The following is a 55,665-nucleotide window of genomic DNA, read 5'->3' as shown; positions in this document are numbered from 1 at the left end:
GTTGCTGTAAAGATCGACCGCCCGGGCGTGGCGCACCAGTTCCTCGAGGTCGCGCCGCACCATCGGCTCGCCGCCGGAAAAATGCACCTGCAGCACGCCGAGATCCGCGGCCTCGCTCAGCACGCGCTTCCAGGCCGCGGTGTCCAGCTCGCGTGCCGTGTGCTCCAGCTCGAGCGGGTTGGAGCAGTAGGGACAGGCCAGCGGGCAGCGATGCGTCAACTCCGCCAGCAGCGACATCGGCGGCGCGATCACGGGCGCGGCCACAACCGTCATGCCCGAATCATCCCCTTGCCCGCGAGGTCTTCCAGCATCGCCAGCACGTCACCGGCGATCAGCTCGCGCGGCGCGTCGTAGCGCCCGGCCAGCAGGTCGACGATGGCGGCGATGCTGCGCGCGCCATCCACCAGCCGCAGGATGGCGGTGGCCTGCTCGTCCGGCTGGAACAGCCGCTCCGGCGCCAACAGGGCCCAGCTCTCGCGGGCCTTGTCGTAGCGCAAGCGGACGCCGGGGGCGAAGCGCGGGACGCCTGCCTCGGTCACGGCCGCCAGGCACCCGGCGGAATATGGCCCGGCGCGACGTAGGCGTAGTCCAGCGCGTCCAGCTGCGCCCAGAGCACGCCGCACTTGAAGCGCAGCGCGTCCAGCACCGCCTCCTGATCCCCGGCGCTGCAGGCGTGCCGCTTCACGTAGTCCAGCGCGAACTCCACGTCCTTGGGCGCCTGGGTGAGGCGCGGCGTGAAGTAGGCCAGCGTTTCGGGCGTGACGAAACTGTAGTGGCGCAGCATGCCCGACACGCGCTCGCTGATGATATTGGGCGAGAACATCTCGGTCAGCGAGGAGGCGATCGCCTCCAGGATCGGGCGGTCGCGGACGAAGTTGACGTAGGCATCCACCGCGTGGCGCGTGCCCGGCAGGATACCCTTGGTGGAAACGACGTAGTCGCGATCGAGCCCGAGCCCGTCCGTCAGCTTCAGCCAGCGGGCGATGCCGCCGTTCTGCTCGGCGCCCTCGGGCTGCACGTCGCCGTCATGGTCCTCGATGCGGCTCCGCCACAGGCGGCGCAGCGCCGGGTCCGGCAGGCGGGCCACCAGGAAGGCGTCCTTCGCCGGGATGCGGGACTGGTAGTAGAAGCGGTTCAGCGCCCAGGCCTGCACCTGATGCCGCTGCAGCCGTCCGTCGTGCAGCGCGCGGTGGAATGGATGGAGGTTGTGGTAGCGCTCGGCGCCGATCTGGCGCAGTGCGGCCTCCAGCGCCTCGGGGGAAAGCGGGCTCGTCATTCCAGCGTCAGCTCCATGCCGTCATGGGCGACCTCCCAGCCGGCGGCCAGCGCCGCGGCGCGTTCCGGTGAGTCGTCCAGCAGGACAGGGTTCGAGTTGTTGATGTGGATGAACACCTTGCGTGCCACCCCCAGTTCGGCGAAGGCGCGCAACGAGCCCGCCGGCCCCTCGGCCGAGATATGCCCCATGCGCTGGCCGGTCTTGGGGCCGAGGCCGGCGCGGATCATCTCGTCGTCCCGCCACAGCGTGCCGTCGAACAGCACGAGCCGCGCATTGCGCAGCCTTTCCGACAGCGCCGGGGTCATGGCCGCGCAGCCGGGGATGTAGAACATCCGCTCGCGCCCGTCGCTGATGGCGACGCCGACCGTGCCGCCGTCTTCCGCATCCAGCGCCAGCGTCCCGTCGGCCGCCGGTTCCATGTAGAGCGGCACCTTGCCGGGCACGGGAAAGAGCATCGCGCTGAGCCCGGTCTCGCCGCCATCCGCGTCACGCAGCGGGAACCAGCTGTGCAGCGGCACCACCTCACGCGGCACGGTGTCGCGGTTCAGCGCCTCGAAGATCGGATTGGCGTCGAGCAGCGCGTGCACCTCGGCGGTGGCCAGCAGGCGCAGCGGCTGCCGCTCGCGCAGGGTCAGGAGGCCGGTGACGGTGTCGACCTCGCCGCCGGTCAGCAGCACGCCGCTGATGGGGGTGGAGCGCAGGCCCTCCCGCGGATGCAGGCAGCGGTTCTCCGCGATCTGCTGCCGCAGGTCGGGCGACGCGTTCAACACGTACCAGGAACGGTTGTCGGCGCTGACGGCGATCGAGGCCTGGTGGCGCGGCAGGGCCGCCGGGTCCCCGGCGCGGGCGCGATTGCAGGCGGGGGCATTGGAATTCCACTGGGGGAAGCCGCCACCAGCGGCCGCCCCCAGCACCACGGCACGGATCATGGCCGGGTCGGACGCGCGACGCTGCCCGTCAGCAAGCGGGCAGCGTCAGGTCTCACTTCTTCTCGGCGCAGACGTAGGTGTTGACTTCGGCACCCAAGGCAACTTCGACGATCTTGGGGGTCTTCCAGGCCATGTGGGTCTCCTTTGCGGGGCAAACAGCAGAACGGAAAGCTTACGGGGAGAGTTCCGGGCCAGCTAGAGCAAATCAGCCGGAACGGACCCGGCCCGCGCTCGAGCAGTCGATCCGCCCCTCGTGATGGGACCCGTCCCACCGCTCCAGGCGCGCTTCGGCCGAAGCGCGTGAGGCCGGGCGCCCGTCCTGCCACTCCGCCATGGGGTGACACGGTTCGCCGGCAGCCAAACCGACGGGCAGCGGGCGCATCCTGAGTATCCCGCCATTCCACGTGGAACTCCTGGTTGCCGAAGGGGTTCTGAGGCTGTGGGGCGCGGTTGACGCGCCTCGCAGCAACCCGCCGTGCCGCGAAGCGGAAGGAGCGTCGCATGAGAGCCGCCGTGTTCCATGGGGTCGGCGACGCTCGCCGGGATAGCGTGCCCGAGCCGGCCATCCGCCGGCCCACCGACGCCACCCATCCTCTGGTGGAGCGAGTGAACAACGGCAGCACCAACCCGACCTCCATCATCACCCGGCAGGAGCCGATGACGGACGTGATCGAGGCCTATCGCCAGTTCGAACAGCGCCGCCCCGACCGGATCAAGGTCGAGCTGAACCCCGCCGCGTAGCAACCCTAGCACCATCGGCAAGGAAACGGAGCCATGGACATCCTGCTCAAGGTGAATGGGGGCGAGCACCGCCTCGCAGTGGACGTTCGCACCACGCTGCTGGACGCGCTGCGGGAACGGCTGAACCTGACCGGCAGCAAGAAGGGCTGCGACCTCGGCCAGTGCGGCGCCTGCACGGTGCTGATGGACGGGCGCCGCGTGCTGTCCTGCCTGACGCTGGCGGTGGCGGCGCAGGGCGCCGAGATCACCACGATCGAGGGCCTGGCCGGAGAGCACGACCCGCTGCACCCGATGCAGCAGGCCTTCCTGGAGCACGACGCCTACCAGTGCGGCTATTGCACGCCCGGGCAGATCCTGTCCGCCATCGCCTGCGTCGAGGAAGGCCATGCCGACACGCCGGAGGATATCCGCGAGTACATGAGCGGCAACCTGTGCCGCTGCGCCGCTTACCCGAAGATCGTGGCGGCGGTGCAGCAGGCCAGGCCACTGATGGCCAGGCCGATGACGGAGGGGCGCTGAGATGCGGCCCTTCTCCTACGACGTGGCGCCCGACGCGCCGGCGGCGCTGCGGCTGGGGGCCGCGCCCGGTGCGCAGTTCCTGGCGGGCGGCACCAACCTGCTGGACCTGATGAAGATCGGCGTCGCGCAACCGGCGGCGCTGGTGAACATCGGCCCGCTGCGTGCCACTCACGGCAGCATCGAGGCGGAGGCCGGCGGGCTGCGCCTGGGCGCGCTGGCGCACATGGCCGAGGCCGCGGAACACCCGGCCGTGCTGCGCGACTACCCCGCGATCGCGCAATCGCTGAAGCTCGCCGCCAGCCAGCAGCTGCGCAACATGGCGACGCTGGGCGGCAACGTGCTGCAGCGGACGCGCTGCAACTACTTCCGTGATCCGAGCTGGCGCGAATGCAACAAGCGCGAGCCCGGCAGCGGCTGCGCCGCGCTGCATGGCGTCAACCGCCGCCTGGCCGTGCTCGGCACCAGCGAACACTGCATCGCGCATTACCCCGGCGACTTCGCCAACGTGCTGGCCGCCCTGGGCGCGGAGGTGGAGCTGCTGACCGAGGATGGTTCCACGCGCCGCATCCCCTTCGAGGCGCTGCACCGCCTGCCCGGCGACCGGCCCGACCTGGAAACCAACCTCCAGGCCGGTGAGCTGATCGCCGCCTTCCACGTGCCCGCCGGCCCCTGGACGCGGCGCTCGCTCTACCTGAAAATCCGCGACCGGGAATCCTACGACTTCGCCCAGGCCTCCGCCGCGGTGGCACTGCACATCGAGGACGGCGTGGTGCGCGACGCGCGCATCGGGCTGGGCGGCGTCGCCACCAAGCCCTGGCGCGCCCACGCGGCCGAGGACGCGCTGCGCGGACAACCAGTCGACGAGAACGTGGCGCGCGCGGCGGCGGAAGCCGCCTTCCGCGACGCCGTCACCCATGGCGAGAATGATTTCAAGCCGGAGCTCGGGCGCCGCACGCTGGTGCGCGCGCTGCTCCAGGCCGCGGCGATGGAGATCTGACGATGCCCGACGGCAATCTCCCCGACGGAAAGCTGATCGGCCGCCCTGCCATCCGCGTCGACGGCCGCGCCAAGGTCACCGGCCGCGCCCGCTACGCTTCGGACGAGGTGGTGGCCAATCCGGCGCACGCCTTCCTGGTCACCAGCAGCATCGCGCGCGGCCGCATCCGCGGCTTCGACCTCGCGGCGGCGCGCGCGGTGCCCGGCGTGCTGGACATCCTGACGCACGAGAATGTCGGCGACGAGGCGCGGAAGCCCAAGCCGATGTCGGGCGAGGACACCACCACCACGCTGGAATCCGACCGCGTCTGGCATGACGGCCAGATCATCGCGGTCGTGCTGGCCGACAGTTTCGAGGCCGCGCGGGAAGCCGCGCACAAGGTGCGCGTGGACTACGAGGCGGAAGCGCCCGCCGCCACGTTTGGCAGCCCCGGCGCGCAGGAGGAGGTGCGCAAGGAGGGCGAGCACCACGACTACCGCGTGGGCGATGCCGAGGCCGCCTTTGCCGCGGCGGAGGTGCGGCTGGACGCGCGCTACGGCACGCCGACGCAGCACCACAACGCCATCGAGCTGTTCACCACCACCTGCGAATGGCGCGACGGCAAGCTCACGGTCTACGAGCCGAGCCAGTTCGTCTACGGCCTGCGTGGCAGCCTGGCCAAACAGCTGGGCATGGAGGCCGGCGACATCCACGTGGTGTCGCGCTTCGTCGGCGGTGCCTTCGGGGCCAAGGGCGGTATCACCGCGCGCACGGCCTGGATCGCGGTGGCGGCGCGGCGGCTGAACCGCCCGGTGCGGCTGGTGCCGACGCGCGACCAGGGCTTCACCATCGCGACCTACCGGGCGGAAACGCGCCACCACGTGCAGCTCGGCGCCACGCGCGACGGCAAGCTCACCGCCTTCCGGCACGAGGGCTGGGAAGTGACCTCGCGCCCTTCGCAGTACAACGTATCGGGCACCGAGACCACGGCGCGCATCTACCGCTGCCCGAACATCCTGACCAAGGTGAACATCGTCCACGCCGACCGCAACACGCCGGGCTTCATGCGCGCCCCGCCCGACACGCCCTACATGTTCGCGCTGGAATCCGCGATGGACGAGCTGGCGGCCGCGCTGGACATGGACCCGGTGGAGCTGCGGCGGATCAACGACACCCAGACCGATCCGGTCACGGGCAAGCCCTACAGCTCCCGCTCGCTGATGCGCTGCTTCGACGAGGGCGCGGCGCACTTCGGCTGGGCGGGGCGCGACCGTCGCCCGGGCACGATGCGCGACGGCGACTGGCTGGTGGGCTGGGGCTGCGCCACGGCGGCCTACCCGGCCAATATCGGCCCCGCCGCGGCGCGCGTGACGCTGACGCCGGAAGGGCGGGCGCGGGTGCAGATCGCGGCGCACGACATCGGCAACGGCGCCTATACCGTGGTCGCCATGATGGCCGCCGATCGGCTGGGCCTGCCGATCGACAAGGTGGTGGTGGAGATGGGCGGCTCCGAACTGCCGGCGGCAGGCCTCGCCGCCGGCTCCAGTCACACCGCCGGCATCACCCATGCCGTCGCCAAGGCCTGCGAGGGCGTGCGCGCGCGGCTGGCAGAGGCCGCGGTGCTGAGCAACGACGGCGCCCTGGCTGGGCTGGACCCGGCCGCCGTGACGCTGGCCGGCGGCACCCTGCGCGGCCCTGGCGGCGAGGCGGAGGAACTGCCCAAGGCGCTGGCCCGCGTCGCCTCCGGCGTGCTGGAGGTTTATGCCGAGAACGTGCCGCAAGGCCTGCCGCCGGAAGCGATGGGCAAGATCTACGAGGGTCAGATGGCCATGTCGCGCGGCCACAGCCGGGAGGACGCCACCACCTATGCCTTCGGCGCGCAGTTCGTGGAGGTGCGGGTGCACGCGCTGACCCGCGAGGTGCGGGCGCCGCGCGCGGTGGGGGCCTTCGCCTCCCCCACCATCATCAACCCGCTGACGGCGCACAGCCAGTACATGGGCGGCATGATCTGGGGCATCGGCGCCGCGCTGCACGAGGCCACCGAGATCGACCCGCAGGCGGCGCGCTATACCAACGACAACATCGCCGAGTACCTGATCCCGGTGAACGCCGATGTCCGCAGCATCGAGGTGATCATGGTGCCGGAAGAGGACAGCCAAGTGAACCCGCTGGGCATCAAGGGCCTCGGCGAGATCGGCATCGTCGGCATGAACGCCGCCGTCGCCAACGCGGTGTGGCACGCCACGGGCACGCGTGTCCGCGACCTGCCCATCCGGATCGAGGACCTGCTGTGAGGCCGGCACCGAGCCGGCCGCACGAGAGGTCCGCGGGCTGAGAGGGCGCTTTCGGCACCCTCACGCCTCCACCCCCGAGGATGGCTTAACCGCCATCCGGCGCCAGGACGATCAGACGCTCCCCTCCGCTGCCGCCACGAGGCGGCGGGCGCGGCGCAGGATCGGCTCGTCCACCATGCGCCCGTCCACGGTGAAGGAGCCGCGCCCCTCGCGCGCCGCCTCCTCCGCCGCGGCGAGCTGCCGGCGCGCCAGCGCGAGCTCCGCCTCACCGGGCGAGAAGGCGGCGTTGAGCACCGGCACCAGCGCCGGATGGATGCAGCTGGCCCCCGTGAAGCCGGAGCGGCGCGCCTGCTCCGCCACGCTTCGCACGGCTTCGGGGTCGCGGAAGTCGGCGACGCTGCCCAGCGTGCCGAGTGGCGCGATGCCGGCGGCGGCGGCGGCCAGCACCATCTGGCGCTTGACGCCGACCATCAGCGGGTCGTCGGCGGTGCTGCCGCATTCCGCCGCCAGGTCCTCCGCCCCCACCAGCATCCCCACGATCCGCGGCGAGGCGGCGGCGATCGCCTCCAGGCGCAGCGCGGCGCGCGGGGTTTCCACCACCGGCACCAGCGCCGTCGGGGCCCGGCGCGGCGTGCCGGGCGGGCGCTCCGCCTCGAGCTCGTCCAGCAACTCCGCCACCAGGGCCACGTGCTCAGGCCCGTGCACCTTGGTCAGCAGCACGCCGTCGACGCCCGCGGCCACGGCGGCGACGAGGTCCGGCACCGCCAGGCGCAGGGGACGGTTGACGCGCGCCAGCACCGCCATCCGATCCGCGCCGGCACGGCAGGTGGCCACCGCCCCGGCCAGCGCGTCGCGCGCTTCCGCCTTGTTGGCCAGCGGCACGCTGTCCTCCAGGTCGAGGATCACGGCATCGGCCCCGGTGGCCGCGGCCTTGTTCACGAAGCGCGCGACGTTGGCCGGCACGTAGAGCATCGAGCGCCAAGGGGCTGCACCTGTGACAGCACCTGGGGCGGCCCCCGAGGCGGCGTGATGGTTCCCGTTCATGCGCGCCTCAGTCCGCCGTCACGCCGGCGTCGCGGATCAGCTTGCCCCAGCGCGGCACCTCGGTCCGGATGAAGCTGCCGAAGGCATCCGGCGTCATCGGGTCGGGATGGGCCCCTTCCTGCTCCAGCCGGTTGATCACCGCGGGCGAGCGCAGCACCTCGTTGATCTCGCGGTTGAGGCGCTCCACGATCGGGGCCGGCGTGTTGCGCGGGGCGGCGATGCCGTACCAGGGCTGCACGTCGAAGCCCGGCGCCACGGTTTCGGCCACCGTCGGCAACTCGGGCAGCGAGGCTACGCGATTGGCACTGGTGACGGCCAGCGCGCGCAGGAGGCCGTCGCGCACCAGTGGCATCACGGTCGGCGCGCCGCCCAGCGTCAGGTCGACGTAGCCCGCCACCAGGTCGTTCATGCCCTGTGCCAGCCCGCGATAGGGCACGTGCTCCATCTTGGTGTCGGTGGCCTGCAGGAAGGCCAGCATCGCGATGTGCCCGGCCGATCCGTTGCCGGCGGAGCAGTAGCGCAGCTTGCCCGGGTTGGCGCGGGCATAGGCCACCAGCGCCTGCACGTCGCCGAAGGGCTGCTTCGGGTTGACCACCACGACGTTGGGCAGGCTGGCGATCATCGCCACGGGCGCGAAGTCGCGCACCGGGTCGTAGGGCAGGCGCGGGTAGATCGCCGGGTTCACCGCCAGCGTGCCGATATGGCCCAGCAGCAGCGTGTAGCCGTCGGGCGTGGCATGGGCCACGAGCTCGGAGCCCACCGACCCGCCGGCGCCGGCGCGGTTCTCCACCACCACCGGCTGCTTCAGGCGGGGCGAGAGCTGATCGGCGATGGCGCGGCCCAGATTGTCGTTGGCGGCCCCCGGCGGAAAGGGCACCACGAGGCGGATCGGCTGGTTGGGCCAGTCGCCGCCGGGCTGCGCCAGTGCCGGCGCCCGCAGCAGTCCGGCGCCTGCGCCCAGAACGAGGCCGCCGAGCAGGAGGGCACGGCGCCTCATGACGCGGGCACCTCGGGCGAGGCCCCCTGAGACGACGCCCCCTCAGGCGAGACCCCTTCGGGCGACACCCCGGCGCGCGCCGCCAGCAGGCGCCGCGCTTCCGCCTCGTCGTAGCCCAGCTCGCGCAGGATTTCCGGCCCGTGCTCACCCAGCCGTGGTGCCATGCGCGATGGCGCCACCCCGGACTCCCCGTATCGGCTCGCGTGTCGCAGTCCCAGCATCGCGTCCTCCCCGTTTTCGTTTTTTTCTTTGGTCACCACGCCGGAAGCCCGCAGCTGCGGGTCCTCCAGCAGCGATTGCAGCGTGTGGCAGGGCATGGCCGGCACGTCGTGGCGGCGCAGCACCTCCACCCATTCCGCGGTGGGGCGCTCCAGCATCGCCTCGGCGCGCAGGCGGAAAAAGGCGTCGACGTGGATGATGCGCGCCGCCACCGTGCTGAAGCGCGGGTCCTCCGCCAGATCCTGCCGCCCGGTGGCCTCGAAGAAGGCGCGCACCTGGGCATCGGTGTTGGCGGACACGCAGATGAAGCCGTCGCGCGTGCGCAGCGGCCGCGCATCGGGCGACATGATGCGCGGGTCGCCCATGTGGCCGTCCCGGTCGAAGGTGCGCTGGTCCAGGTGCTGCATCAGCACGAAGCCGGCCATGGTCTCGAACATCGGCACCTCGATCGCCTGCCCGCGGCCGCTGCCGGCGCGGGCCAGCAGCGCGGCGCAGATCGCCTGCGCGGCGGTGATGCCGGTGACGTGGTCGGCCAGCACGAAGGGCGCGAAGCGCGGCTCGCCGAAGGGTTCCACATGGGCGCCCGCCACGCCGGACAGGCCCTGGATGATGGTGTCGTAGGCCGGCGCGCCCTCGTATGGGCCGCCGCCGAGGAAGCCCACGATCGTGCAGTGCACCAGCCGGGGGTTGAGCGCCGAGAGCGCCTCCCAGCCGAGCCCGAGCCTCCCCAGCGCGCGGGGGCGCATGTTGCTGACGAACACGTCCGCCCGCTCCGCCAGGCGCCGCATCACCTCGCGCCCTTCCCCCGTCTTGAGGTCCAGCACGACGGAGCGCTTGTTGCGGTTGAAGTGGAGGAACTTCGGCGACAGCCCGGGCTCGCGCGGCCGGCCGCCCAGGCGGCGCATGACGTCGCCCTCGGGCGGCTCCACCTTGATGACCTCGGCCCCCTGCTCGCCCAGGATCAGCGTGGCGGTGGGCCCGACGATGGTGCTGGTGACGTCGAGCACCCGCAGCCCGGCGAGCGGGCCGCGGCCGGCCACGGGCGCCGCCTCCGGGTCCGCCACGCTCACGCGCCCTCCCCCGGCCGGTCCGAGGCCTCCGCCGTGGCGATCGGGCGCCCCTTGCCGTCCAGGGCCCAGAGGCGGACGCTGCCGTCCCCTTCCTGCTTACCCAGGAGTTCCCCCGCGGCGCCCAGGAAGAAGGGGCGCACGTTGCGCACCGCCAGCCGGCCCAGGCGGTTGCCAGGCAGCAGGCGCTTGGCCAGTTCGCCGAAGCGCAGCGCGGTCAGGCCGCCATTCACCACGAGGTTCGGGTAGCCCTCCTGTTCCCGCGTGTAGGGCAGGTCGTAGTGGATGCGGTGGCCGTTGAAGGTCAGCGCCGAGTAGCGGAACAGCGTCACCGGGTCCGGGGCGTAGGGCTCGCGCAGGTCCGGCTCCGGCAGGGCGGCTTCCTGCACCGGCGGCGGCGCGCCGGCGCCGGGCGGTGCCTCGGGGCGGTAAACGATGTCGTGCTCCTCGCGCAGCACGACCTGTCCGTCGGCGGCGACGGCGTGCTCGACGCGCACGAACACCATCTCGCCCGAGCGTCCGGTCTTGTGGGTGATCGCGGCCACTGTGGACGTGCGGCGCAGGGCGCTGCCGATCGGCAGCGGCGCCAGGAAGCGCAGCCGGCGGCCGGCGAACATCCGGCGCGGCAGCGGCACCGGCGGCAGGAAGTCGCCCTTGCGCGGGTGCCCGTCGGGGCCGAGCTGCGACTGTCCCGCGACCGGCGTGAAGAACAGCGTGTGCCAGTTCTCCGGCAGGGCGTCGCCGCGGCGGAAGCGGTCCGGGTCGAGGTCCAGCAGCGCCGCCATGCGGCGCACCAGCGGCAGGCTGGCCTCGTCCTCCGCCACCTCCTCGCGCCCGACCCAGTCCTGCAGGCGTGCGACATCGTCGGCGGTACTGCTGTTCATGCGTTTTCTCCCGCGCGCAGCATGGGGGCGGCGGCAGCGGATGCGTCCAATGCAAAGGCGTGACGCTTCGATCAGCCTGGCGCATCATAGCCTCCTCCGATGCACCTCGACCTGCCCGGCCTCGAAGCCTTCCTGGCGATCGCCGAACTCGGCTCCTTCCACCGCGCGGCGCAGCGGCTGGGCCTGAGCCAGCCGGCGCTGACGCGGCGCATGCAGCGCCTGGAAGCGGTGGTGGGGCAGCCGCTGCTGCTGCGCACCGGGCGGCCGGTGCAGCTGACGCCGGCCGGCAGCGCCCTGCTGCCCGAAGCGCGCGACGCCCTGACCCGGCTGAGCGACGCGCTGCGCCGGGCCGGCAGCCGGGAGGCTTCGCAGGCGGTGCGGCTGGGCTGCCTGCCCACGCTCGCGGTGCGCTACCTGGCGCCGGTGCTGGCGCAGCACCGCCGGCGCTGGCGCGGCGAGGTGGTGGTGTACGACAGCTCCGCCACCGAGATCCGCGCCCTGCTGGAGCGCAACGAGCTGGACTTCGCCCTGGCCGCGGTCGGCTCGGAAAGCTGGAAGGTGGAAGCCGAGCCGCTGCTGGAGGAGCCGTTCTTCCTGATCTGCCCGCACGACCACCGGCTGGCACGGCAGGCCTCGGTGTCCTGGGCGGAGCTGGGGCGGGAGCCGCTGGTCTCGATCGGACCGCTCAGCGAGAACCGGCGGATCATCGAGGCCTCGCTGGCGCGCGCCGAGGTGTCGGCCAGCTGGCGCATCGAGGTGCGCCACCTCGGCACCGCCGTGGCGCTGGTGGCGTCCGGTGCCGGCCTGACCGTCCTGCCCGCCTCGGCCGTGCATGGCCCGGCCGGGTACGGCCTGGCCAGGGTGCCGCTGGTGGAGCCGGCGGTGTCACGCAGCATCGGCCTGCTGAAGCCCCGCGACCGCGTGCTGGGCCCGGCGGCCCGGGCGCTGATAACGGAGCTGCGCGCGGCCCTGCTGGACGCCGGGCCTGACGCGGCCAACCGCCCGGCCTGAGGCCGCCTTTCGCGAGCGCCCAGCTGGGCGCGCCCCGGGGCGAGGTCGCCATGATACCGGGTGGTGGATGGATGCCGTGCCGGGCCTCCATGCGGATCCAGGGCGATGCCCGGTCGCCGGCCGCGCGAACCCGGCCTGTCTGGCGATGCGACCGTGGCACCGGCCGCGCGTTACCCGATGGGGCAACACAACGGCGGAAAGAACCACACATGGCCAGAGCAGGATTTGCCGTGGTGACGGGGGCTTCGAGCGGCATCGGGCTGGAGCTCGCCAGGCAGTTCGCCAGCCACGGCTTCGATCTGCTGGTGACCTCCCGCGGCCAGGGTCTCGACGAGGCGGCAGCGATGCTGCGCGACCTGGGCGCCGAGGTCACCGTCGCACCCGCCGACCTGTCGACCGAGGAGGGCGTCGAGGCGCTGGTTCGGGCCATCCAGGACACCGGCCGCCCGCTGGACGCGCTCGCCATCAACGCCGGCATCGGTGCGGGCGGCGCCTTCGTGCCGGGCGTCGCCGATCGCACCACGGCGCTCGAGGACGAGCTCTCGCTCCTGCGGCTGAACGTCGTCGCGGTGGTCCACCTGGCCAAGCGCCTGCTGCCCGCCATGGTGCAGCGCGGCGAGGGGCGCGTCCTGTTCACCTCCTCCATCTCCGGCACCACGCCCGTGCCCTTCGAGGCCGTCTACGGCGCCTCCAAGGCCTTCGTGCTGTCTTTCGCCGAGGCCATCCGCACCGAGCTCAAGGACAGCGGCGTCACCGTCACCACCCTGCTGCCGCAGCAGACCGAAACGGCATTCTTCCACAAGGCCGGCGAGGACGACACGAAAGTCGGCGCCGGGCCGAAGGCCGATCCGGCCGATGTCGCCTGCCAGGGCTTCGAGGCGCTGATGGCGGGACGCGACAAGGTCTTCGGCGGCGGCCTCGCCGTCAGCTTCGAGGGCCGCGTCCTGAACCGGGTGCTGCCTGACAGCATCAAGGCGGAGCGGCACGCCCGCCTTTCCGAACCGGGATCGGCGAACTAGGCTGTGGCCTTCATTACCACCACCAGATGACGACTCGGAGCTCAACAAGGCTGAGGTGAGGCGTCGGGGAGGAATGACACTCCCCGCTCCCCATGACCTCCGCGCGGCGGCGGAACCGCCGCTGCCGTGGAAGCAGCCGAAGGGCGGGCGGCCGCGGGCAGCGGATCGGGCGGCCCCGGCAGGTATCCTGCTTGTGCTGCGGACGGGCATCCTGTGTGGTCACGAGCGCCGGGGACACCGCCCATGACAGGATTCACCGCCAGACTGGCCCGTCGCTCGCTGCTGCCGGCGCTGGTCCTCCTCCTGGGCGCCGCCGCCCCGCCCGCCGGCGCGCAAACGCTGCGCATCGCGCTGTCCGCCGAAACCACCTCGGCCGATCCGCTGAACTACTCGCTGACGCCGAACAACACCCTGCGCCAGCACGTTTTCGAGGCGCTGGTGGACCTGGATGCGGATCTGACCGTCCGGCCCGCCCTGGCCGAGAGCTGGACGCGGAACGGCGACCGCGAATGGACCTTCCGGCTACGCCCCGGCGTGCGGTTCCACAACGGCCAGCCCTTCACGGCGGCCGACGTGCTCTTCACCTTCTGCCGTGCCCAGAACAACAAGGACGAGGTCGTCCAGTCCTACTCCCGCATCGTGCGCCGGCTGGAAAAGGTGGAGGTGCTGGACGAGCACAGCATCCGCGTCACCACCAGGGAGCCCGAGCCGCTGCTGCTGAGCGACATCAGCAACCTGACGATCCTGCCGCAAAGCCTGATCAACCAGGCCAGGCTGGACTTCTCAAAGGGCGAGGACTGCGGCTTCGCCGGCCCCTGGCCGTCCGCCGCGCAGTTCAACGACACCTCCGCCGCCATCGGCACCGGCCCCTACAAGCTGGCGAGCTACAGCCGCAACGCCGTCACCGAGCTGCGGCGCAACGAGGATTACTGGGGCGAGAAGCCGCAGTGGCAGGTGGTGCGCCTGACGCCGGTCACCGCCGCCGGGCCGCGCCTCGCCGCGCTGCTGGCGGGCGACTACGACGTGATCGAGAGCCCCGCCACCGGCGACCTGCCGCGCCTGCGGGAAAATACGGGCTTCCGCATCGCCACCAAGCCGACCACGCGGCAGATCTTCATCCAGTTCGACACCGGCCGCAGCCCCAGCCCCTTCGTCAACGGCGGCGAGGGCAAGAACCCGCTGCAGGACGCGCGGGTGCGGCAGGCGCTGTCGCTCGCCATCGACCGCAAGACCATCGAGACCCGGGTGATGGACGGCATCGCCCTGCCGGCCGCGCAGTTCCTGCCCGACGGCATGGCCGGCACCATCCCCGGCCTGCCGGTGCTGCCCTACGACCCCGCGAAGGCCAGGGAGCTGTTGAAGCAGGCGGGCTACGCCGACGGCTTCTCCTTCACCTTTCATGCCACCAACAACCGCTACATCAACGATGCCAGGCTGGCGCAGGTGCTGGCGCAGTACTGGCAGCGCATCGGCGTGAAGGTGGAGCTGGACACCATGCCCTCCTCCGTCTTCTTCGGCCGCCGCGGCAAGCGGGAGTTCAGCGTCGCCATGGGCGGCTGGGGCTCGGATGCGGCGGAAACGCTGATGTTCTTCCGCACCTGGCTGATGACCAGCGATCCGGCGCGTGGCCTCGGCACCAGCAACTATGGCGGCTGGTCCGACCCGCGCTTCGACGCGCTGGCCGGTCGGGCCATGGGCACCATGGACGACGCCTCGCGCGTCGCGCTGCTGCAGGAAGCAGGCAAGGTGGCGCTGGAACAGATGCCGGTGATTCCGGTCCAGTTCGAAAGCGCGGTCTGGGCCTTCCGCAAGGGCCTGGCCTATCCTGGCCGCGTGGACCAGACCACGATGGCGACCGAGGTCACGGCCGCCGAATGATGCTGCGCCGCGCGCCGCCCTTCAGCAGGACTGTTCGATGAGCTTTGCCGATACCCTGGCCCAGGCGCTCGCCGCCCCCGGCCGTGCCGCAATCCCCTTCACCGACGAGGCCGGCGACCCGACGCGGCCGCTGGTGCTGCACACCTACCGCCCCGCCAGCTTCACGCCGGACAGCCCGGTGGTGCTGGTGCAGCACGGCATGAACCGCAACGGCGACGACTACCGTGACTTCTGGATCCCCGCCGCCGACCGGCACGGGTTGCTGATCGTGGCGCCCAATTTCGACAACGCGAACTACCCGGGCGCAGAGGTCTACAACAACGGCCATGTTCTGCTGAAGGACGGCACGGTGCAGCCGCGCGAGAAGTGGGGCTACGCCATTCCCGCGCGGGTCTTCGCCTGGCTCCGGCAGGCCGGCATCACGCGGCGGGAGAAGGCCCATTTCTTCGGCCATTCGGCCGGCGGGCAGTTCGGCCACCGCATGGCCTCCACCCAGCCGCTGGACATCTTCGAGGCCATCGCGGTCGGCAACCCCGGCTGGTACACGCTTCCGACGCTGGAGCGGAACTTCCCCGACGGCCTGGGCGGCATCGGACTCGGCGAGGCGGAGCTGCTGCGCCTGCTGCGCTTTCCGCTGCTGATCCTGGCGGGCGAGCAGGATATCGAGACCTCCGGCCCCAGCTTGCCGGCCAATCCGGGCGCCCTCGCGCAGGGGCCGCACCGCTTCGCCCGCGCGCACAACTACCTGGCCGCCGGACAGGCCGAAGCGGCGCGGCGCGGCGTGGCCTGCAACTGGACGCTGGTGCCGGTGCCGCATATCGGCCACGACGGCGACGTCATCTCCCGCGTCTGCGCCAGCCTGTGGTTCGACGGGGCCATGCCGGACGACGCCGCGCTGCGTGGCTGGAGCAAGGTCGAGGCCGGCGCGCTCTGACACCGGTGCCGCGCGGCCTCGGGCCCGCTCGCGGGATCCGTGCTCCCCGCGCCACCCTTCATCCCAGGACACGAGGAAGTTCCATGCCTCCATGTCCGTCGCGGAGGTGACGATGTTCCAGCAGGCCCTCCCCTCGCTCACCAGGTCGAGCGAGGCCAGTCGTTGCGTGTGTCGAGGCTTCTCATAAGCGGTAGAAGCGACGTGCCGTTTCGCTGAACAGGTCGCTCTTCTCGGTCGCTGAGCTCGACCCCGCAATCCGCTTGAAGGCATTCCACAGATTTCGGTAGGAACAGGAATCCTTGTCCACCGGGAAGTTGCTCTCGAACATGCAGCGCCGGGTGCCGAAGAGTTCGATACACGGCTCCAGCAACGGCCGCCACGCCTCGGCCAGTTCCGCGGACGGTGCGTCCCGTGTCGTTCTGTCGAAACCGAGGCGGTAGAACGGCATACCGAGGCCGCCCAGCTTCACGTGCAGGTTGGGATAGCGCGACAATGTTGTGAGGTCTCGCAGCCAGGCCGCGCGCACTGCGTCCTGGTCCTGCGCGTAGGTGCCGACATTGATGCGGCCACCGACATGGTTGAGCACGACCTTGGCCTCAGGGAAGGCTTCCATCAGATCAACCAGCTCGGGAAGCTGCGGGTGGTACATCCAGGCGTCGAAGGTATATCCCAGCGCCTGCAGCCGGGCGAAGCCCTCGCGGAAGCCGGCGGTCGCCATCACGCCCGGCGGCGACAACAGCTTCACCTGCGGATCATGTGCCAGGATGTGTCGGATGCCGCGAAAGCGGCCGCCGCCGGCGCGCTCCTGCCGCTCCAGCACCCGCTCCACCGCCGCGCCGAGCCGCAGGTCGGCATCCCCGACGATGCCGGCGCAAACTTTCGTCGGGCCGTACTTGCCGCTCGCGCTCATGGCCGCGATGCCATTGGCGAACTCGACCTCGCCGATCGGACGCATCTCTTCCGGCCCGTCGGCCTTCAGCATGGCCCAGCAATTGACGAACACCGTGGCCTCCACGGCATGGCCGCTGTCGAGGTCGGCCAACAGGTCGTCGAACAAGTAGCGTGGCTGCGGCCCATCCCAGAGGTGGTGATGCGGATCGATGATCGGCAGGTCGGGCTCCAAGACCGCCTCGGCTGTTGCGGCATCCTGCATCGTCAGCGTCATGGCTGGTCCTCCGACGCCGAACGGCCTCGTAGCAAAGACGACAGATCGTCGGCGGTGTTGCGCACGGCGGCGCTCAGCGCCTGCTCGTTCTCGATCACGCTTTCCACGGCACCGGCCGCCACGACGGCACCGATGAAACCCTCCGTGCCATGAACCGGCGCCGCTACGGCACCCACCGTGTCATATGTCTCGCCACGCGTGATGGCGTAGCCGACACGGCGCACCTCCTCGATGGAAGACCACAGAGCGTCGGCGGAGGTGATCGTCCGGCGGGTCTGCGGCGTGAGGCGCGCATGGTTCACGAAGCGCTCGACCCAGTTGCCCGGCCGAAAGGCCAGGATCACGCGCCCCCCGGCGGTGCTGTGCAACGGGGCGCGGTGCCCTTCATCCACGACGAAGCGCATCGCCGCCCGGCTCTCTTCCTTCACGATGTGCAGGATCGCGCGTTCGTCCGGGGCCAGGACGCAGAATGTCACGGTCTTGCCCGTATCGGTGGCCAGGCGCTGCAGGAGAGGACGGACGATGCTGGCGACCTCCTGGTTGGAGTGCAGGATGGCGCCAGCCAGTTGGAACGCCTTGGGTCCCAGGCGGTATTGATGCCCATCTCGCAACAGGTAACCGGCCGCGGTAAGCCCCGGCAGAAGGTTCAGCAGGCTGGTCTTCGGCGTGTCGAGCTCGTGGCTCAACTGCGTCAGGGACTTGCCGCGCGCATTCGACGCAATGCTCGTGATGATGCCGAAGATCCGCTCCATCGACAGCGGACCGCGCGGTGCAGGCAAAGAGGGCATGGTCTCGGCCATGTGGGACCGGACGGCACCGGCCACAACGCCACACACCGGCGTGCTAAACGGCTCCTGGCTCAATTTTCTTCAACGATCGCATGCACGGGGCAGTCGATGATGGCGCGGCGGGCCTGCCCTTCCTGGCCCGCCGGCACGGTGCCGTCGCCCTTGAGGCTGGCATAGCCCCACTCGTCGATGTCGAACAGCTCCGGGGCATGGACGCCGCAGGTGCCGAAACCATCGCAGACGGCTTTGTTCAGCTTCACCTTCATCGGCTTGCTCGGGGTTTCGTCCATGATTTCCTCCTCAGGCAATGCAGAACCGGCTCGCGGCCGGATTTGACATCTGGCTTGCGCAGGCCTCGCACCGGCCGGCGAGATGCGTGTCCACCTCATCCGGGAATTCGCGGAACAGCGATGCCGCCACGAAGGCGGCGCCATCCAGAAGATTGCAGGCGCCACGGCCGATCAGCGAAACCGACCAGCCGCGCAGCTTTTCCACCTCCGCCGCCGTGGCCGTGCCGCGGGACAGCGCGTCGGCGACCTTGCTCATGGCCGGGGTGCCGCGCATGCAGGCGCCGCACTGGCCGGCATTCTCCCGCGCGAAATAGGCCAGCACGTCGGCGGCGGCCGAGACCGGGCAGTCATCCGGGCCCACCACCACCACGGCGCCGCAGCCGAGGCCGCTGCCCGCGGCGCGCAGCCGGTCGTAGCTCAGTTCCACCTCCAGAGCGCGCGGCCCCATCAGCCCGGCGAAGAAGCCGCCCATCAGGAAGCCGTGCGGCGTGCCTTGGAGGCCCGTCAGCGCTTCCAGCGCCTGCCCCAGCGTGACGCCCATCGGCACCTCGTAGAGGCCCGGACGACGGCAGGCGCCACTCACGGTCATCAGAAAGGTTCCGGGGGAGCCGGTGCCGTCGCCATGTTCGCGGAACCGCCCCGCGCCCTCGGTGGCGATGAAGGGCAGGTTGGCCAGGGTTTCCACATTGGCGACCAGGGTGGGCCGCCCGGCCACGCCGGACTGAAACGGGCGCGGCGGCTTGTCGGTCGGCTTGGCCGGGCCGCCGTTCACCGCGCGCACCGCCGCCGTTTCCTCGCCGGCGACGTAGGCGGGTTCCACCTGGTGAAGGGACAGCGGCACAACCGTCTCGCCCAGCTCCGCGACGGCGGCCTCAACGCTCCGCGCCGCCGCCTCGTCCGAGACATAAAGGATGGCGCGGCTTGCACCGATCGCGACTGCCGCGCGCAGCACGCCGTCGAGCACGAGATGAGGGCGGCGCCGCAGCAGCCAGCGATCCTTGATCGACGCCGGCTCGCCTTCCTCTCCGTTGGCCAGCAGGTATTTCTCGCCATGCTGGTCGGCCAGGCTGCGCAGCTTCACCGCCATGGGGAAGGCGGCGCCGCCGCGCCCGCGCAGCTGTGCTGCCTCCACCGCCTCGATCAGCGCCGCACCGTCGCCGATGGGCGCGTAGCCGCCGGCCGCGCGATAGGCCGCCAGATCCTCGCGCAGGTCGCCCGGCAGCATCAGCCGCGGCGTCACGCCGGGGTAGCAGCCGGTCGCCAGGCCGTTGGCATGCGGGTCGGCCGCCGACAGCGCGGGTATCATGCCGCGTGCTCCTGCAGCAGCACCGGCGTCGCCTCTCGCTGGGCTGCGGCGTGTTGGGTGCCAGCCTGGCGCGGCACGACCCAGGAGCGATCCAGGGCTTCCACCGAGGGGCAGCCCATCAACGACAGGCTCCGCTCCATTTCCGTGCGGAAGATGTCGAGAACGCCGCGCGCACCGCGCTCACCGCCCACGGTGACGCCGTAGACGTAGGGACGACCGACCATCACCGCGCGCGCCCCGAGGGCCAGCGCCTTCAGCACGTCGGTGCCCCGGCGCACGCCGCTGTCCAGCAGCACTTCCGCCCGGTTGCCCACCGCCGCCACCACGCCCGGCAGCGCTTCCAGCGAGGACAGCGCGAAATCGAGCTGCCGCCCGCCATGGTTGGACACCACCACGCCGTCGGCGCCGATCCGCACGGCGCGCACGGCATCCTCAGGGTCGAGGATTCCCTTGATGTAGAGCTTGCCCTTCCATTGCTCGCGCATCCACTGGAAGTCGTTCCAGTTCAACGTCGCCTGCACCATCTGCCGGTTCTGGATCTCGGCGGCCTCCACCGCCGCGGCGATGCCGGCGCCATTCACCAGGTTGCGCCCGCCGATCCGCTGGTGCCGCAGCGCGTTGATGGCCCAGCCAGGGTAGCGCGCGATGTTGAGCATGCGCCGCGGCGTCATCACCGGCGGAATGCCCATGCCGGTGTGCCGCTCCGCTTCCCGGTTGCCGACCACGGGCACGTCCACCGTCACCATCATGGTGCGGTAGCCGGCATTCCAGGCGCGGCGCATCAGCTTCGCGGCGATATCGCCCTCGCGAGGATACAGCTGGAAGAAATGCCCTTCCGGCGAGGCCTGCGCGATTTCCTCCAGCGACCAGGAGGAGGCGGTGCTGACCACGTAGCGCGTGCCGGCTGCCGCCGCCGCGCGGGCGGCGTGGAGGTCACCCTGCCATTGCGACAGGCCCAGGAAGCCGGTGGGCGCGAACAGCACCGGCATCGAGAGCGGCACGCCGGCCACGGTTGTCGCGAGCGACGGCGTGCCGTTGCCAGCCAGCATCCGCGCCCGCAGCGCCCAGCGGGAAAAAGCCTCGCGGTTGTCCCGCAGGGTTTCCAGGCCCTCGGCGCCGCCATCCACGTAGCTCCAGACCATCGCCGGGAGGCGGCGCCGCGCCGCGCGGCGATAATCTTCCACGGTGACCAGCGTTTCCGGTGCCGTCCACCGCAGGTCGAATCCGAACAGGTTCACGATGCCGCCCTCCCGTTTTACCCGATGCCTTCGCCCGGTCACCCGGCCGAGGCGTTGGCCCGGATGCCCGAGCCGGGCTTGAGCGGGATGCCGAAGAGCTGGCTGGCATTCTGCCCGAGCATCCGCCGCCGGCGCGCGAGGGGAAAGGTTTCCGGCACGGACTCGTAGGGGGAGTCGAAATCCCAGTGTGGGTAATCGGAGGAAAACATCAGCCGGTCGGCGAAGCCGGATTCTTCCAGCATCTCGTAGACGGATTCGGTGTCTTCCAGCCGCTCCGGCTCCTCGATCGGCTGGGTGGTGAACCAGAAATGCTTGCGCATGTAGTCCGAAGGCTTGCTGCGAAGATGCGGCACCTCGCCCCGCAGCTTCGTCCAGGCCGCGTCCAGCCGCCAGGAATACGGCACGGCCCAGGACCAGCCGAGTTCAATCAGCGCCACGCGCAGGGAAGGGAAGCGCTCGAACACGCCTTCGAAGATCAGGCTGGGCACCAGCGTCATGGGCAGGGATGCGAAGTTCATGTGCATCTCGCCATAGAAGTTGGTGTTGCCGGCCGCCGTGATCTGTCGCCCCATGCCGGGCACGTGGAAGGTGATGGGCAGGTTGTAGTGCGTGCAGGCCTCGAAGATCTCCCAATAGCGCTGGCGGCCCAGCGGCTCCTGTCCTGCCGGGGACATCAGCACGGACACGAAGCGGTCGCCGTACTCGCCTTCCTTGCAGCGGCGGATTTCGGCGGCCACGTTCGGCAGGTCGCGCGGGATGACGATGGCGGCGTAGTAGCGCGGGTCCGCCGCCATCCAGGTATAGGCCAGCGCGTTGTTGAAGGCGCGGGCCAGTTCCATCGACAGCTCCACCGGCATGTTGCCGCCGGAGTTGAGGATGTAGGATTGCGGGCAGGTCAGCACCACGCCGGACATGTCGAAGGGATCGAGCACCTGCTCCTTGGCCCAGAGCGGGTCGATGCCGACGCGGCTGTCCTTGACGGCATCCAGGCGATGGGTGAACTCGCGCTGCGCCGGCGCATAAAGACCGGAGTAGCTGAAGCCCATGCCGTACTGGGCGATATAGTCGCGCCAGCGCTGGGACATGTGCACGGCCACCTGCGGGTCCGACGGTACGGGCATCGGGTGGAAGTCTGCGTCGATCACCGCGATCCGGTCGGTGACGGGGGACATCGGGGCTGCGATGTTCATCCGAGCCTCTTGAAATCTGTTGGGAGGGAAATTGGCGTGCGGTTCAGCGGGCAGCGAGGATGCGGGTCGGGTTCACCACCATCATCTGGTGCAGCTGCGCCTCGGTGACGCCCTGTTCCCGCAGCCTGGGGATGATGACGTCGCTGATCAGCGTGTGCTTCCAGGCTGGCAGCGCCTTGTCGCGATAGGACGGTTCGGAGTTCACGCTGTAGTATCCGGCGTCGTGCGACAGCGTCATGCGGTCCGCGTAGCCGCGCCGGCACAGCTTGGCCACCGTGCGCGTGCGGGCCTCGTCCGTCGCGAACCAGGTGAGGCCGAAGCGGTCCATGCCGATGAAGGATCCCGCATCCATCAGCCGCTGAAGGTAGTCGAAGTCATCAGAGTCACCGCAATGGCCGATCACGGTGCGCGTCAGGTCCACGCCGTTGCGGCGGAAGAAGTCCTGCTGCTCCAGGCCACCTTTCTCGGCGGCGTCGGAATGGGTGGTGATCGGCACGCCGGTATCCTTGTGGGCGCGCACCGCCGCCTCGAACACGCGGGTCACGTCCGGCGTGAAGCCGGGCTTGTCGGTGGCCACCTTGATGATGCCGGCCTTGACCCTGGTGCCGGAAATGCCCTCGCGGATGTCGCGCACGAACATCTGGTGCAGCGGGTCCGGCCCCTCGATCATCCGCCCGGGACCGTGATTGTGGAAGAAGGACGGCAGGTCCTTGAAGGTGTAGTAGCCGGTGGCGGCGATGATGTTGAAATCCAGCCCCTCGGCGATGCGGATGATGGGGTGGATGTCGCGCCCCAGCCCGATCACCGTCAGGTCCACCATCGACCGGATGCCGCGCGCCATCAGCGCCTGCAGGCCCTCGCGGGCACGCTGGATGAACACCTCCTCGTCCCACTCCGGCGCGGGGAAGTTCGCTTCCAGCTCCAGGTTGCGGACGAAGATATGCTCATGCATCAGCGTGACGCCGAGCTGCTCGGCCTGGATCGGCCCGGTCACCGTCTCGATGGTGCCGCTCATGCCTTTCTTCCCTTTTCCTGGTCCCGCAACCTGGCCTGGAGTGCCTGCATGCCGGAGACGACGAAGCCGTGGTCGGAACCGGTGGTGACGATGCGGAACCCGGCCGCGCGCGTGGCCGCGGGGTCGCCGCTGATGCCGGCGGCGATGCCGGCCTCCTGGCAGGCGGCCAGGATGGTCTTGATCGCCTGCTCATGCGCACCGGGCTGGATGCGCAGCTCAGGCTCCAGGCCCAGGCTCACCGCCAGGTCGGCCTGGCCGATATAGATGCCGTCCAGCCCCGGCGTGGCGGCGATCTCGCGCACATGCTCGACGCCCGCGGCGGTTTCCACCATGGCCAGGCAGAGCACCCGCTCATCGGCGTCGCGGATGCTGCCGCCGCGCGTCACGGCGGCGCGCAGCGGGCCGTAGCTGCGGGTGCCGTGCGGCCCGTAGCGGCAGGCGGCGACCGCGCGCTCCGCCTCGGCGCGGGAGTTCACCATGGGCACGATGACGCCATCCGCCCCCGCATCCAGCACCTGCCCGATCAGGCTGGCATCATTGGCGGCGACGCGCACGATGGGTGCCGTGGCGGTGTGGTCGAAGGCCCGCACCATCGCCAGCATGGTGTCGTAGGAGGTCAGCCCGTGCTGCTGGTCGATGTAGACGAAGTCGAGGCCGATCCCGGCCATCAGCTCCGCCACGATCGGGCTGCCGAGGTAGCAGGCGCTGCCCACCAGCGCCTCCCCCTGCCGCAGCCGGCGCCGCAACTGCGGCACCGGAAGCCCCGCGCGGCCGGCATGGTCCACCTGGAACGCGTAGGCCATGTCAGAGCCGGTACCAACGCCGGGCGGTGTCCGCCATGACGTTGGCCTGCATGGTGGGCGACATCAGCGCCAGCAGCGCGCCGAGATCGTCGGTGTTCAGGTGCGGATAATCGCTGGCATACATCAGCAGGTCCTCCGTGCCGAGCCAGTGCAGGATGCGGCGCATCTGCTCCGGCGGGCCCATGTCGGCGGGTGCGATGGAGAAGCGGAAATGGTCGCGGATGATCTCCGTCGGCAGGCGGTCCACCCAGGGGAACTCCCGGCGCAGGCCCTTCCACTTCTTGTTCAGGTTCCAGCTCCAGGTCGGCAGCCAGGTGAAGCCGCCCTCCAGCATCGAGACCCGCAGCTTCGGGAACTTCTGGAACAGCCCTTCCACGATCATGCTGGTGAGCTGGGAACCGTAGACCTGCGGCTCCTCGGCATATTCCTCGACGTACCAGGAGGCGTAGCCCGTGGGCGTCGGGCCGTTCTCCGCCACGCCGCCCCAGTGCAGGCCGACCACGAGGTCGTTGCGCTCGATGGCCTCGAACATCGGCCAGAACACCCGCTGACCGTAAAGCCGCTCCGAGCGGACGGGCAGCAGCACCTGCACGAAGCCGGGGTGGCCGCCGACGCGGTCGATCTCGGCCGCCGCAGCGGCGGGATCGCGCGCCGGGATGACCAGGGAGGCGCGCAGGCGCGGCTCCTTGTCCAGCCACTCGGCGATCAGCCAGTTGTTGATCGAGCGCGCCAGCTCCGCCGCCCAGTCCGGGTGACGCAGGCTGTCCACGGCGTAGTAGCAGTTCAGGATCGCGTGCTCGACCCGCCCGCGGTCGAGCACGTGCTCCCGCACCAGGCCGAGGTCGGAGGCCGGCACGCGGCCATCGGCCGGGCGCCATTCGGGCCGCGCCGTGGTCGGCAGCGCCGGGGGATAGGTCAGGGGCAGGCCGGCCGGGCCACGAAAGCCGCGCTCGCGCGCCGCTTCCACCCAGACCGGGTCCTGGTAGGGGAACAGGGCGTCGAGGCTGGGGACGTTGGCGTGCACGTCGCAGTCGACGACCGGGCCGGACCACAGCGCGTCGCGCGGCTGATCCAGCAGCAGCAGGGAGCTCATCGGGACGTCTTCTCCAGGGAAGTCGTGGAAGGGGGGACGCAGCCGGCGGGAGCCCCTACGGGCATGGGGGGCTGCTCCCGCACCGGGCGCAGGCTCAGCACCAGGTATTCGTCCTCCACGGCCACGGGGATGGTTTCGGCGGCGTAGGGACCCGGGACACGCTCGGCACTGCCGCTTTCCAGCGCCTCGCGCAGCGATTCGCCCGCTTCCAGCGCCACGTTGAACGGGCGGGCGCGCAGGCCCTTGGGGTTCCAGTAGGACTGCCCCGTGCGGATATCGAATTCCCAGTTGTGCCAGGGGCAGGTCGCGTAAACCTTGTCGGGGTTGCCGCGCACCTCGCCCGGCACCGCGGCCGTGACCTCGGTGACCACCTGGCCGTGGCACAGCGGCCCGCCCAGGTGCGGGCAGCGGTTGAGCAGCGCGTAGAAGGCGCCGTTGACGTGGTAGATGCCGATCTCGCGGCCGGCCACCTCGACGATGAGGCGGTCGCCTTCCGCGATGTCGTCCTTGCGGGCCACGACATAGCGCCGGGCCGCCGGCGGACGGGCTGAGATTGCTTCGCTCATTGCTTGATCCCCGTAGCGGGTCGGTTGGCCTGGCTGACGCATGGGGCTCAGGCCGCGGGGCCCGTGCCGACTTCCGTCAGGTCGTCGCGGTAGGTTTCACGGGACAGGACGGCGACAACGAAGCTGCACACGCAGACCAGGGTGGAGAAAACCAGCAGGTAGCCGATGTTGGGCGGCCCGCCGGCCAGCAGCACCAGGGAGGTGCCGATCACCGGCGCGACGCCGCCGCCGAAGGCGCCGCCGAGCTGGTAGCCCAGCGAGGCTCCGGTGAAGCGCGTACCGGTGTGGAACAGCTCGGCGATAAAGGCGCCGAGCGGGCCGAACATGAAGCCGTGCGACAGGCCTGCGAGGGCGAAGCCGAGGGTCAGCAGCCCGGCGTCGCCCGAAGAGGCGTTGCGGAACATGATGAAGCTGCACACGGCCATCAGCACGGCGCCGACCATGAAGACGGGCCGCCGGCCCACCTTGTCCGAAAGCCAGCCGCCGACGAGCATCCCGACGACCTGGCACAGTGCGGCGACGGTGGCCGCGTTCAGCGCGGTCACGCGGGGAAAGCCGGCCTGCACGGCATAGGAGATGCAGAAGGGACTGATCAGCGCGCTGATCGAGAACGGGCCCAGCACCATCATGAAACACTGCAGCACCTGCCGCCAGCCATGCTGCAGGACGTCCATGATGGGCGGTCGCGCACTGGCCACCGGCTGCCGCGCTTCCATCTGCTTCTGCTTCAGGAACACCGGGCTCTCCTCGATGCCGAGGCGCATCCAAAGGCCCAGCGCGATCAGCACCACCGCGCCCAGGAAGGGCAGCCGCCAGCCCCAGGACAGGAACTGGTCCTGCGGCAGCCGAGACACGAGGCTGAACACGAAGGTGCCGAGCATGAGGCCCGTGCACTGCCCCATGCCGATGACGCAGCTGCTCACGCCGCGCCGGCCCTTGCCCGCGTGCTCCAGCGTCATCAGCAAGGCGCCACCCCATTCGCCGGCCACGGCGAGACCCTGGATGACGCGCAGGGTCAGCAACAGGATCGGTGCCAGCGCGCCGATCTGCGCATAGGTCGGCATGAAGCCGATGACGACAGTGGCGGCGCCCATCAGCACGATGCTGGAAACCAGCATCTTCTTGCGGCCGATGCGGTCGCCGAAATGCCCGTAGATCACGCCGCCGATGGGGCGGACCAGATACCCGATGGCCAGGGTCGCCAGCGCCAGGAGCGTGCCGACGCCCTCGGACTCGTTCGGAAAGAACAGCACGTTGAAAACGGAAGCACTCGCGACGCTGTAGATGAAGAAGTCGAACCACTCGACAACGCTGCCGACGTAGCTGGAAGCCACGACCCTCCAGCTCAAGGAGGAAGATCGCGAGGGCAGAGACACGTGGACGCCCGCGGTCGAAGCGGCAACAGAGTCGGATTGTTGCATTCGGAAGTCTCCCCCACCTGTTCTTATATGCGAACTTGTTTGTTTGAAATAATCCTACACAGGCGGGCAAAGGACGCCAGCAAACGAGCACCACTTCGATCGTTTTCAGTTCTCATATTCGAATTTGTTTTTCTGCTTCGTGCGATACACTGGGGGGGCACGGTGTGCGCGGCCGCCGACCTTCACGACGAACTCATGCCCGTATGCAGCCGGTGCGGCAGGTCGCCGGCGACGCCGGCTTGCCAGAAGGCGAGGTCGGCTCAGCTCACTCGCTGCGCGTGGGGCTCGCCATCGGCAAGGACAGCGCCGACCTCGCCCCGCTCATGCGGCAAACCCGCTGCCGCTGCGCCGAGGTGGCAGCGGCTTCCCCCAGGGCCGCCGGCCTGTGGCGTAACAAGGTTACGGAGACGGTCTTCACCGCGCAGAAGAAGGGCCGGCCTGAACACCGGTCGGTGAGGCTGCGAGGCCACCCCGGGCGGCTGGTTTTCTCGCTGGTGATCTCGTGCCAACACGGATTGCAGGATCACCGGCTAGGCGATGCCTTCGGTAGCACCGTTGCTACCGGCGCTTCTGCGGAGCCCCAGGACGAGGACGGAATCATGGCAGCGGACCCGATCTTCGACACTGCGGAAGGCCACCGGCTATTGTCCTCGGAACGCGGCGACGATTGGCGTCGCTGGGGACCTTACCTGGCTGAACGCCAGTGGGGGACGGTTCGTGAAGACTACAGCGCGAACGGTGACAGCTGGAACTACCTGCCGCACGATCGGGCACGCAGCCAAGCCTATCGGTGGGGGGAGGACGGGCTGGCCGGCTTTGCCGACGACAAGCTGCTCTGGTGCCTGTCGCTCGCACTCTGGAACGAGAACGACCCGATCCTGAAAGAAAGACTCTTCGGTCTCACCAACGCCGAAGGCAACCACGGCGAGGACGTCAAGGAACTCTACTACTTTCTCGATGGAACCCCGACCCACTCCTACATGCGGATGCTCTACAAGTACCCGCAGGCCGCCTTCCCCTACGAGCAACTCGTTACCCAGAACCGCGCACGTGGCACGCAGGACCGTGAGTTCGAGCTGATTGACACGGGCATCTTTTCCGAACGCAGATACTTCGATGTCGTGGTCGAATACGCGAAGGCGTCACCAGATGACGTCTTGATGAAGGTCACTGCCTACAACCGCGGACCGGATGCCGCGACACTTCACTTGCTGCCGACCTTCTGGGCACGGAATACCTGGTCGTGGGAAACGGGTCAGGCAAAGCCGCACCTCGCTTTGGAAGATGGCATCGTACGGGCTGTGCACCCCCTCCTGCACCAGCCCCGCTCATGCGCCGTCGACGGACCTGTCGAGTGGTTGTTCTGCGAGAACGACACCAACCTTGAAAAGGTCGACGGTGCGTTGCAGAGCGTGCCGAGGAAGGATGGCATCAACGATTTCGTGGTCCACGGCAGCCGTGACGGGCTGAGCCGGGAGCAAAGCGGCACAAAATGTGCTGCACATCGGCGGGTACAAATCCCGGCAGGCGGCGACGTCACCCTGCGACTGCGGTTACGTCCGGAAACCACCGAAGCACCCTTCGCCTGGTTCGACGAGGTCATGGCAACCCGGCGCACGGAGGCCGACGAGTTCTACGCCGCTTTGCAGCGCGGCATCGCCGATGCCGACGAGCGCCGCGTGCAGCGACAAGCACTTGCAGGGATGTTGTGGTCGAAGCAGGCCTACATGTTCAACGTCCGTCGCTGGCTGGACGGTGATCCGGCGCAGCCATCACCACCGCCCGAGCGCAAGCAAGGCCGCAATGCGGACTGGCGGCACCTCGACAACGCCGACGTGATCCTCATGCCGGATACCTCGGAATACCCATGGTACGCAGCCTGGGACTTGGCGTTCCATTGCGTGACGATCGCGCTGATCGATCCTGCTTTCGCCAAGCAGCAGCTCCTGCTGCTGACACGCGAACGCTACATGCACCCGAATGGCCAGCTTCCGGCCTACGAGTGGGAGTTCGGCGACGTGAACCCGCCCGTCCATGCCTGGGCCGTGCTGCGGGTGTATCAGATGGATCGGGCGCTGACGGGCAAAGCGGACCGTCAGTTCCTGGAACGATGCTTTCATAAACTGCTGCTGAACTTCACGTGGTGGGTGAACCGCAAGGATGCGCAGGGTCGCAACATCTTCGGTGGCGGCTTCCTCGGTTTGGACAACATCGCCATTTTCGACCGCTCCAAACCCTTACCCACCGGCGGCTCGATCGATCAATCCGACGGCACAGCGTGGATGGCCATGTTTACGCTGAACCTCCTGCGCATCGCGCTGGAACTGGCGCTGGAAGATGATGCCTACGAGGACATGGCCACGAAGTTCTTTGAGCACTTCCTCTACATCGCGGAAGCCATGACGCGTACCGGCGGGATAGGATTATGGGACGAGACGGATCAGTTCTACTATGACGTATTGAACCTGCCGGACAACAAGGCCATTCCGCTGCGCGTGCGCAGCATCGTCGGGCTGGTACCACTCTGTGCCGTTCAGGTGATCGGCAGCCGTGCTTTTCGGGCGTTGCCGGAGTTTTCCGAGCGCCTGCAGTTCTTTCTCGACAAGCGGCCTGACCTTGCCGCGCTCATCTCGAGCTGGGCAGACCCGGGTGCCGGCGAGAGACATCTGCTCTCCTTGCTCCGCGGGCATCGCATGAAGATGCTGTTGCATCGCCTGTTGGATGAGTCGGAGTTCCTGTCCGATTACGGTGTGCGATCCCTGTCCAAGTACCACCAGGATCATCCCTACGTACTGAAGGTGAATGGAACGGAGTTCGGAATTGATTACGAGCCTGCCGAGGGCACGACCCGGAGCTTCGGTGGCAATTCCAACTGGCGCGGCCCCGTGTGGCTTCCAGTGAACATCCTCTTGTTCGACAGCCTGCGTGAGTTTCAGCGTTACTACGGAGATGAGTTCACGGTCGAATGCCCCACTGGCTCAGGCCAGCATCTCCCGCTACGCCAAGTCGCCGATCATTTGTCGGCCCGTCTGAAGGCGCTGTTCCTCCGCAATCAGGACGGCCGCCGCCCGGTGCTTGGTGATGACATCCTGTCTCAGTCGGACCCGGAGTTTCGGGATCACCTGTTGTTCCATGAATACTTCGATGCTGAATCCGGTCGGGGCCTTGGTGCATCGCACCAGACGGGATGGACCGCCTGCATCGCTTTGGCGCTTTCAGGCCCTGAGAGCCCGTGGCGCACCGCGACGGCGCAGCACCCGCAGCAGGTCGGTTCCTTTCCACCGCCCGGACAGGCCGAGGCAACATGAGCCAAATCCGCCGCCAAACGCGCTGACCACCCCTCGTTCACTGATCGCGGGCATTGCGGCGCAACACAGCACGGAGGGTGGGTCCTGGATACGTGATCTTTCCGTGGGATCACTCGTCGTGCCGGTGCCGCAGCTCCGACCGGCAACCTGGGCGGACGCAGCTGTCGGACGCCTGGCCCCGGCATTCGGTGTTGCGGGTCATGGATGAACCTGGAGGGCTGTTCCGCACAGGCTTCGCAGGTGGCCCCGCAGGCTGCGCGGCAGCCCCCCAACGCCCAGGCGCATCACGCCACCGGACACCGTCAACGGGGCGGCATGAGGCGCCATGGGCCCGGAGCCGGTGTCCTGCGCCGGCGTCAGCCGGCCTGCGCGCGCAGCGCCTCCACCAGCCCCGCGGTGAAGGCGCGCGTGCCCAGCGGCCCGCCGAGGTCGCGCGTGCGCCCTTCCGGTACCGCCAGCACGCGGTCCAGCGCCGCGTCGATCAGCGCCGCCGCCTGCAGCAGCCGGCTGTCGGACCGACGCTCCCCCATCCAGCGGAGCAGCATTGCCGCGGAACCGATCAGCGAGGCAGGGTTGGCCAGGTCCTGTCCCGCGATGTCGGGTGCCGAGCCGTGCTGCGCCTGCGCCACGCCGTGCTCCGTACCGGCGTTCAGCGATGCCGCGAGGCCGAGGCTGCCCGAAAGCTCCGACGCCTCGTCGGACAGGATGTCGCCGAACATGTTGGTGGTGACGATCACGTCGAAGGGGCTGGCGTCACGGATCAGCAGCGCCGCCATGGCATCGATCAGCTTCTCCTCGTAGGCGACCTCGGGATAGCGGGCCGCCACCTCGCGCACGCATTCGAGGAACAACCCGTCCGACACGCGCAGCACGTTGGCCTTGTGCACCGCCGTGACCTTGCGCCGCCGCTGCATGGCCAGGCTGAAGGCGCTCTCGGCAATGCGCAGCGAACCCTGCCGCGTCACCTTGCGAAAGGCCATGGCGAGGTCAGGCGTCGGCATCACCTCGCCGGTGCCGGCGAACATGGTGCGGTCGGCGTAGAAGCCTTCCGTGTTCTCGCGCACCACCACGAGATCGAAGGGCACGCCGCAACGGGGCGTGAAGCCGGGACGGATGCGGGCCGGACGGATGTTGGCGTAAAGGTCGAGCCGCCGCCGCAGCTGACCGGACGGATTGAGCCCGCCCTGGTCCGAAGGCGGGTACTCGTTGTGCGACACCGGGCCCAGGATCACGCCGTCGGCGTCGCGCGCGGCCTCGAACACCGCGTCGGTGAAGGTGGTGCCGTTGGCGCGCAGCGAGGCGAAGCCGATTTCGGCCTGGGGAAACTCCGGCGTGAGGCCGACCAACGCCGTGGCCGCGCGGACGACCTCCACGGTGGCGGCGCTGATGTCCGGCCCGATGCCGTCGCCCGGCAGCACGAGAATGCGCATGGATTGTTTCTCCGTCAGGCTGTGAAGCCGTAAAGCCGCGCCGGATTGTCGCGCAGGATGCGCTCCACCGGCAGGTCGGTTGGCAGGGAGTCGCGGAAGCCCTCGAACACCGCACGGTAGTCGAGGGCACGGTAGGGAACCCGGCTCTCGGGGCGCCCCTGGGCTTCGTGCGGCGGCGTGTGCGGCCAGTCGCTGCCCCAGACGCAGCGATCGCCGCAGCATTCCCCGATCGCGCCGAGCCAGCGCCGGTCGGGCCGCACCGCCAGGATGTCGCCGCCGCTGCGGTAGGGTGCCGAAAGCTTCATCCAGAACTGCGGATGCCGCAGGAGCGCCAGCAACGCCCGACCGTGCAGGCCATCGGGTGTCTCGTCGGCAAACAGGCCGTAGTGATCCACGACCACCGGCACCGGCGATCGGCGCAGAAACTCCGCAGACTCCGCCAGCATCGCGATCGGCGCGATGATCTCGACGTGGAAGTCGCATTCCCGTGCCAGGGCCGCCATCGCCTCGAAGCGCCGTTGCAGGACCGCACCGGTGACACCCGCCGCGTTGCTGTAAAGGTTCAGGCGCAACCCGCGCACGCCCCGCGCCGCGAGGTCGCCCAACTCATCCCGGCCGGCGGCAGGATCTACGGCCGCGACGCCGCGTCCCTGCCCTTCCAGCGCGTCAAGGGTGTCGAGCAGGAGACTGTTGTTGTTGCCGTAGAAGCTTGGCTGCACGATCACGAAGCGGGTAATACCGAGCGGTCCGGCCTGCCCCTGCAGCGTGGCCAGCGGGGCCGGGTCCGGCGTGTAGCCGCGCCCTCCGGTCAGCGGATACCGGACGGGATCGCCGACAACATGAACGTGGCTATCGCAGAACATGTCGCTGGTTTCCGTCGCGTTCATGGCCCTTCATTGCTCCCTGCCCTGCTTTCAGGCCGCACCGTTGCGGCTCCACCCGGTGCGCCTCGGCGAACGGTGCCTTTCGCCGGCGTCAAGGCTGCGCCATCCTGCCCGCGCGCCGCAGCGGCAGGACATGCCGCAGCCAACAGCAGGGAAACACAGCACATGGCCACGACCGACGAACCGGGTGTGATTCTCCGCCCCGCGGAGCTCCCGGCCCACGAGCGCGGCGGCGGCGCCAGGACCATCCCGCTCGTCGGTGCCCGGCATGGCGCGCAGGGCTTCATGAACGGCATCACGATCATCGCGGGCGGCGCGGCGATCCCGCTGCACACGCACAACTGCGAGGAGGCCGTGGTGCTGCTGGAAGGCGAGGCCATCGTCGAGATCGACGGCGCGCAGCACCGGCTGCAGCCCCTGGACACGAGCTGGATTCCCGCCGGCGTGCCGCACCGCTTCATCAACGCCTCGGCGAGCGAGAGCATGAAGATCCTCTGGACCTATGGCCGCACGGACGCGACCCGCACCTTGGTGGCGACCGGCGAAACACGCCCGGTCTCGGCGGAGCACGCGGCCGCGAAGGGCGCGGCCAGGCCGTAGTGCCGGGATGGCGAGGCGCGGCCGCCCCGCCAGGGCGGTGCGCCCGCGTTGCCACCGTGGTGGCGCCGTCGCGCCGGTCCGCCCGGCACGACGCCGCCCCGCGGCGGCCTCCCGTTCCGGTGGAACGGCCGGCCGCACCTCAGCCGCGCAGGGTTTCGGGCACCGGCACGCCGGAGCGCTCCGCCTCGACGATCAGCTGGTCCAGTTCCTGCCGGTCCAGCGGGATGCCGCTTGCCGAACGCTGCGCGGCCCGGCGCATCTCCGGCTCGCCCGGCAAGAGGATCTCGTCCACCCCGTCCGCGCGCTCCGTGGCCTTGGCGCGCTGCGACAGCGCCGCCATGCGATCGCCGTACTGGTCGATCGGCATGAACAGGTCGGGCCGCATGGCGAGGAAGCAGTGGCCCACGTTCTGCGGCTCGTCGAAGTCGAAGTACTGGTTGCCGACCTCGCCGCCGAACTTCGCCCCCGACATGACGCCGGCCAGGATCTCCATCATCAGCGACAGGCCCGATCCCTTCATGCCGCCGAAGGGCAACACCACGCCCTCGTAGCCGGCCTTGGCATCGGTGGTCGGACGCCCTTCCTTGTCGAGCGCCCAGCCCAGCGGGATGTCCTCGCCCAGTTGCATGGCGCGCCGCACCTTGCCGCGCGCCACCACCGACATCGCCATGTCCAGCATCACCGGCGGGCTGTCCGGCCCGCCGGGCGCCGCGAAGGCGAAGGGGCTGGTGCCCAGGAAGGGCGTGCGCCCGCCCCAGATCGGCATGGCCGGCGAAGCGTTGGTGAACACGAAGGCCGACAGCCCCGCCTCCACGGCCTGCTGCAGGTAGCTCGCGGCCATGCCGAAGTGGTTGCTGTGGTAGGCCAGCACGAAGCCCACACCGTGCTCGCGCGCGATGTCGATGGCGGTGGACATCGCGCGGGTGCCGACCAGGAAGCCCAGCCCGTTGTCGCCGTCCACCCGCGCGCCCACGGTCAGGGCACGCTCCACCGTGATGGCGGGGCGGCTCTTCACCAGCCCCTTGCGCAAACGGTCGAGATAGATCGGCACCCGCCCCACGCCGTGCGAGGAAACGCCGCGCAGGTCGGCCTGCACCAGGCATTCCGCCACGCGGTCGGCATCGGCCTCGGGCACGTCCTGCGCCTGAAACAGGGCCGACACGAAGGACCGGACGGTTTCCGCCGGGAACGATGGGGCGTCTTGTGCCACGCTGCTTCTCCGAAGAAGTGGGTTTACTGCTCGCGCACCATGCTGCGCAGCACGAGGATCAGGGCGACCGACACCAGCATGAAGCCCGCCAGCGCCAGCAGCCCGGCGTTGAAGGAGCCGGTCAGGCTGCGGAACTCGCCCATGATCGAGGGGCCCACGAAGCCGCCGATGGTGCCGACGGAATTGATGAAGGCGAGACCGCCCGCCGCGGCGATCCCGGTCAGGAAGCGGGTCGGGATGGTCCACAGCACAGCGCGCGCGGTGTTGGTGCCCACCACCACCGCGGTCAGCCCGGCCAGCGCCACCACGAAGGCTCCGGCGTAGACCGCCAGCACCAGGCCGAGCGCCGAGATCAGGCACATCGCCGCCAGGTGCAGCATCTTCTGCCGGCTGCGGTCCACGACGCCGGCCCAGAACACCATCGCCACGCAGGCCACCAGGCTGGGCAGCGCCGAGATCAGCCCGACGTTGAAGTCCGAGAAGTTCTGCGCCTTGATGATCAGCGGCAGAAAGATCGCCACGCCGTAGGCGCCGATCGTGAAGGTGAACTGGATCAGCGCCAGCAGGATCACGCGGCGGTCGGCCAGGGCAGCCCAGAAGCTGTGGCGCGGCTGTTCGCGCTTTTCGCCATCGAGGCGGGCACGGACGATGCGCTTCTCCTCCGCCGTCAGCCATTCCGCTTCCTCCGGCCGGTTCTTCAGGCCCAGCAGGACCAGGCCGAGGATCACGGCCGGCGCGCCTTCGAGCAGGTAGAGCCACTTCCAGCCGGCGATGCCCGCGATGCCGTGCATTTCCAGCAGCGCGCCCGAAAGCGGGCCGCCGATCAGCGAGGAGGCCGGGATGCCGATCAGGAACCAGGCGAAGACGCGGGCCCGGAACTGCGCCGGAAACCACTGCGACAGGTAGAAGGCGACCCCGGGAAAGAAGCCGGCCTCGGCGACGCCGAGCAGGAAGCGCAGCAGGTAGAAGCTTTTCGGGCCGGTGACGAAGATCGTGGCCATGGAAACGATGCCCCAGGTCACCATGATGCGGCACAGCCACAGGCGCGCGCCGTAGCGGTGCAGCGCGACGTTGCTGGGCACCTCGAAAACGCAGTAGCCGAGGAACAGGATGCCGGCGCCGGTGCCGAACTGCGCCGCCGTCAGGCCGATCTCCTGGTTCATGGTCAGCGCCGCGAAGCCGACATTGGTGCGGTCCAGGAAGTTGACGATGTAGGCCAGCGTCAGCAGCGGCAGGATGCGCCAGGCGATCTTGCGGAAGACACGCTGCTCGTCCTGCTCCTGAACGCTTACCGCGTCGGGCGGCGCCGACAACACAGTCTTTGAAGCGCTCATCCCACGTCCTTCCCTGTTCTCCGCCGCCACGACGCGGCCTGCCGGCTTGCTGCCGGTCTCGCTGAGTTCAGTCATATACATTTGTATACGGTTGAGTCCAGTCTCGAAATCTGGTGAAAGCTGGCCGGCACGAACCGGCCACAACGCCCCGAGATCCATGTCCCACCCCGCTTCTTCTCCTCAGCCTCCCTTCCCGGGCCCCGGCGAAAACATCGCCGACGCGGAACTCGCCGCCGGAGCCGAGGTGTCGCTCGCCCAGCGCGCCTACGACGCCATCTTCTCGGCCATCCAGGGTGGCCAGCTGAAGGCGGGGTCCAGCGTGCGCGAGGCCGACCTGACGGCCTGGCTGGCGATGAGCCGGACGCCGCTTCGCGAAGCGCTCAAGCGGCTGGAGGGCGAGGGCCTGCTGCGCCTGCAGGGACACCGCGGCATCCTGATCTCGCGCCTCGACCGGCAGGCGACGGTGGAGCTTTTCACCGCCCGCGAATGGGGCGAAGGCGCGGCCGCGGCCCTGGCCGCGCGCAACGCCACACCGGCCGAGATCGCCGGCCTGCAGCACATCCTGGAGCTGGAGCGCGGCGCCGCCGACGATCCGCTGCTCGGGGCCCGCTACAACCGGATGCTGCACGAGGCGATCTACGACTGCACGCGCAACCGCTACCTGATCACCCATCTGCGGGCCATGTCGGCCCTGCTGGCCCTGGCCGGGCACGCGACGCGCCGCAGCGCCGGCCGGGTCGCGGAAGCAGGACGCGAGCATGCCGAACTCGTGGACGCCATCGCCTGCGGCGATGTCCGCCGGGCCGAGGAGGCCGCGCGCAGCCACATCGGCGCGGCGCAGCGCTTCGTCCTCAACAACCAGGCCAGCGCGCAATGACGCCGATGCCGGCGACGGAGGGAACCATGTTCATGCAGCTCGGCGGCTACGAGGTGGACATCCTCGTGGGGGGCTATCCCGGCAAGTCGCTGCGGCATGGCGGGCTGGGCTGGAGCACCGTCGCGCTGCTGCGCGGGCACGGCCGCGTCGCGGTGCTGGACACCGGCTCCTTCGGCCTGCGCCGCTACCTCCTCCAGGCGCTGCGCGATCGCGGGGTGGAGCCGGGCGACGTGACCGACCTCGTCCTCAGCCACCTGCACTACGACCACGTGGTGAACTGGCCGATGTTTTCCGCGGCGCGCATCACGGTGGGCGAGGCCGAGCTGCGCTGGGCCCTCGATCGCCCGATCGGCGATCCGTTGGTGCCGGAATTCTACGTCCGGCCCCTGGCCGATCACCCGCGCCTCACCACCGTCGGGGAGGCGCAGGAGGTGCTGCCCGGCATCACCGCGCATCTCGCGCCCGGGCATACCCCGGGCCACCTGATGTTCCTGCTCGCCGGTGCCGAGCGCGATCTTCTGCTGGTGCAGGACGCGGCGAAGTACCGGGCGGAGCTCGTGTCCGGCCGCGCCGACATGACCTACGACCCCGCGGTCACCGCCGCCACGATCCGCCGGATCTGGGAGTTCTGGCGCCGCAAGCCGGGCACGGTGGTCCTGCCGGGCCACGACCTGCCGATGGTGCTGGAGGCCGATCGGCCGGTGCGGATGGGCAGGCAGGAGGCCGGCATCATCGCCCTGTTCGGCGAGGATGTCGCGGACCGGACACTGTTCGGCCTCGGGCCGGCAGGCGCGTGAGCCGCGGCGGGACGGGGCGCGCATGATCGAGATACCGGTCACCACGATCACGGGCGCCTTCGGCACCCGGCGCATCGTCGACCTCCACGCCGCGGCCGGTGCCCGGCTGGGGCGCATGCCCTGGGTCCACCGGGTGCTGCTGGAAAACGTGCTGCGCCAGCCGGAGCCCGAGGTGCGGCAGGCGGGCCTCGCCGCCCTGCTCGGCTGGCTGGACACCGGCCGCTCGGAGCTCGAGATCCCCTTCGCCCCGCAGCGCATCCTGATGCACGACACCACCTGCGGCCCGGCGCTGACGGACATCGCCGCGATGCGCGACGCCCTGGCGGAAGCCGGGGGCGACCCGTCGCTGCTGAACCCTTCCGTGCCGGTCGCGACCTCCACCGACCACTCGCTGGCGGTGGACGTGTCGGCCACCCGCGACGCCCTGCCGCGCAACATGGCGCGCGAGATGGAGCGCAACGCCGAGCGCTACCGCTTCATGAAGTGGGCCGCCGCGGCGGTGCGCGGGTTCCGCGTCTTTCCGCCCGGCACCGGCATCATGCACACCATCAACCTCGAGCGTCTGGCGACGGTGGTGGCCACCGAGCGTCGCGACGGCGTCGCGCCCTGGGCACGCGGGGAAACCCTCTGGGCGGTGCCGGACACGCTGGTGGGCACCGACAGCCACACGCCGATGGTCAACGGCATCGGCGTGCTGGGCTGGGGCGTCGGCGGCATCGAGGCCGAGGGCGTGATGTTCGACGTGCCGGTGTCGCTGCGCGTGCCCGAGGTGATCGGCGTGCGGCTGCGCGGCGCCCTGCCGGAAGGCAGCTTCGCGACCGACCTGGCGCTGGCGGTGACGCAGCTGCTGCGCCGGGCGAAGGTGGCCGGCGAGTTCGTGGAGTTCTTCGGCCCCGGCATCGGCACCCTGACCGCCGGGCAGCGCGCGGTGGTGTCCAACATGGCCCCCGAGTACGGCGCCACCACCGGCATGTTCCCGATCGACGGGCAGACGCTGGACTACCTGCGCGCCACCGGCCGCGACGCGGCGCAGGTCGCGCTGGTGGAGGCCTACGCCAAGGCGCAGGCGCTGTGGCACGACCCCGGGGCCGAGCCGCGCTACACCACCGTGCTGGAGCTCGACCTCGCGGCGCTGCGGCCTTCCGTCGCCGGGCCGCGCCGCCCGCAGGACCGTCTCGCTCCCGCCGAGGTGTCGGCGGCGCTGCTGTCGGCGGGCACGGTGCCGGGCGGGCGGGCGGTGGACGGCATCCCCGCCGACGCCGTGGCGATCGCCGCCATCACCTCCTGCACCAACACCTCGGACTTCCCGCTGCTGGTGGCGGCGGCGCTGGTGGCGCGCAAGGCGCGCGCGCTGGGCCTCTCGGTGCCGGGTTGGGTGAAGACCTCGCTGACCCCGGGCTCGCCCTCCGCCGAGCGGCGGCTGCGGCGCGCAGGGCTGCTGGACGACCTGGAAGCCATGGGCTTCGGCGTCGCCGGCTATGGCTGCGCGACCTGCATCGGCAATTCGGGGCCGCTGCTGCCCGCCGTGTCGCGCGCGGTCGAGACGGGCGGGCTGAAGCCCGTGGCGGTGCTTTCGGGCAACCGCAACTTTCCCGGCCGCGTCCATGCGCAGGTGGACAACGCCTTCCTGGCCTCGCCGCCGCTGGTGGCGGCCTACGCCATTGCCGGGCGCGCCGGGCTCGACATCATGCGCGACGCGCTGGGCCACACGCCCGACGGCCGCGCCGTTTACCTGCACGAGCTGTGGCCCGGCGCGGCCGAGATCGAGGCCGCCACGGCCGCCGGGCTGGACCCGGCCGACATCGACGCCGCGGGGCGGGAAGCGGATGCCTCGCCGGGCTGGGCCGCGCTGGAAGCGCCCGCGACGCCGCGCTTTCCCTGGGCCCCCTCCTCCACCTACCTGCGCCGCCCGCCCTTCGTGAGCTTCGGCGAGGCTGTGCCGGCGGCGGGGGTGCTGCGGGCGCAGCCGCTGCTGGTGCTGGGCGACGACATCACCACCGACCACATCTCGCCCGCCGGCGCCATTCCCGCGAGCAGCGATGCGGGACGCTGGCTCGTGGAGCGCGGCGAGAACCCGCGCGACCTCAACGTCTACGCTTCGCGCCGCGGCAACTGGGAGGTGATGCTGCGCGGCCTCTTCACCAACCGCACCGTGGTGAACCACCTGGGCAGCGGCCACGGCGCCGGGCAAACGGTGTTCGCGCCCACGGGCGAGGTGCTGCCCGCCTGGCAGGCCGCGGCGCGCTACGCCGAGGCCGGGCTGCCGGTGGTGATGCTGGCGGGCGAGCGCTACGGCACCGGCTCTTCCCGCGACTGGGCGGCCAAGGGGGCGCAGCTGCTGGGCGTGCGCGCGGTGCTGGCCAACAGCTTCGAGCGCATCCACCGCTCCAACCTCGTGGGCATGGGCGTGCTGCCGCTGCGGCTGCCGGGGGACTGGCGGGCGGAGGCGATGGCGCTGCAGCCGGGCGATACGCTGGCGATCGACTGGGATCCCGCCGGCCTCGAGCCCTGGCGCAGGATCGCGGTGACGCTGCACCGCGCCGGCGGCGAGACGGTTTCCACCACCGCCACGGCGCTGATCGAGACGGCGCGCGAGGTCCGGCTGCTGCAGGCGGGCGGCATGATCCCGCTGATCCTGCGGCAAACGCTTGAGCGAAGCCGGCAAGGGAAGCTGCTCTCAGCCTGAAGGATCAAAGGCACCCAAGAGATCGGGTTCGGGAATCGGCTGCTGCTGGAGGGTGTCAGGCTCCCAGGGTCGGACCCCGACCAGGCCCGCCCGTCATCCGGAAAGCCGATGCGGGACCCAGGTCGGCGCGTCGGCCCATTCGTCGTCCAGCCTCGGCGCCGTCTTCGTGCGCCGCCCTTCGGGTAACGGCTGCTCCCGATGGTCGATCCCGCGCGCCGTCCGTGGCGAAGACCTCCGGAGGCAGGTTCCTGAGCGGGCACGGCGTGCCGGGGGCGCTGGCGGTACGGACACTGCCGCGCCGGGCCGGATCGTGCGGTTCGTCGAGGCTGGACAGGGTCACGCTGCGGGCTCCGGCGCGATGCCGCGATGCAGGGCGGCCGGCTTGAGCAGGAGCACCGCCAGCGCCGCCAGGACGGGGGCCAGCCCGAAGGCCACGAAGAGCTGCGCGCCGGACCACTCCATGGCGAGGGCGGCGGTGGCGAACAGCGGGGCGAGCACCTGACCGAAGCGCCCCATGGCCATGGCGACCCCGACACCGGACGAACGAACGGCCGTCGGGTACAAGGACGCGGCGAGCGCGATGGAGCCGGACGCGCCCAGCCCGACGAACAAGCCGACCAGGAACAGCACGGTCGACACGGCGGCGAGCGAGCTGGCGGCGTAGCCCAGCGACCCGGTTGCCACGGCCCCCAGCAGCAGGGCCGGCACCAGCACCGGCACGGCGCCGAACCGCTCCATCAGCCGCCCGGCGCTGGCCATGCCGATCAGCGCCCCCACGCCGTGCACACCCAGCGCCGTGCCCGCCAGGGCCGGCGCCAGCCCACCGCCCCGCATCAGGACGGGGGTCCAGACCACGGCGATGCCGAGGATGCCGAACGCCATGAAGAAGGACACCCAGAGCAGCAGGGTGGTGCGGAAACGCCCTTCGGTGAACAGGTGCAGGAGGGGCGCGCCCTGCGCGCGCTCCTCGTCGGCGGTGAAGCACTGAGCGCCCGCCAGGTCCGGGCGGATGCGGCGCACGATGGCGGCGATGCGGGACGCGGGCGCACCGTGCGACAGGAGGAAGCGCAGCGACTCCGGCAGTGCCAGGGCCAGGAGGGCCGCGGCGGCGAGCGGCAGGCATCCACCAACCAGGAACATGGCCTGCCAGCCGTAGCTGTCGAGCAGCGCGCCGTTGATGAAGCCGCCAAGCGAGCCGCCGAGCACCGCGACATTGCGGAGGCGGCTCTGGCCCGTGACGCCGAACGGTGCGTGGCGCTCATGGACGAACACATCGGGCTGACCACCCGCATCCTCGCCGAAGCGGGTGTGCAAGAGATCGGGAGCGTCCTGCAACCTGATCGAGGGCCAGCGCAGGAACCCGCTCATCCCAACACACGCACACGCCGTAGAGCATAGCCAGTCATCCGCTTTCGGCCGCCGCCGCGGAGTGCTCCCCATCAAACCGGACCGGCAACCGGAATGGAGGGCTGGCTGATGACGGACGCGCGGGGTGAGAGCATGCGCAAGCCGGCATGGGGATGGCTGGTGCGGTAATCCCCACGGCAGGCAGCGAACTGCTGGAGCACGGTGAGGGCAACCGGACGGGGCGGTGAACGCAAGGCCGCGCGGCGGGCCGGGCCGGAGCTTGCGACCGTACCCGCCACGCGGCGGCACCCGCCGCTCCACCTCATCGGTGACCTACCTCGTCCACAGGTCCGGGAGGCAGGGGCTCCTCCGGGTAACCGACGCGGGGTCGGGATGCCGTTCGTGTCGGATGCGGCGTCGGTGGCTCCGCCATCCACTCCCAACGCAGGGCATCCGTGAAGATCCGGCTCGAGCCGCTGGGCCTCGTTGCTCTCCCCCGGATTTCGTTGCGAAGTGTTTACGATAAACCTAAGCTGACGCCGCGGATACACATCCAAGACCGAGGAGGGAGCAATGACCCTTCGTATGCCGCGCCATTGGCTGGAACGCGTTTGCCGACCCATCGCATTGGCTCTCGCCGCGGCTGCAACGATCACCATCCCGATCGACCGCGCCCGCGCGGATGCGGACGATCTTCTGGCCGGCGCCTTCGACAAGGTCACGGGGGTTCCGTTCGCGACCATCATGCTGGGCGTGGTGCGGTCGCAGGCGTCGTCGCCACTCGATCCTGCGGCGTTGAATGCGAGGCTGACGCAGGTCGAGAAACTCCTCCAGCAAGTGACCGAGCGGCTCACCCTCGTGGAGGAAAGGGTCAGCCAGCTGCAGGACGATGTCGCGGAAGCGGCAAACGTCGCGCGGCTGCGCAAGCTGCAATCGGTCGCGGCGGACCTCACGGCGTTGAACGCGCAGCTGGCGACGCATCCCACCGATGCTGGCGCGCTGAGCGTCATGCAGCTCCAGGCGCGTCAACAGGCCGATCTGCTGAAGGACGATCCGGATTTCGATGTCTGGAAATGGACGGACATCACGGGACGGGGAACGCCGACCCAGGCCTTGCGGACGCGCTTCGAGGCGTACCCGTCCTTCGAGCTCTACGCGGTCGCGATCGCGACCTGGTTCGCCACCATCGAGGCGCAGCTGGGCACGCAGCCGCAGCGCGTCGTTGCCGAACTGGGGCCCTTTCTGCGCAGCCACGAAGCATTCCTGGAGGCCCGGCCAGGGTTTCCGAGCGCGACGGACAAGCCGGTCTCGCTCCTGGAGAACCTCAACGCGGCAGCGTTCTGCCGGCTGGAGGCGGTGGACCAGTTCAGCAATGGCGCCGGGCAATGCACCTTCGCCACGGTGTGCATCGACCAAATGGCGGATAGCCGGACCGAGGTGGCGCGGCAGTCGTTGCCGGTCAATCCGGCCCGGGCCGGGACGCTGTGCACGACCAGCCCGTCTCAATCGGTCGGCCTGCAAGGCGAAGACGCGCTCCGGGACGCCTATGGCGCGTCGCTGATGCGTGAAATGGCCCAGGACCTTGCCAAACTGGCCGCAACGGGAACATTGGCGGCGCCCTTCGTCGGGAGCTTCGCGAACGTCATCGTGAGCCAGATCTTCTCCCTGCCATCGCGAGGCCCGGTGCTGTCCCCGCCGAACGCGGCACCCGGCTCCTCCCCGGCGATCCCGCGCTGCAACCTTCTCGTCGGCGGTGGCTGCTCATTCGGAACGCTGTCGCAGCAGACGGCCTGGAGGATCGCTGGCCCCGAACCGTCCGCCACCGGCTTCTCGACCGTGACCAACAACGGCAACAGCCTGTGCCTCGACGTGAAAAACAACGTACCGGCCGTTGGCGCTCAGCTCGTGGTCTGGCCCTGCAACGGAGGTGCGAGCCAGCAGTGGAACATCGTGAGCACCGGCGGCATCTTCACCTTGCGATCAGGATCGTCGAACCTTTGCGCGACGGTTGACCCGCTGCCGAGCAACCGACTGCAGCTCCAGCTGTCGCGCGGACTGACACTGCAGGCCTGCGACAACCGGGATCTGCAAAGCTTCACGAGCAACGACGGAAGCACCCCAGGCCCCCACTAGAGCGCCGGGTGACGAAGCATCAGGAGCCACTGAACCAGTTGTAGCCCTGATCCTCCCACCAGCCGCCCGGGTAGTCGTTCGTGACGAAAAGGGCGGCGATGTGTTTCGGGTTCTTGAATCCGAGTTTGGTGGGAACGCGCAGCTTCAGCGGGAAGCCGTACTCGAGCGGCAGCGGCTCCTTGCCGTAATCCAGGGCAAGGATGGTCTGCGGGTGCAGCGCCGTCGCCATGTCGATGGATGAGTAGTAGCGGTCCGCGCACTTGAAGCCGACATACCGGGCGCGGGTGTCGGCGCCGACGCGCTGCAGAAAGGTGCGGAGCGGCACGCCGCTCCAATGGCCGATGGCGCTCCAGCCCTCGATGCAGATGTGGCGGGTGATCTGGCTTTCCTGCGGCAGGCTGCGCAGGCGCGACAAGGGCCAGGACGACTTGTCCTGCACCAGGCCGGACACCTCGAGCTTCCAGGTATCGCCGTCGACCTCGGGAGCACTGTCCACCGGGTAGTAGGCGTTGAACGGGAAAGGCTTGGTGATCTGCGACACGTCGTAGGTGGGAACCAGCTTGTTCGGGTCGAACAGCAAGGCCTGCACCCGGTCGTTGAAGCGCGACATCGCCCAGAGCACCTTGTCCACCGTGTCGCCGTCCGAGAGGTTGCAGCCGGTCAACATGGTCAGCCCCCCAAGGGAAAGGCCACCGCGCAACAAGCCCCGCCGGTGCAGCTGCCGTTCGACCTTTTGCAATGCCGGATGATGATCGGCCAGGCTGATCTTCTTGCTCATAGTTCGACCTCGGCATGAGATGCAGGAACCCGGGCGCGGCCGGTGATCATGCTGACCAGCGTCCTCGGCACCAGGATCACCAGGCTCAGGTGCAGCACGATGAAGGCGACGATGCCGGCCATGGCGATGAAGTGCAGGCGTCGCGCCACCTCGTAGCCACCCAGCAGCGAGGCGAGCGCGTGGAGCTGCACCGGCTTCCAGAGCGACAGGCCCGACGCGAGCGCCAGGATGCCGAGCAGGAGGACCACGACGTAGGACAGTCGCTGCACCGCGTTGTAGGTGCCGTGCGTGTGCCTGAGGCGGAAGGCGAGGGCCTCAGTCAGGTCCCGCCACACCAGGCGTGGGGTCAGCGGCAGGAACGAGCGCAGGAAGTGCCGCCTGAACACTCCGTAGGCGAAGTACACCAGCGCGTTGCCCACCAGCAGCCACATCGCCGCCAGATGCCAGGCGATGGCGCCGCCCAGCCAGCCGCCCAGTGTGGCCCACCGCGGAAAGGTAAAGGGGAACAAGGGCGAGGCATCGTAGATCTCCCACCCGCTCATGATCATGCAGACCATGGCAACGACGTTGATCCAGTGGGTGATCCGCACGAGCAGCGGTTGCACCGCGACGAACCGGCTGGGCTTGAGTTGAGAGGTCATCTTGCACTCGTCGGCAGGGGGTCCCGGGGCATCGGACCGGATGCCCCGGGGCGTCCGGTTACATCGGCGGGGTAAGGCCGTTCTCGCCAACGGCGATGCTGCCGGCGGTCAGGCTGCCGTCGGCCGCCTTGACGGGCGTCACGGTGACATGGGCGCCGACGGTCAGCAGGGCACGGGTGGCGGTCGGGTCCAGCAGAACGATCGGCACGTCCTCCGGCACGAAGATCTTCTTCTCGCCGGTGCCTCGGCCATTGTAGTGCACGGTCATGACCCGGCCGCTGGACACCACCAGATCGCCGATGGTGCCGTTGGTCATGGTGCTGTTGCCGCCGAGGTCATAAGCATAGCTGCCCTCGCCCAAACCCTTCAGGTTGGGCGGGAACACGGTCACCTCCAGCGCCCGGGCGGTGCCGTCCGGCTGCGGCACGGTGGCGGTGCCGATGTAGCTGCCGGACTGCACGTCCGACAGCTCCGCCTTCTTCACGCCGACGATCCGCGCGTCCGCGTTCAGCCGGACCGACACGTCGGGGCCGCTGCGCGGCTTGATGGACAGGATGTCGCCGTCGATCCTGTCGATCGTGCCGCGGATCCGGGTGGGTGCCGGCGCCGGCTGGGCCACGGCGACACCGCCGAGCAGCGAAACGCCGGCGAGCGCGGTCAGCAGGCTGCGTTTGATGGTCATTGTCACAGGTCCTTCGATGATGGCGGCCCCGCTGGGGAGTACCGCCGGGGGGATGGTGCGGATCCGGAAGAAGAGGCCGCTCATTCCTTCCGGGCGCCGGTTGCCGCCTGCTCGATGAGAGCCGCGATTGCCCTGGGCTGCGACACGTAGACGGCGTGGATGCCCTTGACCTCGACCGTCGTGCTGCCGGTCCGCCGGGCCATGAAGCGTCCGAAGTCGGGGTTGATCTTGTGGTCCTCGGTGGCGACGGCGTACCAGCTCGGCTTCGAACGCCAGGCCGCCTGGCTGACCGGCGCGCTGAGCGCCTTCTCGCTGACCGGAACCTGCGACCGTGCCATGAAGGCGGCGTCCGCCGCCGGGAGATCGGCCGCGAAGTCGTCGTGGAAGGTCGCGGGATCGAGCGTCAGGAACCCGTCCGCACTCTTGATCACGTTGTTGGTGGCGGGCGCGAAGCGGCTGCGTACTTCACTGAGCGTCTCGTTGCCATCCGGCGCCAAGGCCGCGACGTAAACGAGCGCCGGCGACGCCGCCGGGCCAACCGCGAGCGCCGTCGCGACCCAGGCCACGGAGAAGCCCGCCCGCACCGCGTCGTAGCGCATCAGCCAGCCGGTCTCGCGGGCCTCGGCGGATCGGTTCCGCAGGGACATGACAGGTCCTTTCGCAATGGCTGCGATGGGCCGGCCGGACGCGGCGTCGCGCGGCGCCCGGTGTGGCAACGGGGATGGAGATCGCGGACCCGGCCGCAGGCCGGTGCTGTGCGGACCTACAGGGCGGCGAACCTCGGCAGCACCAGCCGCGCCAGCGACGCGGTGATCGCGAAGGCCGCCGAGTACCAGAACAGGATGTAAACGGGATCGTTCACGGGGCAGCAGAAGGCGAAGACGAGCGCGCCCCAGCTCCCACCGGCCAGGCCCACGGCCAGCGCGCTGCCCTCGGCATGGGCCGAGGCGCCCCGGCGCATGAAGACCGACAACCCGACCAGCATGGGCAGCGACAGCACCACGATCGATCCGGCGCATAGCAGCCCGTGCGCCGGCATCAGCCGTTCGGACAAGCCCGGGGCACCCTGCTCCACGAGGCCGAGCGCCAGTCCGGCCGCGACCACCGCACCGGCAAGGCCCGCGGTGAGGATCAGGCCGCGCCGTGGCGAGATCGTCGGCGAGAAGGACTGCACCGCCGTGCCGCCGCTGATCGCCACGAGAAGAGCCAGGCTCCCCAGCTTCCACCACATGAACGGCTGGCCGATGACCGCCGCCATGTCCGGTCGCATCATGCCCAGGGCCAGGAAGATGATCAGCTCCAGCACGCCGAGGCCCGCGAGCCAGGCCGCTTCCCGCGCGACGTTGCGCGGACGCACAGGCACCAGCCCGGACGAGAGCTCATCGATCAGGGCGTCATTCGACATCGGCGTTCTTCATGATGATGGTCCTGAGGCGGGCGATCCCGCGATGGATGTTCACCTTCACGGCTGAAACGGACTGCCCGGTCCGCAGGGAAGCTTCCTCGAGGCTGTAGCCTTCCAGCTTGACCAGCTGGATGACCCGGGACTGCGCCGGGCGCAGCTCGCCGAGCAAACTCACCAACACGGAAGCGTCCATGACCGCGGCCTCGTGCCCTGGCGTCGCGACCGCGTCGTCGAGCATGTCGGCCGCGCGACGCTCCAAGGCCCGGAGCTGATCGACCCACTTCCGCTTCGCGATCGCGCTCAACCACACCGAGAGCGGATAACCGGGTTCGTAGGTGTGCCGGCTGCGGTGAACGGCGAGCAGCGTTTCCTGCACGGCATCGTCTACCTCCCCCTGGGGAAGCCGGCGGGCGAAGTAGCGCTGCAACCAAGCGGAAAGCTCGACCAGCAAACGTTTGTAGGCGCCGCCGTTCCCTCGCTGGGCCGCCACCATCAGCTTGCTCCATCGATCCTGCGCCGGCGTTGCACCGGACTGCCCGTGCGGAGCTGCGCCTCCAGGAGCCAAGCCCGTCGTGACCGGTAGGAATGAGAGCCGCAGCGACATGCCTCCATATTCGCCGATCGGAGCTGAAAGGTTACAAGGCTGCTCCATGGGACCGGCTCTTTTTCACCGGACACACGGATCAGCCGCGGAGCCCCGGTGCTTACGCCCGGTCCGGTTGCCGGGGGCCCGCTTCGCGACAGCCGCACTCCGGCTCATCCCGCCCGGCTCCAACCGTTTCGCGGGCGCCAGCACCCCGCCTCAAGGTGATGCCGGAGCTTCCGCCGCCGCAGAGATCAGTCGAATACGTAGCCAGTAAACTCCTGCGGTTCGAGGCGCGGAAATTCACAGATGCGCAGCCGGGCACAGCCGTAAGGGATCAGCGTGATCGGACGTGGCGTCTGATTGCTTGTCACGGGGCTGGGCGGCGGTGGAGCCGCCGAATTGTCTTCGAGCCGCCACTCCTTCACGAAACGTCCTTTGGTCATCACGCGAACCGGTGCTGTCGCCAGCGCGAAGGGCTGTCGCGAGGGCGGCCGCCTTTCAACCAGGGCCTGCAAGCTCACGGCGCCCGCTTCGGTTTCCAGGCCGTAGTTCCAGCTGCCACGCGGCATCACCTCCCAGTCACCCAGCCCGGGCGTGTCCGGGATGCCCCGCCAGATCTCGCCGGGGCAGTAAGCCAGGGTCAGCGGCCCGATGTGGAGACTGACCGCGCCGTTGAGGCGGGTCTCGACCCGGACTGGCATGGGCAAGCGCAAGGTGACGGTATCGCCGGCCTTCCATTCACGACTGAGCACAACGATGCCGTCGGCCGGTGCAACGGGAAGGTCCTCGCCGTTCAGCGTCAGTCGCGCGTCATCGCACCAGGCCGGAACGCGCAAGCTCAGGCGACGCGCTCCGGAAGCGGCCTCCGTCACGCGCACGGCCACCGTTTCGTCGAACGGATAATCGGTGCTGACGTCCAGGCCAATCGCACGGCCACGAACGAGGCAGGGAGCATAGGCGATGGCGGCCAACCCACCCTCCGCGTCCTCGGCCCAGAGACTTGTTGCCAACTTCGGCCAGCCCTGGTGGAGGTTTGCCGTGCAACAGCCGAAATGAGGCTCGAGGCCGAAGATGTTCGGTGCATCGCTGCTGTAGGTCCAGTCGCGGCGCGCAATCGTTGCCAGGACCTGATTCGGCTGCTGATGGTACTGGTGCGCCGTCATATCGGCCGTCACCGTGGCCGCCAGGGCGTTGAACGCCACACGTTCCAGCCGATCGCCGAATACCCCGGAACCGTAGATGCGTGCCAGCACCTCCAGCGAGAACATCGTCTCCACCACGGCGCAGAGCTCCGTACCGTGGTGCGGCGAATTGCCGGCCAGCCACTCGTCCCCCGAAAACATGCCGGTGGCCTGACCGTGGAGGCGGTCGAGATTGGCAAGCGCCTTGTTCAGCAGGTCGCGCTGGCCTTGCTCGCCCAGCATCTCCCGCAACGCCGGCAGCTTCAGACCCATGGCAACGTTGACCACGTGGGTCAGGTGGCTGAACCGGGTCGCCGGGCCTTGGACGAGATCCTCGGTCAGGTAGGTGCCCCAGTCCACCGTCATGCTCAGCACGGTCGCGGCCAGGCTGGCGAGGGCCGGGTCGGGTGCGCGTTCATGCAGCCACAGGATCGCCAGGATGTTCTCCTGGCCGCGCGCGACAGCCCATTTCTGCAGCGGCCGCTCCGGCAGCGCCGCCCGCTGGTAGGCGAAGTAGCGCTGCATGAACGGCACCACGCGCGGATCGTCCGTGGCCTCCGCGTACTGCATCAACACCTTCAGAGCCACCATGCGCGTCCACCAGTCGTCGTTGCCGGCCGGACCGAACCAGCCATCCGGCCGTTGACTCGCGAGCATCCACTCGATCCACTTGGACGCCTTGTGCTTCAGCCCGACGTCGTCGAGGCTCCAGGCGAGCGGGACGAGGCCGTCGAGGTAGTAGGGGCCGCGCTCCCAGCTTTCTCCCGAACCGCCGAGCCAGCCGCTGTTCGGTCCGACATCGGGCCACACCTCCTCCAGCCGGCCCGTGAGGCCGTCGGCTTGCAGCTGGAGTTGATCGCGAAGCCATCCGCGCGGTGCGATCGCGCCAGGAGGAAGGGATCGTAGCCGTGCCTCGTTCATGGCATTCATCCTTTCGTCGAGCCGGCCAGCAGGCCTTGCACGTAGTAGCGTTGGAAGGCGGCTGTCAGGACGAGGCAGGGCAGGATCGTCAGCACCGTTCCCGCCTGCAGGGCGCCCCAGTCGACCGCGCCGAGATAGCCGAACGAGATCGTCACCAGCATCACCGGCATGGTGTAGTTGCTCTGATCCGTCATCAGGATCAGGGCGGCCAGGAACTCGTTCCAGCTCGAGATGAAGTTCACGAGCACCACGGTCACCAAGCTGGGGCGGATCAGCGGCAAGAGGACACGGAGCAGGATGTCCATCTCGCTTGCCCCGTCGATGGTGGCCGCCTCATCAAGAGCACGCGGCACGCCCTGAAGAGCAGCCATCATGATCAGGATGCCGAGCGGCAGATGAAAGGTGGTGTAGACGATGCCCAGACCGAACAGCGAGTTCTGCAGTCCCAGGATACGCAGCACGAGGAAGAGCGGTGTCAGCACCGTCTGGAACGGCACCATGATCGCCACGAGCGTGAGCACGAAGGCCAGACGCCGGCCGAAGAACGAGAAGCGCGTGAAGCCGTAGGCCGCGGGCGTGGCGATCAGGGCGACACCCACCGCGCTGCCCGCTGCCACGACGAGGCTGTTCCACAGGTAGCGCCAGAAGCCGGTGGTGCCGCTCAGCAGTCCTGCGTAGTTGGCCAGGGTGAAGGAGGACGGAAGCCAGCCAGGCAGGGCGGATGCACCGGCCGAAGGCTGAAAAGATGCGAATGCGACCCAGGCCACCGGGAACAGGAAGATCAGCGTAATCGTGCCGGCCGTGGCGTAGTAGGCGAAGGCCGAGAACGTCGTCCTCCCGGTCATGCGTCATCCCCGTCGCGCAGCAGCACCATCTGGGCAAGGTTCACCGCCAGCACCAGCGCCAGCACCAGCAGCGCCAGTGCCGCGGCGTAGCCAACCCGAAAGGACACGAAGGCGCTGTTGTAGACCCAGTACACCAAGCTCATGGTGCCGTTCTGTGGTCCACCGCGGGTGATGACGTAGAACGGATCAAACACCAGCAGCGAGCCGGTAACGGACAGCAGCAAGGCCAGCTTCACGGACCGTCGCATCAGCGGCATGGTGACGTAGCGGAACGCCTGCCAGCCGCCCGCACCGTCGATGCGCGCCGCCTCGTGCAGTTCCGCCGGAATGGCGCGCAGGCCGACCAGCAGCAGGACCATGGTGAACCCGACGGTCTTCCAGACCACCATCGACGACGCGGCCACGAAGGCACCCGGCACTGAGTCGAGGTAGGGAACCGGACCGGACACCAGGCCCAGCCGGTTCAGGATGGCGGTGAACACGCCCACGTCGCCGTTCAGCATCCAGACCCAGAGTACGCTCGCCGTGCTGATGCCGATGGAGGTCGGCAGAAACCACACCGTGCGGAACAGGGCGGCCCCCCGCCGGTCCACGTTGGCCAGGAGAGCGAGGCCGAAGGCGATCACGAACAGCACCGGCGTGATGATGGCGGTGTAAGCCAGTGTGAAGCGCAGCGCGCTCAGGAACAATTCGTCGTCGAAGGCGGCAAGGTAGTTGCGCCAGCCCACCCAGCGCACGCGCCCGATCAACGGCCAGTTATGTGCCGAGATCCAGCCCACCAGCACCAGCGGCCACAGGAAGAACACCCCGGTGAGCGCCAGCGCCGGCGCGACGAAGACCCAGCCGAGACCACCGCGTCGTTTCATGGAACTCAGCGGTCCTGATCGATGATCTGCTCGAACCGTTTCTGCGCTTCCGTGATGGCGCCTGGCACGTCGCCGTCGAAAACGGCGCGTTGCAGCATGCGCAGGAAGGGACCTTGAGGGCTGTTGAGCAGGTCGTTGTAGACGAAGCTGTAGGGCGTGCGTCCCTTCGCGATCGCCTCGGCCGCGACCAGGTAGGCGGGCTCCTTCTCGCTGAATTCGTTGCGCGCCAGGTCAGTCCGAACCGGCAGGAAGCGGTTGCGCGCCAGGATGTTGATCTGCACCTCCGGCGAGTAGGTCCACTGAATGAACTCCCAGGCCGTGCGCGCCTGCTTGCTGCCGCGCGGTATGGCGATCGAGTCCCCTCCCGCGAAGGATGACCACTGCCCGGCGGTGTCGCCCGGGATGAAGGTGGCACCGACCTCCAGGTTGGGGGCGAGGCGACGAAGCCCGGTGAGGGTGAAGGCACCGCCGGACCAAAGACCGACCTTGCCGCTGGCCGGGGTGGCAATGGTGTTTTCCGCGCCGTCCGCGCGCGCCGATGGCGGGACGGTGCCGGCGGCCCAGAGGGCACGGAAGTGGTTCAGTGCCGCGGCAACCGCCGGGTCCGTGAGCGTCGCCTTCGTGCCATCGGCACTCAGGATGTCCCCGCCCCTCGCCCAGATGCGCGGCAGGAAGGTGAACACGTTGAGCCCGGCCGTGTTGCCCGGGAAGTAATAGCCGTAGTTGCCGTCCCCGAGCGCGGTGATCTTCTCCGCCGCGGCCTGGACCTCAGCCCAGGTTTGCGGCGGCGCATCCGGATTCAGCCCGGCGCGACGGAACAGGGCCTTGTTGAACATCAGGACCGACGCTTCGGCACTGTAGGGCAGCGCGTAGAGTCTGTTCTCGAAGGTGCCCAGCCGGACGTGCGACGGGCTGAGCTTGTCAAGGAACGGCAGCGTCCTGGCCATATCCGTGAGGTCGGTCAGCTGCTCCGCCCGGGCGAAGGAAGGAACGTAGACCAGGTCGATGGACATCAGGTCCGGCGGCGAGCCTGCCGCGATGGCGGTGCCCACCTTGGCGACGAACTGCTCGTTGGGGATCAGGTTCAGCGTGATCTTGTCCGCGTGGGCCTCGTTCCACGCCTTCACCACGGCGACCGAGTAGGCTTCGGTCGTGGCACGGGCCCACATGGTCATCTCGGCGGCTCGCGCAGCTCCGGTGCACAGCACCAGGGACAAGAGCCCGGCCGCGATCCTGGTCAGCTTGCTCATGACGTCTCCTGTTGTTCGCGGCACTTCCGGCCGCTTTAAAGAAGCGCTTCACCACCGCATGACTGACGGACCACCAACCGACAGGGATGGCGGATCACGCGTGGAACCGTGGCTTCCGCGCCCGCGATCATGGCGAGCAGGCAGGACGCGGCCTGCTGCCCCAGTGTCTCGAGGCACGGATCAATCGTGGTCAGCGGCGGCCGGGTCGCCGCGGCAATGATGTCCCAGTTGTCGTAGCCGACCAGGGCCACATCCTCGGGAACACGCAGGCCGCGCTCCCGCAGCGCGTCAGCCACGCCGCGCGCGATCTGATCGCTGCCGCAGAAAATCGCGTCGAACCGCGGGCCATGTTCGAGCAGCCGCCCGACGGCTTCATGCCCCCAGGCCTCGCTCCACGGGCCGCTCAGGTACCAGTCCGGATCGAGGCTCCTTCCCGCTTCGCGCAAGGCCTCCTCGAAGCCCTGGCGACGTTCCCGCACGGCGGTGAAATGTTCAGGCCCCGTGACGTGCGCCAGTGCAGTGCGCCCCAGGCACAGCAAGTGCTGCCCCGCCAGCTGACCGCCGCCCCGGTCGTCCGGCAGCACGCAGACCGCCTCGGACCCTTCCGGTTGAGCATAAGCGTACACGACGGGCATCGACGTGCCGGCCAAGTCCACCGGAGGCCGCTTGTCCGTCCTGCGGGAGGTCACGATCAGTCCGTCGACCCGCTTGGCCATCAGGGATTCGATGTGACGGCGTTCATGAACCGGATCGTCGGTCGGCTTGCACACGAAAACAGCCATGCGGGCCGGGTCCAGCGCGTTCTCGATACCCTCCAGCAGGGGCAGGCTGAAGCGGCCAAAGGAGTCGCGGCTCACCAGGCCTACTGTATAGGAGCGTTTCTGGTGCAGGCTCTGCGCCAAGGCATTGGGCTGAAACCGCAGCGATTCCGCCGACTGCCGCACGCGAATGCGGGTTTCTTCCGTGAAGCGGCCCTGATTGTTCAGCACTTTCGACACGGTGCCGATGCTGACACCGGCAGCCTTGGCAACATCGTGGATCGTGACTGCAGCCTTCAGCATCAGGGTAGCATCCCGTCCCGTGATCAGGCGGTTCGACCGGAGCTTAGCGACCAAAATCAGCCAAGGAAAAGCTTTTCCTGCTCCCGAAAGAGCAGAAAAAGAGCAGAAAAGGCACTGGTAACCGGGACCCCGCGCTCACCGGCGGACGGATCGCTCCCTGATGCCCCGGCCAGCCGGCGGCCGAGACTGCGAAGCGGATCGCTCCACCTGCGCCCGACGATCGCCGCCAGCCATGGCACCAGAGGAACCCGCGGCTCGCCGATGCGAGGGCGACGCCGGACGGCGAAAGGTCGAGGCAACATCGGCGGGCGATATCGGCCGGCCGGACAGATGCAGCGCCACGCGCCAGTGGCGCCCTCCGCCCCGGCTTGCCGAGAACAGGACCGCCTGCCCTGCTCGGCCCACCCGGGAACCCGAACGGAGAGATGCCGGCGTCCAAGTCACCGCGCCCAGCTCCTTTGTCCGACCGGGCCGACCGCCCCGTGGTCCGCACGGAGCACGGCATCGCCGATTACGACGCGCTCGTCGCCTCTCCGCAGCGGGCGCCGTGGTTCTGCGCGTCGACGCCGAGCGCGAAATCCACCGCCGCCGCGGCGTGGATGGCGGTGCTGTCGAAGCCAGGCAGAGGCGTACCGTCCACGTCGAGGATCATGCCGATCTCCGTGCAGCCGAAGATCAGGCTGTCCGCGCCCTGTGCCTTTGCTTGCGCGACCAGGCCGATCAGCACCTCGCGCGAGCGGTCGAGCACCTTCCCGGCGCAGAGCTCGTCGAAGATGATGTCGTGCGTGAGCGTGCGGCCGTCCGGGCCCGGGATCATGACGTCGATGCCGTGGCGCTTCATCCGGGCCTGATAGAAACCCTCCTCCATCGTGTAGCGCGTCGCCAGGAGAAGCGGCCGGCGGCGCCTGGCGGCCTTGAGACGCGCTGCCGTGACGTCGATGACGTGGAGGACGGGCACGGCCACCGCGGCCTCGATGGCCGGGGCGACGAGATGCATGGTCACGGTGCACACCACGATGCACCCGGCACCGGCGGCCTCCAGTTCCTGGGCCGCCTCGGCGAGATACCGTCCGGCCTCGTCCCAACGCCCTGCCCGCTGCATGTCGACCACGACCTGGAAGTCGACCGAGCGCATGAGGATGTCGGCCGAGTGCCACCCGCCCAGGCGCTCGCGCACCGCCTCGTTGATCATCCGGTAGTAAAGGGCGGAGCTCTCGAAGCTCATGCCGCCGAGAAGGCCAATCCTGCGCACGCCGTTTCTCCGTTCTTCTGTTTCATCCGGCCCCGGGCCCGTCGCCTGTCCGGCCCGGGACGCACGGGCGAACTACGCGGACGCCCGTCGCAATGACGGGCTGGGCCGCGACCGCAGCCGGAGTGGCGTAGCCGAGCGGGTGGTCCCCCACCAGGACAGCCAGCCGCTTGCCCGCAGGGTCCAGCGACGGGTCCTTCGGAACCGCCCAGTTCCGGAGGACGCCGCCATGCTCCGGGCGGAAGTTCCGGTGGAGCCTCCGGGCATCGTGCTCCCGCACTCGGAAAGAACCGGTCCGGCCGGAGCTGCGCGGGCAGGGCCCGCGCGGACCCGTCCCTACCCCGCCCCGCCTTCCGCCAGCGCCGCCGCGCCGTCCGGCTCGTCCTGGGTGGGAACCTCGCAGCGGTTGTGGATGTCGGTGGCCGCGACCGCCGCGTGGCCCATCGCCACCACCACCTGGTTCAGCCCGCGCGCCACGTCGCCCGCGGCGTAGAGGCCGCGAACGCTGGTGCGCAGGTGCCGCCCCGTCAGCAGCGCGCCCGTGTCGTCGTGCTGCGCCCCCAGGCCCCGCGCGAGGTCGGAGCGGACGGCGAGGCCCAGCGCGGAATACAGCACCTCGAAGCGATGTTCCCGCCCGCCGGCGCGCAGCGCCCCGATCCGGTCGCCCTCGAAGAGCAGCGCGTCGATCGGCTCCTCCACCACCGCCACCCCGTGCTCGCGCAGCCGCGCGCGCTGGTCCTCGTCCAGCTCCATCGGCGCGTCGGTGGTCAGCAGCGTCACGTCGCGCGAGTAGGTGCGCGCCACGAAGATCGCCTCGCCCAGGCCCCGCGCGCCACGGCCCAGCACGCCGATGCGCCGCCCCCGCGCCTCGTAGCCGTCGCAGATCGGGCAGTACCGCACGAGGCCCCGGCGCACCGCGTCGCGCAGGTTC

Annotated in this window: 53 protein-coding genes (2 of these 53 only partly in view); 14 read left to right on the top strand and 39 right to left on the bottom strand. The window is 69.6% G+C overall.

Features of this window, described 5'->3' with window-relative positions; translation table 11 throughout:
• The 5 genes in view from pqqE to pqqA are tightly spaced (at most 52 nt apart) and all read right to left on the bottom strand, a layout consistent with a single transcriptional unit that may run on beyond the window.
• Window positions 1-273: the 5' portion of a pyrroloquinoline quinone biosynthesis protein PqqE gene (pqqE, locus tag ACFFGY_RS01320; RefSeq protein ID WP_377042555.1), read on the bottom strand. The gene continues 828 nt to the left of window position 1, outside the view; only the first 273 of its 1,101 coding nucleotides appear in the window; the start codon lies at window positions 271-273; its stop codon lies beyond the left edge, outside the window.
• On the bottom strand, window positions 270-539 hold the full coding sequence (pqqD, locus tag ACFFGY_RS01315; RefSeq protein WP_377042554.1) for a pyrroloquinoline quinone biosynthesis peptide chaperone PqqD: 270 nt from the start codon (window positions 537-539) through the stop codon (window positions 270-272). Before pqqD ends, pqqE begins: the two co-directional genes overlap by 4 nt.
• The gene (gene pqqC / locus ACFFGY_RS01310; protein ID WP_377042553.1) at window positions 536-1,276 is read right to left on the bottom strand and encodes a pyrroloquinoline-quinone synthase PqqC; all 741 of its coding nucleotides are present in this window, start codon (window positions 1,274-1,276) and stop codon (window positions 536-538) included. Before pqqC ends, pqqD begins: the two co-directional genes overlap by 4 nt.
• On the bottom strand, window positions 1,273-2,205 hold the full coding sequence (pqqB, locus tag ACFFGY_RS01305) for a pyrroloquinoline quinone biosynthesis protein PqqB (RefSeq protein ID WP_377042552.1): 933 nt from the start codon (window positions 2,203-2,205) through the stop codon (window positions 1,273-1,275). The genes pqqC and pqqB overlap by 4 nt, the downstream gene beginning before the upstream one ends.
• A gap of 52 nt (window positions 2,206-2,257) precedes the next feature.
• A complete protein-coding gene (gene pqqA / locus ACFFGY_RS01300; protein WP_377042651.1) occupies window positions 2,258-2,338 on the bottom strand; it encodes a pyrroloquinoline quinone precursor peptide PqqA in 81 nt (26 codons plus the stop codon).
• Between the two features lie 368 nt (window positions 2,339-2,706).
• Here pqqA and ACFFGY_RS01295 point away from each other — a divergent pair, with 368 nt between their 5' ends.
• The 4 genes from ACFFGY_RS01295 to ACFFGY_RS01280 are packed head-to-tail and all read left to right on the top strand — an operon-like array spanning window position 2,707 to window position 6,735.
• Complete coding sequence (locus ACFFGY_RS01295; protein ID WP_377042551.1) at window positions 2,707-2,946, top strand: hypothetical protein; 240 nt, start codon at window positions 2,707-2,709, stop codon at window positions 2,944-2,946.
• Between the two features lie 33 nt (window positions 2,947-2,979).
• Window positions 2,980-3,465, top strand: coding sequence for a (2Fe-2S)-binding protein (locus ACFFGY_RS01290; protein WP_377042550.1), 486 nt, complete (start codon window positions 2,980-2,982; stop codon window positions 3,463-3,465).
• Window position 3,466: 1 nt separating this feature from the next.
• Window positions 3,467-4,462, top strand: a complete 996-nt coding sequence (locus ACFFGY_RS01285) for an FAD binding domain-containing protein (protein ID WP_377042549.1) — start codon at window positions 3,467-3,469, stop codon at window positions 4,460-4,462.
• Between the two features lie 2 nt (window positions 4,463-4,464).
• Window positions 4,465-6,735 carry a xanthine dehydrogenase family protein molybdopterin-binding subunit gene (locus ACFFGY_RS01280; RefSeq protein ID WP_377042548.1) on the top strand — a complete coding sequence of 757 codons (2,271 nt, stop codon included), beginning with the start codon at window positions 4,465-4,467 and terminating at the stop codon, window positions 6,733-6,735.
• Between the two features lie 111 nt (window positions 6,736-6,846).
• Here ACFFGY_RS01280 and ACFFGY_RS01275 read toward each other — a convergent pair whose 3' ends face one another.
• The 4 genes from ACFFGY_RS01275 to ACFFGY_RS01260 form a co-directional block, all read right to left on the bottom strand.
• The gene (locus ACFFGY_RS01275) at window positions 6,847-7,707 is read right to left on the bottom strand and encodes an HpcH/HpaI aldolase/citrate lyase family protein (protein ID WP_377042547.1); all 861 of its coding nucleotides are present in this window, start codon (window positions 7,705-7,707) and stop codon (window positions 6,847-6,849) included.
• A gap of 79 nt (window positions 7,708-7,786) precedes the next feature.
• Window positions 7,787-8,776, bottom strand: coding sequence for a Bug family tripartite tricarboxylate transporter substrate binding protein (locus ACFFGY_RS01270; protein ID WP_377042545.1), 990 nt, complete (start codon window positions 8,774-8,776; stop codon window positions 7,787-7,789).
• Window positions 8,773-10,065 carry a CaiB/BaiF CoA transferase family protein gene (locus tag ACFFGY_RS01265; RefSeq protein WP_377042544.1) on the bottom strand — a complete coding sequence of 431 codons (1,293 nt, stop codon included), beginning with the start codon at window positions 10,063-10,065 and terminating at the stop codon, window positions 8,773-8,775. Before ACFFGY_RS01265 ends, ACFFGY_RS01270 begins: the two co-directional genes overlap by 4 nt.
• Entirely contained in the window at window positions 10,062-10,946 is an 885-nt protein-coding gene (locus tag ACFFGY_RS01260; RefSeq protein ID WP_377042543.1) for an FAS1-like dehydratase domain-containing protein, read from the bottom strand. Before ACFFGY_RS01260 ends, ACFFGY_RS01265 begins: the two co-directional genes overlap by 4 nt.
• Before the next feature lie 99 nt (window positions 10,947-11,045).
• Here ACFFGY_RS01260 and ACFFGY_RS01255 point away from each other — a divergent pair, with 99 nt between their 5' ends.
• The 4 genes from ACFFGY_RS01255 (at window position 11,046) to ACFFGY_RS01240 (ending at window position 15,788) form a co-directional block, all read left to right on the top strand.
• Window positions 11,046-11,957: a LysR family transcriptional regulator gene (locus ACFFGY_RS01255; RefSeq protein WP_377042541.1), complete on the top strand. Its 912-nt coding sequence runs from the start codon at window positions 11,046-11,048 to the stop codon at window positions 11,955-11,957.
• A 209-nt stretch (window positions 11,958-12,166) separates the two neighbouring features.
• Window positions 12,167-12,976, top strand: coding sequence for an SDR family NAD(P)-dependent oxidoreductase (locus ACFFGY_RS01250; RefSeq protein ID WP_377042540.1), 810 nt, complete (start codon window positions 12,167-12,169; stop codon window positions 12,974-12,976).
• 243 nt (window positions 12,977-13,219) lie between these two features.
• Window positions 13,220-14,854: an ABC transporter substrate-binding protein gene (locus tag ACFFGY_RS01245; protein ID WP_377042539.1), complete on the top strand. Its 1,635-nt coding sequence runs from the start codon at window positions 13,220-13,222 to the stop codon at window positions 14,852-14,854.
• 37 nt (window positions 14,855-14,891) lie between these two features.
• Complete coding sequence (locus ACFFGY_RS01240; RefSeq protein WP_377042538.1) at window positions 14,892-15,788, top strand: alpha/beta hydrolase; 897 nt, start codon at window positions 14,892-14,894, stop codon at window positions 15,786-15,788.
• 181 nt (window positions 15,789-15,969) lie between these two features.
• On the opposite strand, the gene ACFFGY_RS01235 is transcribed toward ACFFGY_RS01240, so the two are convergent.
• Genes ACFFGY_RS01235 through ACFFGY_RS01185 form a run of 11 tightly spaced genes read right to left on the bottom strand, consistent with a single transcriptional unit; the run spans window position 15,970 to window position 26,576 of the window.
• Window positions 15,970-16,953, bottom strand: coding sequence for an amidohydrolase family protein (locus ACFFGY_RS01235; protein ID WP_377042537.1), 984 nt, complete (start codon window positions 16,951-16,953; stop codon window positions 15,970-15,972).
• Window positions 16,950-17,753: an IclR family transcriptional regulator gene (locus ACFFGY_RS01230; protein WP_377042535.1), complete on the bottom strand. Its 804-nt coding sequence runs from the start codon at window positions 17,751-17,753 to the stop codon at window positions 16,950-16,952. The genes ACFFGY_RS01235 and ACFFGY_RS01230 overlap by 4 nt, the downstream gene beginning before the upstream one ends.
• Window positions 17,754-17,812: 59 nt before the next feature.
• Window positions 17,813-18,031 carry a ferredoxin gene (locus ACFFGY_RS01225; RefSeq protein WP_377042534.1) on the bottom strand — a complete coding sequence of 73 codons (219 nt, stop codon included), beginning with the start codon at window positions 18,029-18,031 and terminating at the stop codon, window positions 17,813-17,815.
• 10 nt (window positions 18,032-18,041) lie between these two features.
• The gene (locus tag ACFFGY_RS01220; RefSeq protein WP_377042533.1) at window positions 18,042-19,337 is read right to left on the bottom strand and encodes an NADH-ubiquinone oxidoreductase-F iron-sulfur binding region domain-containing protein; all 1,296 of its coding nucleotides are present in this window, start codon (window positions 19,335-19,337) and stop codon (window positions 18,042-18,044) included.
• Window positions 19,334-20,575: an alpha-hydroxy acid oxidase gene (locus tag ACFFGY_RS01215; protein ID WP_377042532.1), complete on the bottom strand. Its 1,242-nt coding sequence runs from the start codon at window positions 20,573-20,575 to the stop codon at window positions 19,334-19,336. The genes ACFFGY_RS01220 and ACFFGY_RS01215 overlap by 4 nt, the downstream gene beginning before the upstream one ends.
• 38 nt (window positions 20,576-20,613) lie before the next feature.
• Window positions 20,614-21,765, bottom strand: a complete 1,152-nt coding sequence (locus ACFFGY_RS01210) for an amidohydrolase family protein (RefSeq protein WP_377042531.1) — start codon at window positions 21,763-21,765, stop codon at window positions 20,614-20,616.
• 43 nt (window positions 21,766-21,808) lie between these two features.
• On the bottom strand, window positions 21,809-22,780 hold the full coding sequence (locus ACFFGY_RS01205) for a phosphotriesterase family protein (RefSeq protein WP_377042530.1): 972 nt from the start codon (window positions 22,778-22,780) through the stop codon (window positions 21,809-21,811).
• Window positions 22,777-23,583: an HpcH/HpaI aldolase family protein gene (locus ACFFGY_RS01200; protein WP_377042529.1), complete on the bottom strand. Its 807-nt coding sequence runs from the start codon at window positions 23,581-23,583 to the stop codon at window positions 22,777-22,779. Before ACFFGY_RS01200 ends, ACFFGY_RS01205 begins: the two co-directional genes overlap by 4 nt.
• A 1-nt stretch (window position 23,584) precedes the next feature.
• Window positions 23,585-24,676: an amidohydrolase family protein gene (locus ACFFGY_RS01195; protein WP_377042528.1), complete on the bottom strand. Its 1,092-nt coding sequence runs from the start codon at window positions 24,674-24,676 to the stop codon at window positions 23,585-23,587.
• On the bottom strand, window positions 24,673-25,242 hold the full coding sequence (locus ACFFGY_RS01190; protein ID WP_377042527.1) for a Rieske (2Fe-2S) protein: 570 nt from the start codon (window positions 25,240-25,242) through the stop codon (window positions 24,673-24,675). The genes ACFFGY_RS01195 and ACFFGY_RS01190 overlap by 4 nt, the downstream gene beginning before the upstream one ends.
• Window positions 25,243-25,289: 47 nt before the next feature.
• Entirely contained in the window at window positions 25,290-26,576 is a 1,287-nt protein-coding gene (locus tag ACFFGY_RS01185; RefSeq protein WP_377042526.1) for an MFS transporter, read from the bottom strand.
• A gap of 290 nt (window positions 26,577-26,866) precedes the next feature.
• Between ACFFGY_RS01185 and ACFFGY_RS01180 the strand changes: the two genes are divergently transcribed.
• Window positions 26,867-29,971 (top strand): MGH1-like glycoside hydrolase domain-containing protein, encoded by a 3,105-nt coding sequence (locus tag ACFFGY_RS01180; protein WP_377042525.1) that lies wholly within the window; start codon window positions 26,867-26,869, stop codon window positions 29,969-29,971.
• Window positions 29,972-30,327: 356 nt separating this feature from the next.
• Here the strand turns inward: ACFFGY_RS01180 and ACFFGY_RS01175 are convergent, their stop codons facing one another.
• On the bottom strand, window positions 30,328-31,401 hold the full coding sequence (locus tag ACFFGY_RS01175; protein ID WP_377042524.1) for an isocitrate/isopropylmalate dehydrogenase family protein: 1,074 nt from the start codon (window positions 31,399-31,401) through the stop codon (window positions 30,328-30,330).
• Between the two features lie 14 nt (window positions 31,402-31,415).
• On the bottom strand, window positions 31,416-32,288 hold the full coding sequence (locus ACFFGY_RS01170) for an amidohydrolase family protein (RefSeq protein ID WP_377042523.1): 873 nt from the start codon (window positions 32,286-32,288) through the stop codon (window positions 31,416-31,418).
• Between the two features lie 162 nt (window positions 32,289-32,450).
• On the opposite strand from ACFFGY_RS01170, the gene ACFFGY_RS01165 reads away from it, so the two are divergent.
• Complete coding sequence (locus tag ACFFGY_RS01165) at window positions 32,451-32,885, top strand: cupin domain-containing protein (RefSeq protein WP_377042522.1); 435 nt, start codon at window positions 32,451-32,453, stop codon at window positions 32,883-32,885.
• 139 nt (window positions 32,886-33,024) lie between these two features.
• Here ACFFGY_RS01165 and ACFFGY_RS01160 read toward each other — a convergent pair whose 3' ends face one another.
• Complete coding sequence (locus ACFFGY_RS01160; protein ID WP_377042521.1) at window positions 33,025-34,095, bottom strand: Ldh family oxidoreductase; 1,071 nt, start codon at window positions 34,093-34,095, stop codon at window positions 33,025-33,027.
• 23 nt (window positions 34,096-34,118) lie between these two features.
• On the bottom strand, window positions 34,119-35,429 hold the full coding sequence (locus tag ACFFGY_RS01155) for an MFS transporter (protein WP_377042520.1): 1,311 nt from the start codon (window positions 35,427-35,429) through the stop codon (window positions 34,119-34,121).
• Between the two features lie 244 nt (window positions 35,430-35,673).
• On the opposite strand from ACFFGY_RS01155, the gene ACFFGY_RS01150 reads away from it, so the two are divergent.
• Genes ACFFGY_RS01150 through acnA form a run of 3 tightly spaced genes read left to right on the top strand, consistent with a single transcriptional unit; the run spans window position 35,674 to window position 39,789 of the window.
• Window positions 35,674-36,306, top strand: coding sequence for a GntR family transcriptional regulator (locus ACFFGY_RS01150; protein ID WP_377042519.1), 633 nt, complete (start codon window positions 35,674-35,676; stop codon window positions 36,304-36,306).
• 26 nt (window positions 36,307-36,332) lie between these two features.
• Complete coding sequence (locus ACFFGY_RS01145; protein WP_377042518.1) at window positions 36,333-37,103, top strand: MBL fold metallo-hydrolase; 771 nt, start codon at window positions 36,333-36,335, stop codon at window positions 37,101-37,103.
• A 22-nt stretch (window positions 37,104-37,125) separates the two neighbouring features.
• Window positions 37,126-39,789: an aconitate hydratase AcnA gene (gene acnA, locus ACFFGY_RS01140; RefSeq protein ID WP_377042517.1), complete on the top strand. Its 2,664-nt coding sequence runs from the start codon at window positions 37,126-37,128 to the stop codon at window positions 39,787-39,789.
• A 336-nt stretch (window positions 39,790-40,125) separates the two neighbouring features.
• Here acnA and ACFFGY_RS01135 read toward each other — a convergent pair whose 3' ends face one another.
• Window positions 40,126-41,103: an MFS transporter gene (locus ACFFGY_RS01135; RefSeq protein WP_377042516.1), complete on the bottom strand. Its 978-nt coding sequence runs from the start codon at window positions 41,101-41,103 to the stop codon at window positions 40,126-40,128.
• Window positions 41,104-41,709: 606 nt separating this feature from the next.
• On the opposite strand from ACFFGY_RS01135, the gene ACFFGY_RS01130 reads away from it, so the two are divergent.
• The gene (locus tag ACFFGY_RS01130) at window positions 41,710-43,269 is read left to right on the top strand and encodes an RICIN domain-containing protein (protein WP_377042515.1); all 1,560 of its coding nucleotides are present in this window, start codon (window positions 41,710-41,712) and stop codon (window positions 43,267-43,269) included.
• A 19-nt stretch (window positions 43,270-43,288) separates the two neighbouring features.
• Here ACFFGY_RS01130 and ACFFGY_RS01125 read toward each other — a convergent pair whose 3' ends face one another.
• From ACFFGY_RS01125 to ACFFGY_RS01060, 14 genes are all read right to left on the bottom strand, one after another.
• Entirely contained in the window at window positions 43,289-44,047 is a 759-nt protein-coding gene (locus ACFFGY_RS01125; protein ID WP_377042514.1) for a molybdopterin-dependent oxidoreductase, read from the bottom strand.
• Complete coding sequence (locus ACFFGY_RS01120; protein WP_377042513.1) at window positions 44,044-44,688, bottom strand: cytochrome b/b6 domain-containing protein; 645 nt, start codon at window positions 44,686-44,688, stop codon at window positions 44,044-44,046. The genes ACFFGY_RS01125 and ACFFGY_RS01120 overlap by 4 nt, the downstream gene beginning before the upstream one ends.
• A gap of 58 nt (window positions 44,689-44,746) precedes the next feature.
• Window positions 44,747-45,370, bottom strand: coding sequence for a hypothetical protein (locus ACFFGY_RS01115; protein WP_377042512.1), 624 nt, complete (start codon window positions 45,368-45,370; stop codon window positions 44,747-44,749).
• Between the two features lie 80 nt (window positions 45,371-45,450).
• Window positions 45,451-46,017, bottom strand: a complete 567-nt coding sequence (locus tag ACFFGY_RS01110) for an alpha/beta fold hydrolase (protein WP_377042511.1) — start codon at window positions 46,015-46,017, stop codon at window positions 45,451-45,453.
• A 116-nt stretch (window positions 46,018-46,133) separates the two neighbouring features.
• Complete coding sequence (locus ACFFGY_RS01105; protein WP_377042510.1) at window positions 46,134-46,775, bottom strand: NrsF family protein; 642 nt, start codon at window positions 46,773-46,775, stop codon at window positions 46,134-46,136.
• Complete coding sequence (locus tag ACFFGY_RS01100; protein ID WP_377042509.1) at window positions 46,765-47,379, bottom strand: sigma-70 family RNA polymerase sigma factor; 615 nt, start codon at window positions 47,377-47,379, stop codon at window positions 46,765-46,767. Before ACFFGY_RS01100 ends, ACFFGY_RS01105 begins: the two co-directional genes overlap by 11 nt.
• 233 nt (window positions 47,380-47,612) lie before the next feature.
• The gene (locus ACFFGY_RS01095; RefSeq protein ID WP_377042508.1) at window positions 47,613-49,463 is read right to left on the bottom strand and encodes a beta-L-arabinofuranosidase domain-containing protein; all 1,851 of its coding nucleotides are present in this window, start codon (window positions 49,461-49,463) and stop codon (window positions 47,613-47,615) included.
• A gap of 5 nt (window positions 49,464-49,468) precedes the next feature.
• Window positions 49,469-50,308, bottom strand: coding sequence for a carbohydrate ABC transporter permease (locus ACFFGY_RS01090; protein ID WP_377042507.1), 840 nt, complete (start codon window positions 50,306-50,308; stop codon window positions 49,469-49,471).
• On the bottom strand, window positions 50,305-51,174 hold the full coding sequence (locus ACFFGY_RS01085) for a carbohydrate ABC transporter permease (RefSeq protein WP_377042506.1): 870 nt from the start codon (window positions 51,172-51,174) through the stop codon (window positions 50,305-50,307). The genes ACFFGY_RS01090 and ACFFGY_RS01085 overlap by 4 nt, the downstream gene beginning before the upstream one ends.
• A gap of 5 nt (window positions 51,175-51,179) precedes the next feature.
• Entirely contained in the window at window positions 51,180-52,424 is a 1,245-nt protein-coding gene (locus ACFFGY_RS01080) for an ABC transporter substrate-binding protein (RefSeq protein ID WP_377042505.1), read from the bottom strand.
• Between the two features lie 35 nt (window positions 52,425-52,459).
• A complete protein-coding gene (locus ACFFGY_RS01075; protein WP_377042504.1) occupies window positions 52,460-53,485 on the bottom strand; it encodes a LacI family DNA-binding transcriptional regulator in 1,026 nt (341 codons plus the stop codon).
• Between the two features lie 511 nt (window positions 53,486-53,996).
• A complete protein-coding gene (locus tag ACFFGY_RS01070; protein ID WP_377042502.1) occupies window positions 53,997-54,737 on the bottom strand; it encodes an aspartate/glutamate racemase family protein in 741 nt (246 codons plus the stop codon).
• Between the two features lie 22 nt (window positions 54,738-54,759).
• Entirely contained in the window at window positions 54,760-55,014 is a 255-nt protein-coding gene (locus ACFFGY_RS01065) for a DNA polymerase ligase N-terminal domain-containing protein (RefSeq protein WP_377042501.1), read from the bottom strand.
• Between the two features lie 56 nt (window positions 55,015-55,070).
• Window positions 55,071-55,665, bottom strand: the 3' portion of a protein-coding gene (locus tag ACFFGY_RS01060; protein WP_377042500.1) for an NAD(P)/FAD-dependent oxidoreductase. Its footprint extends 377 nt past the window's final position; the window shows 595 of its 972 coding nt (coding positions 378-972); its start codon lies off the right edge, out of view — the gene reads right to left on this strand; it ends in the stop codon at window positions 55,071-55,073.

The organism is Roseomonas elaeocarpi (genome assembly GCF_042433915.1).
Taxonomy (GTDB): Bacteria; Pseudomonadota; Alphaproteobacteria; order Acetobacterales; family Acetobacteraceae; genus Roseomonas; species Roseomonas elaeocarpi.
This window is presented reverse-complemented; position numbering and strand designations above follow the sequence as displayed.

Excerpts from the sequence above, each read along its gene's own strand:
- pqqC (WP_377042553.1), bottom strand. The coding sequence starts at position 1,276 with ATGACGAGCCCGCTTTCCCCCGAGGCGCTGGAGGCCGCACTGCGCCAG.
- pqqB (WP_377042552.1), bottom strand. The coding sequence starts at position 2,205 with ATGATCCGTGCCGTGGTGCTGGGGGCGGCCGCTGGTGGCGGCTTCCCC.
- pqqA (WP_377042651.1), bottom strand. The coding sequence starts at position 2,338 with ATGGCCTGGAAGACCCCCAAGATCGTCGAAGTTGCCTTGGGTGCCGAA.
- ACFFGY_RS01295 (WP_377042551.1), top strand. The coding sequence starts at position 2,707 with ATGAGAGCCGCCGTGTTCCATGGGGTCGGCGACGCTCGCCGGGATAGC.
- ACFFGY_RS01290 (WP_377042550.1), top strand. The coding sequence starts at position 2,980 with ATGGACATCCTGCTCAAGGTGAATGGGGGCGAGCACCGCCTCGCAGTG.
- ACFFGY_RS01285 (WP_377042549.1), top strand. The coding sequence starts at position 3,467 with ATGCGGCCCTTCTCCTACGACGTGGCGCCCGACGCGCCGGCGGCGCTG.
- ACFFGY_RS01280 (WP_377042548.1), top strand. The coding sequence starts at position 4,465 with ATGCCCGACGGCAATCTCCCCGACGGAAAGCTGATCGGCCGCCCTGCC.
- ACFFGY_RS01275 (WP_377042547.1), bottom strand. The coding sequence starts at position 7,707 with ATGCTCTACGTGCCGGCCAACGTCGCGCGCTTCGTGAACAAGGCCGCG.
- ACFFGY_RS01270 (WP_377042545.1), bottom strand. The coding sequence starts at position 8,776 with ATGAGGCGCCGTGCCCTCCTGCTCGGCGGCCTCGTTCTGGGCGCAGGC.
- ACFFGY_RS01260 (WP_377042543.1), bottom strand. The coding sequence starts at position 10,946 with ATGAACAGCAGTACCGCCGACGATGTCGCACGCCTGCAGGACTGGGTC.
- ACFFGY_RS01255 (WP_377042541.1), top strand. The coding sequence starts at position 11,046 with ATGCACCTCGACCTGCCCGGCCTCGAAGCCTTCCTGGCGATCGCCGAA.
- ACFFGY_RS01250 (WP_377042540.1), top strand. The coding sequence starts at position 12,167 with ATGGCCAGAGCAGGATTTGCCGTGGTGACGGGGGCTTCGAGCGGCATC.
- ACFFGY_RS01245 (WP_377042539.1), top strand. The coding sequence starts at position 13,220 with ATGACAGGATTCACCGCCAGACTGGCCCGTCGCTCGCTGCTGCCGGCG.
- ACFFGY_RS01240 (WP_377042538.1), top strand. The coding sequence starts at position 14,892 with ATGAGCTTTGCCGATACCCTGGCCCAGGCGCTCGCCGCCCCCGGCCGT.
- ACFFGY_RS01235 (WP_377042537.1), bottom strand. The coding sequence starts at position 16,953 with ATGACGCTGACGATGCAGGATGCCGCAACAGCCGAGGCGGTCTTGGAG.
- ACFFGY_RS01230 (WP_377042535.1), bottom strand. The coding sequence starts at position 17,753 with ATGGCCGAGACCATGCCCTCTTTGCCTGCACCGCGCGGTCCGCTGTCG.
- ACFFGY_RS01225 (WP_377042534.1), bottom strand. The coding sequence starts at position 18,031 with ATGGACGAAACCCCGAGCAAGCCGATGAAGGTGAAGCTGAACAAAGCC.
- ACFFGY_RS01220 (WP_377042533.1), bottom strand. The coding sequence starts at position 19,337 with ATGATACCCGCGCTGTCGGCGGCCGACCCGCATGCCAACGGCCTGGCG.
- ACFFGY_RS01210 (WP_377042531.1), bottom strand. The coding sequence starts at position 21,765 with ATGAACATCGCAGCCCCGATGTCCCCCGTCACCGACCGGATCGCGGTG.
- ACFFGY_RS01205 (WP_377042530.1), bottom strand. The coding sequence starts at position 22,780 with ATGAGCGGCACCATCGAGACGGTGACCGGGCCGATCCAGGCCGAGCAG.
- ACFFGY_RS01200 (WP_377042529.1), bottom strand. The coding sequence starts at position 23,583 with ATGGCCTACGCGTTCCAGGTGGACCATGCCGGCCGCGCGGGGCTTCCG.
- ACFFGY_RS01195 (WP_377042528.1), bottom strand. The coding sequence starts at position 24,676 with ATGAGCTCCCTGCTGCTGCTGGATCAGCCGCGCGACGCGCTGTGGTCC.
- ACFFGY_RS01190 (WP_377042527.1), bottom strand. The coding sequence starts at position 25,242 with ATGAGCGAAGCAATCTCAGCCCGTCCGCCGGCGGCCCGGCGCTATGTC.
- ACFFGY_RS01180 (WP_377042525.1), top strand. The coding sequence starts at position 26,867 with ATGCAGCCGGTGCGGCAGGTCGCCGGCGACGCCGGCTTGCCAGAAGGC.
- ACFFGY_RS01175 (WP_377042524.1), bottom strand. The coding sequence starts at position 31,401 with ATGCGCATTCTCGTGCTGCCGGGCGACGGCATCGGGCCGGACATCAGC.
- ACFFGY_RS01170 (WP_377042523.1), bottom strand. The coding sequence starts at position 32,288 with ATGAACGCGACGGAAACCAGCGACATGTTCTGCGATAGCCACGTTCAT.
- ACFFGY_RS01165 (WP_377042522.1), top strand. The coding sequence starts at position 32,451 with ATGGCCACGACCGACGAACCGGGTGTGATTCTCCGCCCCGCGGAGCTC.
- ACFFGY_RS01155 (WP_377042520.1), bottom strand. The coding sequence starts at position 35,429 with ATGAGCGCTTCAAAGACTGTGTTGTCGGCGCCGCCCGACGCGGTAAGC.
- ACFFGY_RS01145 (WP_377042518.1), top strand. The coding sequence starts at position 36,333 with ATGTTCATGCAGCTCGGCGGCTACGAGGTGGACATCCTCGTGGGGGGC.
- acnA (WP_377042517.1), top strand. The coding sequence starts at position 37,126 with ATGATCGAGATACCGGTCACCACGATCACGGGCGCCTTCGGCACCCGG.
- ACFFGY_RS01130 (WP_377042515.1), top strand. The coding sequence starts at position 41,710 with ATGACCCTTCGTATGCCGCGCCATTGGCTGGAACGCGTTTGCCGACCC.
- ACFFGY_RS01125 (WP_377042514.1), bottom strand. The coding sequence starts at position 44,047 with ATGAGCAAGAAGATCAGCCTGGCCGATCATCATCCGGCATTGCAAAAG.
- ACFFGY_RS01120 (WP_377042513.1), bottom strand. The coding sequence starts at position 44,688 with ATGACCTCTCAACTCAAGCCCAGCCGGTTCGTCGCGGTGCAACCGCTG.
- ACFFGY_RS01115 (WP_377042512.1), bottom strand. The coding sequence starts at position 45,370 with ATGACCATCAAACGCAGCCTGCTGACCGCGCTCGCCGGCGTTTCGCTG.
- ACFFGY_RS01110 (WP_377042511.1), bottom strand. The coding sequence starts at position 46,017 with ATGTCCCTGCGGAACCGATCCGCCGAGGCCCGCGAGACCGGCTGGCTG.
- ACFFGY_RS01105 (WP_377042510.1), bottom strand. The coding sequence starts at position 46,775 with ATGTCGAATGACGCCCTGATCGATGAGCTCTCGTCCGGGCTGGTGCCT.
- ACFFGY_RS01100 (WP_377042509.1), bottom strand. The coding sequence starts at position 47,379 with ATGTCGCTGCGGCTCTCATTCCTACCGGTCACGACGGGCTTGGCTCCT.
- ACFFGY_RS01095 (WP_377042508.1), bottom strand. The coding sequence starts at position 49,463 with ATGAACGAGGCACGGCTACGATCCCTTCCTCCTGGCGCGATCGCACCG.
- ACFFGY_RS01090 (WP_377042507.1), bottom strand. The coding sequence starts at position 50,308 with ATGACCGGGAGGACGACGTTCTCGGCCTTCGCCTACTACGCCACGGCC.
- ACFFGY_RS01085 (WP_377042506.1), bottom strand. The coding sequence starts at position 51,174 with ATGAAACGACGCGGTGGTCTCGGCTGGGTCTTCGTCGCGCCGGCGCTG.
- ACFFGY_RS01080 (WP_377042505.1), bottom strand. The coding sequence starts at position 52,424 with ATGAGCAAGCTGACCAGGATCGCGGCCGGGCTCTTGTCCCTGGTGCTG.
- ACFFGY_RS01075 (WP_377042504.1), bottom strand. The coding sequence starts at position 53,485 with ATGCTGAAGGCTGCAGTCACGATCCACGATGTTGCCAAGGCTGCCGGT.